This window comes from Comamonas sp. FUJ_7, from assembly GCF_057369555.1.
Map to the genome: position 1 here is coordinate 284,572 of NZ_JBXXZI010000002.1, position 56,308 is coordinate 340,879.

Annotated in this window: 51 protein-coding genes (2 of these 51 running past the window's edge); 26 read left to right on the plus strand and 25 right to left on the minus strand. The window is 59.7% G+C overall.

What is annotated here, in order from left to right:
* Nucleotides 1-603: the 3' portion of an Hsp33 family molecular chaperone HslO gene (gene hslO, locus AC2I9W_RS05040; protein WP_486408933.1), read on the plus strand. The gene continues 405 nt to the left of window position 1, outside the view; only the last 603 of its 1,008 coding nucleotides appear in the window; the start codon falls outside the window, past its left edge; it ends in the stop codon at nt 601-603.
* Nucleotides 604-679: 76 nt separating this feature from the next.
* Here the strand turns inward: hslO and AC2I9W_RS05045 are convergent, their stop codons facing one another.
* From AC2I9W_RS05045 to ltrA, 7 genes are all read right to left on the minus strand, one after another.
* Nucleotides 680-1,141, minus strand: coding sequence for a hypothetical protein (locus AC2I9W_RS05045; RefSeq protein ID WP_486408934.1), 462 nt, complete (start codon nt 1,139-1,141; stop codon nt 680-682).
* Nucleotides 1,142-1,208: 67 nt separating this feature from the next.
* The gene (locus AC2I9W_RS05050; RefSeq protein WP_486408935.1) at nt 1,209-1,487 is read right to left on the minus strand and encodes a septum formation initiator family protein; all 279 of its coding nucleotides are present in this window, start codon (nt 1,485-1,487) and stop codon (nt 1,209-1,211) included.
* A 122-nt stretch (nt 1,488-1,609) separates the two neighbouring features.
* The gene (gene eno, locus AC2I9W_RS05055; RefSeq protein WP_486408936.1) at nt 1,610-2,899 is read right to left on the minus strand and encodes a phosphopyruvate hydratase; all 1,290 of its coding nucleotides are present in this window, start codon (nt 2,897-2,899) and stop codon (nt 1,610-1,612) included.
* 48 nt (nt 2,900-2,947) lie between these two features.
* On the minus strand, nt 2,948-3,259 hold the full coding sequence (locus AC2I9W_RS05060; RefSeq protein ID WP_486408937.1) for a hypothetical protein: 312 nt from the start codon (nt 3,257-3,259) through the stop codon (nt 2,948-2,950).
* Nucleotides 3,260-3,289: 30 nt separating this feature from the next.
* Nucleotides 3,290-4,147: a 3-deoxy-8-phosphooctulonate synthase gene (kdsA, locus tag AC2I9W_RS05065; protein ID WP_158390335.1), complete on the minus strand. Its 858-nt coding sequence runs from the start codon at nt 4,145-4,147 to the stop codon at nt 3,290-3,292.
* A 157-nt stretch (nt 4,148-4,304) separates the two neighbouring features.
* Complete coding sequence (gene pyrG, locus AC2I9W_RS05070; protein ID WP_486408938.1) at nt 4,305-5,963, minus strand: CTP synthase; 1,659 nt, start codon at nt 5,961-5,963, stop codon at nt 4,305-4,307.
* Nucleotides 5,964-6,131: 168 nt separating this feature from the next.
* The gene (gene ltrA / locus AC2I9W_RS05075) at nt 6,132-7,826 is read right to left on the minus strand and encodes a group II intron reverse transcriptase/maturase (protein ID WP_486408939.1); all 1,695 of its coding nucleotides are present in this window, start codon (nt 7,824-7,826) and stop codon (nt 6,132-6,134) included.
* 1,085 nt (nt 7,827-8,911) lie between these two features.
* Between ltrA and coaBC the strand changes: the two genes are divergently transcribed.
* The 5 genes from coaBC to AC2I9W_RS05100 all read left to right on the plus strand — a co-directional run bounded on the left by coaBC (nt 8,912) and on the right by AC2I9W_RS05100 (nt 13,043).
* On the plus strand, nt 8,912-10,138 hold the full coding sequence (coaBC, locus tag AC2I9W_RS05080; protein WP_486409001.1) for a bifunctional phosphopantothenoylcysteine decarboxylase/phosphopantothenate--cysteine ligase CoaBC: 1,227 nt from the start codon (nt 8,912-8,914) through the stop codon (nt 10,136-10,138).
* Nucleotides 10,139-10,169: 31 nt separating this feature from the next.
* A complete protein-coding gene (locus AC2I9W_RS05085; RefSeq protein WP_486408940.1) occupies nt 10,170-10,697 on the plus strand; it encodes a hypothetical protein in 528 nt (175 codons plus the stop codon).
* Nucleotides 10,698-10,861: 164 nt separating this feature from the next.
* Nucleotides 10,862-11,311 carry a dUTP diphosphatase gene (dut, locus tag AC2I9W_RS05090; RefSeq protein ID WP_486408941.1) on the plus strand — a complete coding sequence of 150 codons (450 nt, stop codon included), beginning with the start codon at nt 10,862-10,864 and terminating at the stop codon, nt 11,309-11,311.
* Between the two features lie 47 nt (nt 11,312-11,358).
* The gene (locus tag AC2I9W_RS05095) at nt 11,359-12,192 is read left to right on the plus strand and encodes a hypothetical protein (protein WP_486408942.1); all 834 of its coding nucleotides are present in this window, start codon (nt 11,359-11,361) and stop codon (nt 12,190-12,192) included.
* Between the two features lie 284 nt (nt 12,193-12,476).
* Nucleotides 12,477-13,043: an outer membrane lipoprotein gene (locus tag AC2I9W_RS05100; RefSeq protein WP_486408943.1), complete on the plus strand. Its 567-nt coding sequence runs from the start codon at nt 12,477-12,479 to the stop codon at nt 13,041-13,043.
* A gap of 180 nt (nt 13,044-13,223) precedes the next feature.
* Here the strand turns inward: AC2I9W_RS05100 and AC2I9W_RS05105 are convergent, their stop codons facing one another.
* On the minus strand, nt 13,224-13,745 hold the full coding sequence (locus AC2I9W_RS05105) for an FKBP-type peptidyl-prolyl cis-trans isomerase (RefSeq protein WP_486408944.1): 522 nt from the start codon (nt 13,743-13,745) through the stop codon (nt 13,224-13,226).
* 241 nt (nt 13,746-13,986) lie between these two features.
* On the opposite strand from AC2I9W_RS05105, the gene AC2I9W_RS05110 reads away from it, so the two are divergent.
* Entirely contained in the window at nt 13,987-14,745 is a 759-nt protein-coding gene (locus AC2I9W_RS05110) for a DUF2076 family protein (RefSeq protein ID WP_486408945.1), read from the plus strand.
* A 261-nt stretch (nt 14,746-15,006) separates the two neighbouring features.
* On the opposite strand, the gene AC2I9W_RS05115 is transcribed toward AC2I9W_RS05110, so the two are convergent.
* From AC2I9W_RS05115 to AC2I9W_RS05130, 4 genes are read right to left on the minus strand one after another with little or no spacing between them, the layout of a single operon-like run.
* A complete protein-coding gene (locus tag AC2I9W_RS05115; protein ID WP_486408946.1) occupies nt 15,007-16,557 on the minus strand; it encodes an FAD-binding oxidoreductase in 1,551 nt (516 codons plus the stop codon).
* 19 nt (nt 16,558-16,576) lie between these two features.
* The gene (locus AC2I9W_RS05120; protein WP_486408947.1) at nt 16,577-17,092 is read right to left on the minus strand and encodes a hypothetical protein; all 516 of its coding nucleotides are present in this window, start codon (nt 17,090-17,092) and stop codon (nt 16,577-16,579) included.
* Nucleotides 17,093-17,105: 13 nt separating this feature from the next.
* The gene (locus tag AC2I9W_RS05125; RefSeq protein WP_158390370.1) at nt 17,106-17,426 is read right to left on the minus strand and encodes a c-type cytochrome; all 321 of its coding nucleotides are present in this window, start codon (nt 17,424-17,426) and stop codon (nt 17,106-17,108) included.
* A 45-nt stretch (nt 17,427-17,471) separates the two neighbouring features.
* Nucleotides 17,472-18,923 carry an aldehyde dehydrogenase gene (locus AC2I9W_RS05130; RefSeq protein ID WP_486408948.1) on the minus strand — a complete coding sequence of 484 codons (1,452 nt, stop codon included), beginning with the start codon at nt 18,921-18,923 and terminating at the stop codon, nt 17,472-17,474.
* A 381-nt stretch (nt 18,924-19,304) separates the two neighbouring features.
* On the opposite strand from AC2I9W_RS05130, the gene AC2I9W_RS05135 reads away from it, so the two are divergent.
* The 3 genes from AC2I9W_RS05135 to AC2I9W_RS05145 all read left to right on the plus strand — a co-directional run bounded on the left by AC2I9W_RS05135 (nt 19,305) and on the right by AC2I9W_RS05145 (nt 22,105).
* Nucleotides 19,305-20,255: an AraC-like ligand-binding domain-containing protein gene (locus AC2I9W_RS05135; protein ID WP_486408949.1), complete on the plus strand. Its 951-nt coding sequence runs from the start codon at nt 19,305-19,307 to the stop codon at nt 20,253-20,255.
* Nucleotides 20,256-20,326: 71 nt separating this feature from the next.
* Nucleotides 20,327-21,451 (plus strand): JmjC domain-containing protein, encoded by a 1,125-nt coding sequence (locus AC2I9W_RS05140; RefSeq protein ID WP_486408950.1) that lies wholly within the window; start codon nt 20,327-20,329, stop codon nt 21,449-21,451.
* Between the two features lie 375 nt (nt 21,452-21,826).
* Entirely contained in the window at nt 21,827-22,105 is a 279-nt protein-coding gene (locus AC2I9W_RS05145) for a hypothetical protein (RefSeq protein ID WP_486408951.1), read from the plus strand.
* A gap of 295 nt (nt 22,106-22,400) precedes the next feature.
* Here AC2I9W_RS05145 and bamC read toward each other — a convergent pair whose 3' ends face one another.
* The 6 genes from bamC to AC2I9W_RS05175 all read right to left on the minus strand — a co-directional run bounded on the left by bamC (nt 22,401) and on the right by AC2I9W_RS05175 (nt 28,904).
* A complete protein-coding gene (gene bamC, locus AC2I9W_RS05150) occupies nt 22,401-23,513 on the minus strand; it encodes an NlpB/DapX family lipoprotein (protein WP_486408952.1) in 1,113 nt (370 codons plus the stop codon).
* A 63-nt stretch (nt 23,514-23,576) separates the two neighbouring features.
* A complete protein-coding gene (gene dapA, locus AC2I9W_RS05155; RefSeq protein ID WP_486408953.1) occupies nt 23,577-24,473 on the minus strand; it encodes a 4-hydroxy-tetrahydrodipicolinate synthase in 897 nt (298 codons plus the stop codon).
* A 250-nt stretch (nt 24,474-24,723) separates the two neighbouring features.
* Nucleotides 24,724-26,862: a DUF6630 family protein gene (locus AC2I9W_RS05160; RefSeq protein WP_486408954.1), complete on the minus strand. Its 2,139-nt coding sequence runs from the start codon at nt 26,860-26,862 to the stop codon at nt 24,724-24,726.
* Nucleotides 26,863-26,906: 44 nt separating this feature from the next.
* Complete coding sequence (locus AC2I9W_RS05165) at nt 26,907-27,491, minus strand: class I SAM-dependent methyltransferase (protein ID WP_486408955.1); 585 nt, start codon at nt 27,489-27,491, stop codon at nt 26,907-26,909.
* A gap of 78 nt (nt 27,492-27,569) precedes the next feature.
* Nucleotides 27,570-27,701 carry a hypothetical protein gene (locus AC2I9W_RS05170; RefSeq protein ID WP_486408956.1) on the minus strand — a complete coding sequence of 44 codons (132 nt, stop codon included), beginning with the start codon at nt 27,699-27,701 and terminating at the stop codon, nt 27,570-27,572.
* Nucleotides 27,702-27,704: 3 nt separating this feature from the next.
* Nucleotides 27,705-28,904 (minus strand): MFS transporter, encoded by a 1,200-nt coding sequence (locus AC2I9W_RS05175; RefSeq protein ID WP_486409002.1) that lies wholly within the window; start codon nt 28,902-28,904, stop codon nt 27,705-27,707.
* Between the two features lie 412 nt (nt 28,905-29,316).
* Between AC2I9W_RS05175 and AC2I9W_RS05180 the strand changes: the two genes are divergently transcribed.
* The 3 genes from AC2I9W_RS05180 to parC all read left to right on the plus strand — a co-directional run bounded on the left by AC2I9W_RS05180 (nt 29,317) and on the right by parC (nt 34,731).
* On the plus strand, nt 29,317-31,287 hold the full coding sequence (locus AC2I9W_RS05180) for a DNA topoisomerase IV subunit B (RefSeq protein ID WP_486408957.1): 1,971 nt from the start codon (nt 29,317-29,319) through the stop codon (nt 31,285-31,287).
* Between the two features lie 62 nt (nt 31,288-31,349).
* Nucleotides 31,350-32,207 carry a lytic transglycosylase domain-containing protein gene (locus AC2I9W_RS05185; RefSeq protein ID WP_486408958.1) on the plus strand — a complete coding sequence of 286 codons (858 nt, stop codon included), beginning with the start codon at nt 31,350-31,352 and terminating at the stop codon, nt 32,205-32,207.
* A gap of 133 nt (nt 32,208-32,340) precedes the next feature.
* Nucleotides 32,341-34,731, plus strand: a complete 2,391-nt coding sequence (gene parC / locus AC2I9W_RS05190) for a DNA topoisomerase IV subunit A (protein WP_486408959.1) — start codon at nt 32,341-32,343, stop codon at nt 34,729-34,731.
* Between the two features lie 68 nt (nt 34,732-34,799).
* On the opposite strand, the gene AC2I9W_RS05195 is transcribed toward parC, so the two are convergent.
* From AC2I9W_RS05195 to AC2I9W_RS05215, 5 genes are all read right to left on the minus strand, one after another.
* Nucleotides 34,800-35,150 carry a hypothetical protein gene (locus tag AC2I9W_RS05195; protein WP_486408960.1) on the minus strand — a complete coding sequence of 117 codons (351 nt, stop codon included), beginning with the start codon at nt 35,148-35,150 and terminating at the stop codon, nt 34,800-34,802.
* Nucleotides 35,151-35,285: 135 nt separating this feature from the next.
* Nucleotides 35,286-35,906, minus strand: coding sequence for a hypothetical protein (locus tag AC2I9W_RS05200; protein WP_486408961.1), 621 nt, complete (start codon nt 35,904-35,906; stop codon nt 35,286-35,288).
* 94 nt (nt 35,907-36,000) lie between these two features.
* On the minus strand, nt 36,001-36,180 hold the full coding sequence (locus AC2I9W_RS05205; RefSeq protein WP_486408962.1) for a hypothetical protein: 180 nt from the start codon (nt 36,178-36,180) through the stop codon (nt 36,001-36,003).
* 18 nt (nt 36,181-36,198) lie between these two features.
* Nucleotides 36,199-37,095 (minus strand): pyridoxal kinase PdxY, encoded by an 897-nt coding sequence (pdxY, locus tag AC2I9W_RS05210; RefSeq protein ID WP_486408963.1) that lies wholly within the window; start codon nt 37,093-37,095, stop codon nt 36,199-36,201.
* A 161-nt stretch (nt 37,096-37,256) separates the two neighbouring features.
* Nucleotides 37,257-37,715, minus strand: coding sequence for a RidA family protein (locus tag AC2I9W_RS05215; protein ID WP_486408964.1), 459 nt, complete (start codon nt 37,713-37,715; stop codon nt 37,257-37,259).
* A gap of 206 nt (nt 37,716-37,921) precedes the next feature.
* Between AC2I9W_RS05215 and AC2I9W_RS05220 the strand changes: the two genes are divergently transcribed.
* From AC2I9W_RS05220 to AC2I9W_RS05235, 4 genes are all read left to right on the plus strand, one after another.
* Nucleotides 37,922-40,510 carry a DNA internalization-related competence protein ComEC/Rec2 gene (locus AC2I9W_RS05220; protein ID WP_486408965.1) on the plus strand — a complete coding sequence of 863 codons (2,589 nt, stop codon included), beginning with the start codon at nt 37,922-37,924 and terminating at the stop codon, nt 40,508-40,510.
* A gap of 156 nt (nt 40,511-40,666) precedes the next feature.
* On the plus strand, nt 40,667-42,127 hold the full coding sequence (locus AC2I9W_RS05225) for a circularly permuted type 2 ATP-grasp protein (RefSeq protein ID WP_486408966.1): 1,461 nt from the start codon (nt 40,667-40,669) through the stop codon (nt 42,125-42,127).
* Nucleotides 42,127-42,273, plus strand: coding sequence for an alpha-E domain-containing protein (locus AC2I9W_RS05230; RefSeq protein ID WP_486408967.1), 147 nt, complete (start codon nt 42,127-42,129; stop codon nt 42,271-42,273). Before AC2I9W_RS05225 ends, AC2I9W_RS05230 begins: the two co-directional genes overlap by 1 nt.
* Nucleotides 42,267-43,223: an alpha-E domain-containing protein gene (locus AC2I9W_RS05235; protein ID WP_486408968.1), complete on the plus strand. Its 957-nt coding sequence runs from the start codon at nt 42,267-42,269 to the stop codon at nt 43,221-43,223. Before AC2I9W_RS05230 ends, AC2I9W_RS05235 begins: the two co-directional genes overlap by 7 nt.
* 66 nt (nt 43,224-43,289) lie before the next feature.
* On the opposite strand, the gene bfr is transcribed toward AC2I9W_RS05235, so the two are convergent.
* A complete protein-coding gene (gene bfr, locus AC2I9W_RS05240) occupies nt 43,290-43,766 on the minus strand; it encodes a bacterioferritin (RefSeq protein WP_158390412.1) in 477 nt (158 codons plus the stop codon).
* Between the two features lie 390 nt (nt 43,767-44,156).
* Between bfr and ahpC the strand changes: the two genes are divergently transcribed.
* The 8 genes from ahpC (at nt 44,157) to AC2I9W_RS05280 (ending at nt 53,412) form a co-directional block, all read left to right on the plus strand.
* Entirely contained in the window at nt 44,157-44,735 is a 579-nt protein-coding gene (gene ahpC / locus AC2I9W_RS05245) for an alkyl hydroperoxide reductase subunit C (RefSeq protein ID WP_486408969.1), read from the plus strand.
* Nucleotides 44,736-44,909: 174 nt separating this feature from the next.
* Nucleotides 44,910-46,466, plus strand: coding sequence for an alkyl hydroperoxide reductase subunit F (ahpF, locus tag AC2I9W_RS05250; protein WP_486408970.1), 1,557 nt, complete (start codon nt 44,910-44,912; stop codon nt 46,464-46,466).
* A 307-nt stretch (nt 46,467-46,773) separates the two neighbouring features.
* A complete protein-coding gene (locus tag AC2I9W_RS05255; RefSeq protein WP_486408971.1) occupies nt 46,774-49,023 on the plus strand; it encodes a TonB-dependent hemoglobin/transferrin/lactoferrin family receptor in 2,250 nt (749 codons plus the stop codon).
* Nucleotides 49,024-49,094: 71 nt separating this feature from the next.
* Entirely contained in the window at nt 49,095-49,469 is a 375-nt protein-coding gene (locus tag AC2I9W_RS05260; protein WP_486408972.1) for a hypothetical protein, read from the plus strand.
* Nucleotides 49,466-50,578 (plus strand): hemin-degrading factor, encoded by a 1,113-nt coding sequence (locus AC2I9W_RS05265; protein WP_486408973.1) that lies wholly within the window; start codon nt 49,466-49,468, stop codon nt 50,576-50,578. Before AC2I9W_RS05260 ends, AC2I9W_RS05265 begins: the two co-directional genes overlap by 4 nt.
* Nucleotides 50,575-51,483, plus strand: a complete 909-nt coding sequence (locus AC2I9W_RS05270) for a heme/hemin ABC transporter substrate-binding protein (protein WP_486408974.1) — start codon at nt 50,575-50,577, stop codon at nt 51,481-51,483. The genes AC2I9W_RS05265 and AC2I9W_RS05270 overlap by 4 nt, the downstream gene beginning before the upstream one ends.
* Before the next feature lies 1 nt (nt 51,484).
* A complete protein-coding gene (locus AC2I9W_RS05275; protein WP_486408975.1) occupies nt 51,485-52,600 on the plus strand; it encodes a FecCD family ABC transporter permease in 1,116 nt (371 codons plus the stop codon).
* A complete protein-coding gene (locus tag AC2I9W_RS05280; protein ID WP_486408976.1) occupies nt 52,597-53,412 on the plus strand; it encodes a heme ABC transporter ATP-binding protein in 816 nt (271 codons plus the stop codon). Before AC2I9W_RS05275 ends, AC2I9W_RS05280 begins: the two co-directional genes overlap by 4 nt.
* Before the next feature lie 223 nt (nt 53,413-53,635).
* Here AC2I9W_RS05280 and ppsR read toward each other — a convergent pair whose 3' ends face one another.
* Entirely contained in the window at nt 53,636-54,457 is an 822-nt protein-coding gene (gene ppsR / locus AC2I9W_RS05285) for a posphoenolpyruvate synthetase regulatory kinase/phosphorylase PpsR (RefSeq protein ID WP_486408977.1), read from the minus strand.
* 251 nt (nt 54,458-54,708) lie between these two features.
* Here ppsR and ppsA point away from each other — a divergent pair, with 251 nt between their 5' ends.
* Nucleotides 54,709-56,308 carry the 5' portion of a phosphoenolpyruvate synthase gene (gene ppsA, locus AC2I9W_RS05290; RefSeq protein ID WP_486408978.1) on the plus strand. Its footprint extends 791 nt past the window's final position, so 1,600 of the gene's 2,391 nt are visible here — the first part of the coding sequence; the start codon lies at nt 54,709-54,711; its stop codon lies beyond the right edge, outside the window.

Here is a 56,308-nt window from a genome sequence, read left to right on the forward strand (position 1 = left end):
CCAGGTCAGAACCCGTATCAGGGCGTGGTGCCACTCAATGACGCGGGCGGTGGCCGCTTTGAGCGCCTGTCGGATGCGCTGCAGTTCTACATGATGCAGTCCGAGCAGCTGGATACCGTGATGGTGCTGGCGGCCAATGACAAGATCGCCGCTGGCCTGATGCTGCAACGCATGCCCGTCAAGGGCGAGGCCAATCTGGCTGCTGCCACCGAAAGCAGCGATGCCGAACACGACGCCCAGGGCCTGAACGAGGAATACAACCGCATCGCCACCTTGGCTTCCAGCCTGACGCAAGAAGAGCTGTTGACTCTGGATGTGGAAACCATTTTGCGTCGCCTGTTCTGGGAGGAGAAGCTGCTGCGCTTTGCTCCTCAGGCTGACGAGGTGGCACCGCGCTTTGCCTGCACCTGCAGCCGCGAGCGAGTTGCCACCATGCTGACCTCGCTGGGGCAGGAAGAGGTGGATTCCATCGTCGCTGAGCGCGGCAAGATTGATGTAGGCTGCGACTTCTGTGGCCAGCAATACGCATTTGATGCCATTGATGCAGCGCGCCTGTTCACCGATGCGCAAAAACAGCCGCCAGGCTCGAGCGCTGTGCAGTAAGCACACTTGTCAGTGAGGCCGTCAGTGAGCATACAGGCCGCCTCTTTCAAAGAGCTTGGAGAAGGCGTTCAACGCTTCAGGATGAGCCCTTCAGCATCTCGAACAGCGCCAGCTCACACTCAGGATCGCCGCATTGCTCACAGGCCTTGCGGCGTATTTTTTGGCTGAAATTCCAAGGGTTTTGGCTGGAAATCCAATCCCAGTCGGTGCCAGCTGCTATGAACTTAAGTGATGCAGCCAGTTGTTGCCATTGGGCAGAGGGCCTGCCATACAGCATCACATAGCTCTGTGATCGTGTATCCAGCTGCGCTCGCCAATGGCTGATCTGCTGCTCAAGTGTCGGGTTGTGGGCATTCTCCGGCCGGGTGTCACGCCAGTCCTGACCCAGAACATAGACGAGGGCGTTGGTAGGCCATGTCTCCTCCTTGTCGGGGGCCAGGCATTCCCAGGTAGAAGTGAGACCGGCGTCTCGCCTTGCTTGAATCAGCCCGTGGGCCATGCTGCGCGCCAAGGCGTGAGGAGCACCGAGCAACACCACGGTGGGAGCCGCCTCAGGAACAGCAAAGCCAGCGCTAGGCTGGCTTTGAGGGGCTGTGGCCGCAGGGTCAGCGCTTGGAAACCTGAATATAGATTTCATTGGGTTTGACCATGCCTAGCTCGTAGCGAGCTTTTTCTTCCACGGTGGACAGGCCTTCCTTGAGGTCATTAACTTCAGATTCGAGCCTGTCGTTTTCCGACTTTTCAATGACATTGGCGGCGTACTGGTCCTTGATCTGCTGTCGCAACTCATTGACATACGACATGCTGCCATTGCCCAGCCAGAGTTGGGCATGGATGAGGGCCAGCAAGACCAGCAAGGTGACACAGACGACGCGGTTAACCATGACAAAGACTCAAAAGCAGTGTGGTTCCACAAAGGAGAAACACCGAGGAAAGGCCGCACCGCGCCGAAGGTATCGTCCCCCTTCAAGGGGAGGGGGAGGCTGCGCAGCGACTCAAGGGGAGTTTATCCGCGCAGGTTGTAGAAGGCAGTCATACCGGGGTACACAGCCACGTCGCCCAGATCTTCTTCGATGCGCAGCAGCTGGTTGTACTTGGCGATGCGGTCGGAACGGCTCATGGAGCCGGTCTTGATCTGGCCAGCGTTCAGGCCCACGGCGATGTCGGCAATGGTGCTGTCTTCGGTTTCGCCCGAGCGGTGCGAGATCACGGCGGTGTAGCCGGCGCGCTTGGCCATTTCGATGGCGGCGAAGGTCTCGGTCAGGGTGCCGATCTGGTTGATCTTGATCAGGATGGAGTTGGCGATGTCCTTCTCGATGCCTTCCTTGAGGATCTTGGTGTTGGTCACGAACAGGTCGTCACCCACCAGCTGAACCTTCTTGCCCAGACGCTCGGTCAGAACCTTCCAGCCATCCCAGTCGCCTTCGTGCATGCCGTCTTCGATGGAGATGATGGGGTACTTGTCGCACCAGCCGGCCAGCATGTCGGTCCACTGGGTCGAAGTCAGTGTCATATTTCCTTCGCCGGCCAGAACGTACATGCCGTCCTTGTAGAACTCGGAGGCAGCGCAGTCCAGACCCAGAGCGATCTGCTCGCCGGGCTTGTAGCCAGCCTTCTCAATCGCTTCGATGATCAGCTGGATGGCTGCTTCGTGGTTTTCCACGGAAGGAGCAAAACCGCCTTCGTCGCCCACGGCGGTGGACATGCCCTTGTCGTGGATGATGGCCTTCAGGGCGTGGAAGACTTCGGCACCCCAGCGCACGGCTTCACGGAAAGTGGGAGCGCCGACGGGGATGATCATGAACTCTTGCAGGTCCAGCGAGTTGTTCGCATGGGCGCCGCCGTTGATCACGTTCATCATGGGCACGGGCAGTTGCACGCCGCCCATGCCGCCGAAGTAGCGGTACAGGGGCAGGCCGGCTTCTTCAGCAGCGGCGCGGGCCACGGCCATGGAAACGGCCAGCATGGCGTTGGCGCCCAGGCGGCTCTTGTTGTCGGTGCCGTCCAGGTCGATCAGGGTCTTGTCCAGGAAGGCTTGCTCGGAAGCGTCAAGGCCCAGCACGGCTTCGGAGATTTCGGTGTTGATGTGCTCGACAGCCTTGAGCACGCCCTTGCCCAGGTAACGGCTCTTGTCGCCGTCACGCAGTTCAATGGCTTCGCGTGAGCCGGTGGATGCGCCGCTAGGCACGGCCGCACGGCCCATCACGCCGGACTCCAGCAGCACGTCGCATTCAACGGTGGGGTTGCCGCGGCTGTCCAGCACTTCGCGACCTACGATGTCAACAATGGCACTCATTGCATTTCCTTTGGGGTTTCTGAAATCGGTACGTGCGAGCTGATTTCTTTATGAAATCATGCCCAAGCGCTTGTGCATCAAGCGCAAGCTGCTATTAAAACTTGTGAAGCCCGAAGTCTTTCTGTTATTGCGCGCGACATGCACGCGGTCAGTATGAAAGAGGCTGCGGCGGCTATTGTGCACAAATTTGGTGGGCCGCTTTAGCCTTGACGTGATGCTGTAATCGAGTTTCTTGTTTCGTGATATTGCGGTTACAGGCGCTGAATGCAAAAAAGGCATGACGCCACGGATCAACGTGTCAGTCATGCCGGGGGGCATCACGGCCTCAAACACCCAGCCGCAGCTTGCGGCGGTGGGCATGAGGGCAGGTGATGGGCAGGATTGTCATGCTCAGGCTTCGAAATGGTTTTCCAGGAAGCCGTTGCGCTTGGTCACATCATCGAGCGCTACCAGAGTCTCCAGAAGCGCCTTCATGTGCTTGAGCGGCACGGCGTTGGGGCCGTCGCTCAGGGCGTTGCAGGGATCGGGGTGGGTTTCCATGAAGAGACCTGCCACGCCCACGGCCACAGCGGCGCGGGACAGCACAGGCACCATCTCTCGCATGCCGCCGCTCGATGTGCCGTTGCCGCCGGGCAACTGCACGCTGTGGGTGGCGTCAAACACCACGGGGGCACCGGTCTCACGCATGATGGCCAGAGAGCGCATGTCGCTGACCAAGTTGTTGTAGCCAAAGCTGGCGCCGCGCTCGCAGGCGGTGAACATGTCGGGGTCCTGACCCACTTCGATGGCCGCAGCGCGGGCCTTGTCGATGACATTCTTCATGTCATGGGGGGCAAGGAACTGGCCCTTTTTGATGTTCACGGGCTTGCCGCACTGGGCCACGGCGCGGATGAAATCCGTCTGGCGGCACAGGAAGGCGGGCGTTTGCAGCATGTCGACCACGGAGGCGACATGGGGAATTTCTTCGACGGTGTGCACATCGGTGAGCACGGGCACGCCGATTTCCTTCTTCACCTTGGCCAGAATTTCCAGACCCTTTTCCATGCCGGGGCCGCGAAAGCTGGTGCCCGACGACCGGTTGGCCTTGTCAAAGCTGCTCTTGAAGAGGAAGTTGATGCCCAGAGAAGAAGTGATCTCCTTGAGCTGGCCGGCCACGTCCATCTGCAGCTGTTCGGATTCGACCACGCAGGGGCCGGCGATCAGAAAGAAGCGTTGGTCCAGACCAATATCAAAGCCGCAGAGTTTCATGGTGGGTTCCTTTGTGCATGGGGTGCATGCTTCAAAAACTGAAGCTGCCAGCGCTCTATGTTGAATGACTTCAGATGCATTTGATGCCGAGGTCATTGTTTTTCAAGCGCTAGCAGCTCCTTTTTCAGGAATGATTCCCGTGGGAATCAGGCCCGGATCAGGCTTTCTTAGCCTTTTGCTTATTGTCCATGGCTGCCTTGATAAAGGCATTGAACAGGGGGTGACCTGCCCAGGGCGTGGACTTGAACTCGGGGTGGAACTGCACGCCGATGAACCAGGGGTGAACCTTGGCGGGCAGCTCGACGATTTCGGTCAGCTGCTCACGCTGGGTCAGCGCCGAGATCACCAGGCCAGCTTCGCGCAGCTTGTCCAGATACTGGGTGTTGGCCTCGTAGCGGTGGCGGTGGCGCTCGGTCACCACGTCGCCATAGATGCTGTGCGCCAGTGTGCCCTTTTGCACGTCCGAAGACTGTGCGCCCAGACGCATGGTGCCGCCCAGATCGGAGTTCTCGTCACGGGTCTTGATCGTGCCGTCCGCATCCTTCCACTCGGTGATCAAGGCGATCACGGGGTTGGGAGTCTGGGGATCGAACTCGGTGGAGTTGGCGCCTTCAAGGCCTGCCACATGGCGGGCGTACTCGATGGTGGCAACCTGCATCCCTAAGCAGATGCCCAGGTAAGGCACCTTGTTCTCACGGGCAAACTTGGCGGTCGAGATCTTGCCTTCCACGCCGCGCGAGCCGAAGCCGCCGGGCACCAGAATGCCGTCGTATTCCTTGAGCAGCTTGGAAGCATCCGTGTCGTGGATGGTTTCCGAGTCCACGTGGGTGATCTTCACGCGCACATGATTGCGCATGCCGGCGTGCTTGAGCGCTTCGTTGACCGACTTGTAGGCGTCGGACAGTTCCACGTACTTGCCCACCATGGCAATCTTGACCTCGCCCTGAGGATTCTCGGTCTCATGGACCAGCTCGTCCCAGCGCTTGAGGTTGGTAGGAGGCGTGTTCAGGCGCAGCTTGTCGCAGATCAGGCCGTCCAGACCTTGCTCGTGCAGCATGCGGGGCACCTTGTAGATGGTGTCCACGTCCCACATGGAGATCACACCCCACTCGGGCACATTGGTGAACAGGGAGATCTTGCCCTTTTCTTCCTCTGGCACCTGATGCTTGGCACGGCACAGCAGCGCATCGGGCTGGATACCGATTTCGCGCAGCTTCTGCACGGTGTGCTGGGTGGGCTTGGTCTTGAGCTCGCCTGCGGTTTCGATGAACGGCAGGTAAGTCAGGTGCACAAAGGCGGAGTTGTTGGGGCCGAGCTTCAGGGCCAGCTGACGCGCAGCTTCGAGGAAGGGCAGGGACTCGATGTCGCCCACCGTGCCGCCGACTTCACAGATGGCCACATCCACTTCGTGGTCGGTGCCAAGGCCTGCGCCGCGCTTGATGAATTCCTGGATTTCGTTGGTGACATGGGGGATGACCTGCACGGTCTTACCCAGATAGTCGCCGCGGCGCTCTTTTTCCAGCACGGACTGGTAGATACGGCCCGTGGTGAAGTTGTTGGTCTGGCGCATGCGCGTTTCGATGAAACGCTCATAGTGGCCCAGGTCCAGGTCGGTTTCGGCTCCGTCATCCGTCACGAACACTTCACCGTGCTGGAAGGGCGACATGGTGCCCGGGTCCACGTTGATATAGGGATCGAGCTTGATGAGGGTGACTTTGAGACCGCGCGATTCCAAAATCGCTGCAAGGGAGGCTGAGGCGATTCCCTTACCGAGGGAAGACACCACACCGCCGGTGACGAAGACGAACTTGGTCATGTCTTTTTTTGGTGGTGGGAGGGTAGGGACAGTTCATTGCTGAACCATCCCCCCCTAAGAACCGGACTTGCGACTTTCATCGCATCCGGCTCAAGCACAACACCGTCCATATAGTTGTGAATCGAGGATTCTAATTCCTCAGGCTTTCCCTATGTGGACGCGAAGCCTTTAAGAGGCCGGTTTCGCTACCTGCAAACCAAGAGCATGCAGTCGTCTGTGACAGACCGGGTGTAGAAGCACCCGGTTGGAGAGGTTGTCCGACCCGCCCATCACCTTGTAAACAATGTGATGGTCGTGCCAGCGTTCCCCTTCTTCCAACGGTTCCGCACACAGTGCGCAACGCCCGTTTTGGCTGATGTACAGCATCGAAGTTTCGTATTGATACGACATGTTTTTGGACATGCGTTTCATCCTCAACTCTTCTCCGTACACCTCGAACTTCGGATCAAAGGGGTTGTATTCCCCCTGGATCTTTTTGTGTCTCACGATAGCTGTATCCGCGAGCTTCAACAGTCTTGTCGTGATCGGGCCGTTTTCCGTTTTCACAGTTGCAGCGAACTCCTCCCGATCCTTGATGCGTTGCCAGTAACGGCGTTCGCACCAGGGCCGGGATTTATTCGGATGACGCCGTCTCGTCCAGCGCACTAGGCGCCAGTAGATCAGGTTGTCCATCCGACTGAAGGTTTCTTTCGCCACCACCGGCTGGTGGTACCTCGCCCATCCCCGAAGGATTGGGTTCAGTTTGGCAATGAGATCCTCCTGCTTCGTCGATAAGTGTGTTTTCACGATTTCACTGACCTTGCGATAGAACGCTTGCGCGTTCTTCTTGCTCGGCTTGATGAGCAACTTCCCTTTGTACTTGCGGAAGTTCCACCCCAGAAAATCGAAACCCTCGTCTATGTGAACGACCTTGGTCTTTTCCGGTGACAGTTGCAACCCTCGTTGTGCGAGGAATGCTTCTACCCACGGCCTGATTTCGGTTTCCAGCAACTCTCGCGAGTTGCCCGTGATTACGAAATCGTCGGCGTACCGGATCACATGGACTTTGAGTCCCTTGGCCTTTGTCTTCCTGTATTTCGCAACCAAGTGCGCTTTCAGGTCGGTTTCCAGCCCGTTCAAACACATGTTCGCCAAGGTTGGCGAGACGATGCCGCCTTGCGGCGTCCCTTCGTCGGTTGGCGAGAGGCGGCCTTTGTGGACCACCCCGGCTTTCAACCATTTGCGCAAGATTGTCTTGTTCGTAGGAACGTGACGCACCAGCCATTCATGGTTGATATGGTCAAAGCAGCCTCGGATATCTGCTTCCAGCACCCAAGAAGCCGCAGACTTCTGGGAGGTGGCTACGTATATCTGGGCCATGGCATCTGCCGTCGAGCGATTTCTCCTAAAGCCGTAGCTGTTTGGATCGCTCGTGGTTTCAGCCACGGGTTCCAGTCCAAGCAGGTGTAAAGCCTGCATGGCCCGATCCAACATGGTTGGAATGCCCAAAGGGCGCTCCTTCCCGTTGGCTTTAGGGATGTAGACCCGCCTCAGAGGCTTAGGCCTATATCCCCGTTGCTGCCTTAACCGACCAATCGCCGCCCGTTTCAGGGCAGGTGAATCCCAAAGCTGGCGATCGACCCCTGCCGTTCGCTTGCCTTGGTTTTCGGTAACTCGTCTTACCGCCAGAGCTCTGGCAGAAAACGAGTGGATTAAAGACCGTTGCAAGGCTTTCACCCTGCGCCAATCTTTCTCCAGCGTAGCCTTCGCTATGCGTTGCTGCGTCGTTCTCACGAACTGCTCGACCCGGTGCCAATCAATGGCGTGCCAGTCTTGCGGTTCGCGTGAGGACGCAGAACTACTGGAGACAGTTGTTTCTCTCATGCTTTCCTCTTTCAGGTTTGACCCTTTGGAGGACGCATGGCTTCCCCAAAGGGAGGCAATGCGTCCCTTTGGGGCTATGAAATGAACACCAACAGTCGCGAGCGACGGTTGCACCAAGTGGAAGTGGGCACGCTTTCGCGTTAGGACAAAATGCCTTATGCCACCCATTACAGGCAGCCATTCGCTTTTTCCACCATCCCATACCCCCTTATCCAACAGGTTGCCTTACGGCTTCCCTGCCCCCACGCTTGCGCGTGCTGGCGGATAGTGGGGCTTACCACGTTCCCTGACCTACCGACATTGGCGGCTTGCGCCGTTTCCTGTCTATCCGTTTAGGACTCATCTCTCCTGGAGCTGTACTAATGACGACGAAACCCTAATTTACACAGGGATTTCCGACAGCGTACCTTTTGGTTATGGCCTATCAGCAGATTAGGCCATTCAATCCTTACCCAGGTTCAGTCGATGATTCACGTATGTTGCCCTTGCGGAACTAGCCTGGCCCCTCAACCGCCTTTCTGCTGGCAGTCTCCAGATTCATCCTCACGAATGATGTCTGCCGCTAACGCGGGGGTACTTTGTCAGGTGAGCTTCACACAGACCCATTACTGGGTTTGCATGTCACCGTAGGCTACTTGTGGTCGCACACAAGGTCATGTCCTCTCATTGCTGAGAGTCATGACAAGGCAGATCAGAGCTTTGCGCTCTTCCAATCTCAGCCACATCGTCTTTCCTTCAGAAAAGTTCCAGACGTGTTTCATCCCCACCACGTTTCCATGGCGAAAATGGGCCAAAACGGCGCGCAAATCCTTGAAAAGGATGTGCAAATGCTTGCCTTTCCCTTGTGGGGAAGGGCTTGCAGCCGAATTGAGCCATTCGGCTGCAGATTGTTATTGCTACCTATTCAGTAGCAATGGAGCTTAGACCTCGAAGGCTTATCGCTCATTTGAAAGATGGCACGAGGCCACAGAGCACGACACGTGTCGCACGTAAAACAGGATTATAGGTTCGCCACGAATTTCGGCGTGGCGCACAGGGATGCTAGTGCGGCTCAAAAGCCGCCCATGTCTGATAAATTGCGCAGCATGAATGACGTGTTCGCAGGCAAACATCTGGTGCTGGGCCTCTCCGGGGGCGTGGCTTGTTACAAATCGGCCATGCTGTGCCGCTTGCTGGTGCAAGCCGGCGCCACCGTGCAAGTGGTCATGACGGAGGCGGCAGAGCAGTTCATGACGCCAGTCACCATGCAGGCGCTTTCTGGGCGCGCAGTCTACACCTCTCAGTGGGATGCACGTGAGCCCAACAACATGCCCCACATCAACCTGAGCCGCGAAGCCGATGCAATTTTGATTGCGCCTTGCAGCGCCGACTTCATCGCTAGGCTGGCGCAAGGCCGCTCGGACGAGTTGCTGAGCCTGATGTGCCTGGCCCGCCCCATCGACAAAGTGCCGCTGGTCATCGCCCCGGCCATGAACCGCGAAATGTGGGAGCACCCTGCGACCAAGCGCAACCTCTGGCAAGTTGTCGATGACGGCGCCACGGTGCTGGGTGTGGGCAATGGAAGCCAGGCTTGCGGTGAAACAGGTGATGGCCGCATGCTGGAGCCCGAGGAAATCATGGAAGAGCTGGCCGCCGTATTTACGGCCAAGAAGCTGCAGGGGCAGCATCTGCTGATTACGGCTGGGCCGACCTTTGAAGCGATTGACCCGGTGCGCGGCATCACCAACCTCTCCAGCGGCAAAATGGGCTTTGCCATTGCCAGAGCTGCGCGCGAAGCGGGAGCCGAAGTCACGCTGGTGGCCGGTCCCGTGCACCTGCCTACACCGCGTGGCGTGCAGCGTATCAATGTGCAGTCGGCGCGCCAGATGCTGGACGCCGTGCAGTCGCAAGTCGGTAATGCAACTATTTTTATCGCCACTGCCGCCGTAGCAGATTGGCGCCCCGCCGAATGCTCTGATCAGAAGATCAAAAAAGACGGCTCGGGCGATGTGCCTGCCATGGCCTTTGTGGAGAACCCGGATATTTTGGCCACGGTGGCCCAGTCCGACGCAGCCAAGTACGGTAATCTGTACTGCGTGGGCTTTGCCGCGGAAAGCCACGATCTGCTCAAGCACGCCAGTGCCAAGCGCTTGCGCAAGGGCGTGCCGCTGCTGGTGGGCAATATCGGCCCCGCCACTTTTGGCAAGGACGAAAATGCCCTGCTGCTGATTGATGATCACGGCAGCAAGGAGCTGCCCCATGCCAGCAAGGACGTGCTGGCACGACAGCTGGTGGATGAGGTGGCGCTGAGACTGAATACGCCGAGCGCGTGACATCTGCATTTGCTGCACCAGGAATCCCAACATGAAACTCTCAAGTTATGAAGGCCCGCGCGACGGTGACTATGTGGCCTATGTGGATGCGCTGATGCGTGCCAGCCCCGAGTTTCGCCGCACACAGCGCAGCATTGCCGGAGCCATCCAAAGCGCTGTGATCACGCCGGGCTCTCAGGCTGGCTCGTCCATGAACCAGCTACGCTCCAGCCTGCAAAAGGCCCGTGCAATGGCTGAAGAGATGGCCGAGCAGGTGCAGCCGCAAGCCGCGACGGCGCCGACCACGGTGGCTCGCCGTCCTGCGCAGGGGCAAGGGAAGGCGCAGGCTCAGGCGCTGACCAAGGAAGAGGCGCGGCAGCGCTTCAGGGCCATGGAGCGCGACATTGAAAGCAAAAAAGGCCAGCAAACCGGCAAGCCCTGGATTTCGCCGGGCTCGATCGTGCTGATCGTAGGGGGCGTCATCCTCGCGCAGTTTGTGGGTGGGTTCGGCGTCATGCTGGCCATCATGGGCCTGATGTCTGCGGCTGGCAGCGTGCTCAAGCGGCTGCAAGACAAGTAAGGCGCAGGCCGCGTCTTATTGGGTGTTGAAGTGCCTCAATGCGGTCAGCAGGCAAAATAGCGCCCTTCAAGAAAGATGCGCAGAGCTGCCTGGCAGCGCCGTCGCAATCCATAAAAGGCCCGGTTCACGGGCCTTTCTTCTGATTTCCCAAGCAAAAGATTGTTATGAACGTTGATGTCAAGATTCTCGATGCGCGCCTGCGCGACAACATGCCCGCTTATGCCACGCCCGGCAGCGCTGGCCTGGATTTGCGCGCCTGCATTGATGCGCCTGTGACGCTGGAGCCCGGCCAATGGCAGCTGATCCCCACCGGCATGGCCATGCACCTCAAGGACCCTACCTATGCTGCACTCATCCTGCCGCGCTCGGGCATGGGCCACAAGCACGGTATCGTGCTGGGCAATCTGGTCGGCTTGATCGACTCCGACTACCAGGGTCAGCTCATGGTCAGCGCCTGGAACCGCTCGCAGACCGCTTTCACGCTGCAGCCCATGGACCGTCTGGCCCAACTGGTCATCGTGCCCGTGGTGCAGGCCCAGTTCAATCTGGTTGAAGAGTTTGCTGCCGAGAGCGAGCGCGGTGAAGGCGGCTACGGCTCTACGGGCAAGCAATAAGCCTGCGTTCGCCAACATTTTCTGAGCCCCAGTATTTTTGCCACCTCATGAGTCGTCAGACACGTCCTCGCTCTAGTTCCTGGCTGCGGGTTCAGCTCAGTCGCGACTTGCAGATGCGCCGTCGCCTGCAAAAGCGTCACTGGCTGCGTCTGCATGCGGCGCTGACAGGTGGCCTCAGTCTGGGGGCGATGTCCTTGCTTAGCGTTGGCCTGCTGCATGCTGGTGTGCACAGTATGGCGCTGCGCTATGGCATTGCACTGGTCTGCGGTTATTTCCTGTATCTGATGCTGGTGCGCTTATGGGCCGGATGCATGCTGAGCCGGGACTGGGGTGCTGGTGATGTGCCCGTCGAAGTCCCGGGTGGCGGAGGCCGCCCGGCAGGCGCTGATGCCGCCAGTGCCTGGGGCAGTGGCCAGGGCGGCTCCTATGCCGGCGGTGGTGCCGACGGAAGCTGGGATGTCGGGGACGCAGGTGCGCTCGATAGCGGTCAGGCTCTGGGCGAGTTGCCTGCGGCTTCTTCGTCGACGGTGGATATCTCCGATATCGGCGGTCTGGATGAAGGGGCCGTGGTTATCGTGCCGGTGCTAGTGCTTTTTGCGGCCTTGCTGGTGGCAGTTACCGGCACGGGTTCGCTGCTGTGGCTGGTGTTTGGGGCAGACCTGTTTTTGACCGTGGCCGTTGAAGTCGCGTTTGCCCTGCTCATGGCCAGAACTCTTTACGTGGTGGAGCGTGACGGCTGGCTGCTGGCGGCCCTGCGTGTGAGCTGGAAGCCTTTGCTCGGAGCCTTGGTCACGGCCGTGGCCTTGGGGGCTGTGGCGGATTGGGCGTTTCCGCAGGCCGATACGCTGGTGCAGGTGCTGCGCGCCCTGCGTGGCCATTGATGCAGGGCAGGATCAGCTGGTTTTGATAGCTGATGGCGCTTGCCAAACAACAAATCTAAGATGCTTTTATGTTGAAAGTGATTCTGGATAGGCGCAGTCAGCTATGAAATTAGGAGTTTAGTCGGCTCCCGGAGAATGGCTTATTGTGAGGAAATGTGAAGTCTGTCGTCCTTTTCAGGCGCTGCCGCGTTGCATTGGAAGTTCAGGCCATACAAGGTTTGCAGATCAATACACAACAGAGATTGCGGTGCATGGAATGTACATGTGCTGAAAAGGAGGTTTCTATGCAAGTCATTCAAAGCTGGGCCCGAGTGGCAATGGTGGGTGCAATCGCTGCAGCCCTGTCAGCCTGTGCAACTTATCCGCAAGGTGGGAGCTATCCACAGGGTGGCTACCAGCAGGGTGCTTATTCAGGCACGGGCTTTCCTGGAACGACACAGACTTACCCTGCCAATAACTGTGGCTACAACAACCCCAATTGCTATTCTCAGCAGCCTCAGCAATACGCCCAGCAGGGCCGTGTGATAAATATTGAAACCGTGCGCGTGCAGGATGGCAGCGGCATTGGTGCAGGTGGCGCCATTGCCGGTGGCGTGATCGGCGGTGTGCTGGGCAATCAGGTCGGCGGCGGATCGGGCCGCACGCTGGCCACGATTGCCGGCGTGGTGGGCGGTGCTCTGGCTGGCAATGCCGTGCAAAACAGCGTGGGCGGCGGCAGCGTGCGCGACATCTACCGCGTGACTGTGCAACTGCAAGACGGCAGCATGCGCGCCCTGGACTACCAGCAGCCACCGCAGCTGAGCATCGGCGAATATGTGCGCGTAGAAGGCAATCAGATCTACCGCCGCTAAGCAGCCAGGCGCACAAAGAAAAAGGGACTCTGAGGAGTCCCTTTTTGTTTGTAGCCGTAAAACAAGCATGTCCCAGGCCAGAGGCATCAAGCAAGCGCCGCCGCGCAGCGATGATGCTGTCCCCCTTCCATAGCGCGCAGCGCGTAGAGAAAGGGGGATGCGGCAAAGCCGCTCAGGGGGTTAATGCAAGGTCTCATTCCCCGGAGCCATGGGCTCAATGCGGAAAAAGCCCGTCCCCGCCGTGCCGCGCCCGACTTCTTCTTCGGTCGCTTCGCGCACCGCTTCGATCTTCAGATGCAGGCGAATGGCGATACCGGCCAGCGGGTGGTTGCCGTCCAGTACCACATGCTCGGGGTAGATCTCGGTGACGGTGTAGAGCAGGTCGGCGGGCACGGGGTTGGTGCCCTTGGGCATGGCGCTGCTCTCGAAGGTCATGCCTTCTTCGATCTCTTCAGGGAACAGCTCGCGCTTTTCCAGAAAGATCAGGCTTTCGTCATAGTCGCCAAAAGCCTCTTCGGGCTCCAGGTGCAGATCCAGCTTGGTGCCGACACTGTGGCCTTGCAGCGCTTCTTCGATGCGCTTGAACAGGTCATCGCCACCGATGAGGAACTCAACCGGCTCGTCCAGCACGTCCAGTTCTTCGCCCAGAGTGTCTTTCAGGGTCCAGGTCAGAGCGACCACGCATTGTTGGGTAACTTCCATTGTGTGTATGCAGTTGGTGGCTGCAGGACAGGCCCACAGCGAAATTGGAAACGTCACCACCGGCGTGTAGCCAGTGGCGCAATGGCTGGCATTGTCCCACGCAGTGCCTGGCATTGCAGAGCGGGCTTTTTGTTACACCCTGCAAATATCCATTGCCTGCGCTTCACATTCGCGCTCTTGCAGCGGCCCATACTGACCACATCTTTGATGCAAATTATTGGTGGGGAGAAAGGAAAGCACCGTGACCTCTCAAGAACGTCAATTGCTGCAAGACCTGTGCGCCAGACTGACGCTGACTCAGGGCCAGCCTAAGGATGTGCAGGCCGATGCCGAGCTGCGCCAAGGCCTGAGCAATGCGCCCGATGCGGTCTACTGGCTGGCCCAACGTACGTTGATGCTGGAGCAGGCCATGCAGCAGGCGCAGCAGCAGATCAGCGATTTGCAGCAGCAACTGGCCCAGGCCAAGCAAAGCCAGAGTGAGGGCAGTTCCAGTTTTCTCTCGGGCGGTCTGAGTACGCACTTTGGCCGTGCGCCAGAGCCTGCTGGTGATGCAGGCTATGCCTCTGGTGTCCAATCTGGTCATCAAAACCCGGGCCAGTTTCAGCCCGCCGTTCAGCCCTCCAGCTGGCGCGACCGTTTCTCTGGCGGGGCGCAGCGCGCAGCTCCTGCTCCCAGCTACTCTCAGCCTGCCGCATCGGCGGGCGGTAGCTTTCTGGGCAGCGTCGCTGCGGCGGCTGCCGGAGTTGCGGGCGGCATGTTTTTGTTTAATGGACTGGGAAGTCTGCTGGGCAACCATCACGCCAGCTCAGCCCACTCCTTGGGGGATGGCGAAAGCAAAGCCCTGGCGCAGGACAGCAGCACGCAAAGCCTGCATGAGGGCAGCGGTAACGGCTCCAGCCTGGCAAACGATGCGGGCCTTGGCAGCATAGACAACTCAGCCAGCTTTGACAGCGGCAGCTGGGACGATGGCGGCGGCTTTTTTGATGATGACTTTGCCTGATTCCAGGCTCTTGAGAGTTTTGAGGCTCAAGCCCTTGCTCATCAAGCGCTAGCAGCTATAGATGAGATAGCGATAAGGAAAAAAGAAAGCCACCTGGCGTTTTCAAATCAGGTGGCTTTGAAAAATTGAAGCCAAGGCGCAGCTCTTAAGCAGGCATGCCCCAATCAAGGGACAGCGAGCAAGCGCCGCCGCGCGGCGAGGCTTTCGCCCCCCTCCCGAAGAGAGAGGGGGGGGAAGGCGCGTAAGCGCCTCAGGGGGAGATCAAATGTTTATTCCGCACTTGCCCGGAGCCAAGATGCCGTTCGGGTCCAGCGCACGTTTGATCTTGCGTTCGATCTCGCGCTTAACCGGGCCGTAGCTCTGCGCCACACGTTCCTGGAAGGCCGTGTTCACGCGGTACACGGCATAGCCTTCCTTTTCGAACTCGTCCAGCAGCTCGGCAAAGCAAGCGTTGGCGCGCTTGGTTTCCTCTTCGCTACTGCGGTCATACAGCACGTCGATGACGTGGTGCATGTCGCGCCAGCCGACGATGAACTCGCCCACATAGTCCAGACCGTGCTTGTTCAGAATCTTCTTGGCCAGCGACTTTTGCTTGTCGCACTCGCTGCCGCGAGCCTGCGACACAGGGGCGAACCACATCGAGCCACCGCCCCCACGCCAGTTGTACAGGCCAAACTCCTGCAGGTTCGGCACGCCGGACATGAGCTGGGCACGGTACTTGAAGGGCTGCGTGTCGCCCGCGATTTCTTCAGTAATCAAGCGACCCTTGCCCAGCTGCTTGAGAGCGTCCTGCACGATCTTGAAGTTGACGTCGACCTGTTCCTTGGTGCCGTACAGCGCCGCATACACGTTCCAGGCACCCAGCTTCTTGTCCTTCTGGATCTGCTTGAGGATGGCGTCGGGCGTGGCACCGGGTTCGGTGGTGTAATCCGCGCGGCGGGTGTTGCAGGTGGAGGCTTCCCACAGCAGGCCGGCAATCACCACCGAGTTGGGGATGACCTGGGCGATGCGCAGCGGGCGGATGAATTCGACGATTTCGGAGATATCGCTCTCTTCGTCGAACTGGATTTCCAGCGGCTTGAAGACAGGAGGCTTGGGCATGAGCCAGAAGCCCATCTTGGTGCAGATGCCGTAGTTGGACTGGGTGAACATGCCGTCCAGCGTTGGGCCGTAACCCCACTTGAACACTTGCCAGGCCTTGTCGCCCTTGACGCCGCCCATGCCGGTGCGATAGACGTCACCGTTGGCCATCACCACTTCCATGCCGCACTGCATCATGAAGTGCTCGCCGTAGGGGGTGTAGCCCACGCCGCGGTCCATGGTGTTGCCCAGGGGGCCGGCAATCGCCGAAGGTGCCGAGAACGACAGCATCAGCGGAATCTTGTTCTCTTCCAGATAGTCGTAGAGCATCTGGTAGGTCACGCCGGGCTCGACCAGTGCGGTGCAAAGTTCGGGGTCCACGTGGATGATCTTGTTCATCTTGCGCAGATCCAGGATCACCTGGCCGCGCTGCACGGGAGCGGCGGAGCCGTAGCCAAAGTTGCGGCCGGTGGAGATGGTCCACACGGGCACCTTGTGCTCGTTGCAGATCTTGACGACTTGCTGCACCTGCTCAACGGTGGTGGCCGTCACCACGGCGGAGGGCGTGTGCTCTTCGGTAGGCACGGCCATCATCACCTTGGTGTAAGGACGAACCAGCTCGTCCTTGATCATTACGTTGTCTTCGCCCAGGGCTTTCTTGAAGTCGGCGACGGCAGCATCAAAGCTGCTTTCGCTCATGCCCTTGGGCAGGGCCATGTATTTGCTTGTCATGCTCTGCTTTCCTTGTTTCTTAGATCACGCAGCTGAAAGACACGCGGGCTTCGTTGCCTGCGGCTGCAGCGGATGTGTTCATGGCCTGGCCGGTGGTCAGAGATTGACCCAAGGCCTTGGCCCAGTCTGCGGCAGCGCTGTTCACGCGGTGGTTTTCGACAGCCAGCACGCGTCCGCCTGCGGAGCGCACCAGATCCAGTACCAGCGTGGCCGAGGCGTCATCGAGCAGGCCCACCAGTTTGGTTTCCTTGCCGTCGGCCAGCAACTCGCCGAGCTGATTGAAGGCGGCGCTGTCCAGACCTTGCAGGCCGGAGTGGGCCGCGTTGCGGGCCGTGCTTTGCACGCCAGCCACAAAGGCAGCATCCAGAGCGGAGCCATGCAAAGAGGAGGTTACGGCCAGCACGTCGGCAGAGCCGGCAGCCGCGCTGGCAGTCTTGGCGGTCAGGGCAGAGGCGGCTTGCGCCAGGCCCATGCCGGAGACAGCCAGACCGGCAGCGGCCAGGCCTTTGAGTAGGGAGCGACGATCGGTTTGCATCAACTCGTCCTCTTTACTTCTTGGCGGGCTCGGCAGCCTTGGGTGCCTCTGTCTTGGACAGGTAATTGGCCAAGTCTTCCAGCGTGGCGTCGTCAATGTCTGTCACGCGGAAGGCGGGCATGGCGTTCATGCCGTTGCGCGCAATGATCATGTAGGTGGCAGGCGGAAAGCCGCGCCCTTTGATGACGGGGCCCACTCCTGCTTCGTGGCACTTGGCGCAGGTTTGCTCGTAGAAGTGCTGGCCGGGGCCAATCTTCTGTGAGCCTGCGGCCGACGCAGCAAAGGTAAGACCCGACAGCAGGGCTGCCAGAGTCAGCTTGGTTGCATGTTTCAACGTGGTTCTCCAGTTGTGTGTTTTTTGTTCCAGAGCTCTTCTGAATCAGAAGGGGTAGTGGCGGGGAGCGGTTTGCATGGTGATCCAGCGGGTGTCGGTGAAGGCATCGATGCCGGCCTGACCGCCGAAGTGGCCGTAGCCCGAGTTCTTCACGCCGCCGAAAGGCATCTGCGCTTCGTCATGCACGGTGGGGCCGTTGACGTGGCAGATACCGGCTTCGATACGGCCAGCCACGCGCCAGCCACGGGCGGTGTCCTTGGTGTAGACGGAAGAAGACAGGCCGAACTCGTTGTCATTGGCCATGGCAATGGCTTGCTCTTCACCGCTGACGCGCACGATGGCCTTCACAGGCGCAAAAGTTTCTTCGCGGAAGATGCGCATCTCGGGCGTTACGCCGTCAATCAGCGTGGCGGCCATCAGGGTGTTGGTGGCCTTGCCGCCACAGAGGATCTTGGCGCCCTTGGCCACGGCGTCGTCGATCAGTTCGTTGACGCGGTGCACGGTGTTCATGTCCACGACGGAGCCCAGCACGACGGGACCCTGGCGGGGGTCGCCCAGAGGCAGGGATTCGGCGCGGGCCACCAGCTTGGAGATGAATTCCTCGGCCACGGCTTCATCGACGATGATGCGCTCGGTGGACATGCAGATCTGGCCCGAGTTGGCGAAAGCGCCAAAGATGGCACCGGCCACGGCGGCGTCCACATCGGCATCGTCGAGCACCAGGAAGGGGGCCTTGCCACCCAGCTCCAGAATCGCGGGCTTGAGGTGCTTGGCGCAGGTCTGGCCAATGATGCGGCCCACGCGGGTGGAGCCGGTGAAGTTCACACGGCGTACGGCGGGGTGGGCCACCATGGCTTCGACCACGGCACCTGCGTCTTCGGGCGCGTTGGTCACAAAGTTCACCACGCCAGCGGGCAGGCCGCCTTCTTGCAGGGCTTCAATGATCAGGCCATGGGTGGCGGGGCTCAGTTCAGAGCCCTTGAGAATCACGGTATTACCGCAAGCCAGAGGCGTGGCAATGGCGCGCACGGCCAGGATGATGGGTGCATTCCAGGGGGCGATGCCCAGCACCACGCCTGCGGGCTGGCGCACGGCCATGGCCATGCTGCCGGGGATATCCGAAGGAATCAGCTGACCATTGATCTGGGTGGTCAGCGAAGCGGCTTCCAGGAACATGTTGGCAGCCAGATGCACGTTGAAGCTAGCCCAGATGCCGGAGGCGCCTGTTTCAGCAGCCATGGCAGCGGCAAAAGCCTCGGCCTTGGCTTCCAGAGCCTGGGATGCCTTCATCAGCATGTGGCGGCGCTCGGTTGGGCCCATGGCGGCCCAGGCGGGGAATGCAGCTTGGGCGGCTTCCACAGCGCGCACGGCATCTGCAGGGGTGGCGGCAGGGGCGCGGGTGGCGACGGAGCCATCCAGAGGGTTCTTGCGTTCGAAAGTGGCACCGTTGCTGGCTTGTGCGGTCTGGCCGCCGATGAGCATGCTTTGTTCAATCATGTTCGTGTCCTTGAGTCCCATGTGCGCAGCGATCCTGGTCGCTGCTTGTTGATGCAGGTTCATAAAGCGAGGATGGCCGGCAAGTGATTGCAAAAGGCTTGCGTCACAGGGCTTGTCCCCAGCTAGTTTTTTGTGTAATTGCCGAAAATGGCGTGGGACTGATCGTAGAAAAAGCGTCAGATAGCTGCTGTGCGCAATGTGCACAAACCATTTGACAAATCGTGCACGATGCCTAGGGTTTGCCCTAGGGGTGCAATGCTTTCAGTCGCAAGTCCATGATGGGTAATTCAGGGTGCGATGAGCAGGAAAGCACCCACTTACTCATAATTGCCGCACTTTGTCGATACAGGCAGAGCTTGCTATAACAAGGAGTCAAGGCCCATGACCGCGCCCGTGGTACTGAGTACCGATGGTCTTCCTGAGAAAGAAACGGCCCCAGCCTGGCATGACTGGATGGCACAGCTGTTTTCGGGTTTGAATACGGATCTGTACGGCGACACCCGCTTTGATGGGCATCTGAGCGTGGCTTACGCCGGCGATGTCATGCTGACCAAACTGGATGCCGGTCGTCACCGTGTCATACGGGACTCTCACCGTCTGCGCGATAGCGAAGCAGCATATTTGAAGATCGTGGCCCCATGGGATGGTCATGCGGAAGTAGAGCAGCATGGCTGCAAAAGCTCTGTCAGCAATGGCAGCTGGGCCATCTACGACACTTCTGAGCCCTATGTGGTAGCGAATCCTCAGCACACAGAGCACCTGATCATGATGATTCCCAAGCACAGCATTGCCGAGCGTGGACTGCGTCTTGAGGGGCTGATGGGACGCTCGGTTGGGGGTAGTGCCGGAATCGCTCGCATTGCATTGCAGACCATGCGCAGCACCTATCAGGAGCTGGACAATATGACCGCTCCACTGGCTCGCCGAGCTGGGGAGTTGCTCGTGGATATGGTTCACCTGTCTTTGCAAGCTCTCGGGGGACAGGCCACAGCGGTGACGCAAAAGCAGGCCTTGTATGACCGGATTTGTGGATATGTAGCAAGCCATGTACGAGATCCAGGCCTGTCGGTGGATCAGGTGGCTGAGGCCCTGAACTGCAGTCGTCGCCATTTGCACAATGCCTTTGCGGGTAGAGAGCAGTCGTTGGGAGGTTTCATTCAGCAAAGCCGGCTGGAGCTGTCCATGAGAGACCTTCACTCGCCAGCGCTTGCGCACCGCACCATTACCGAAATTGCCATGGGCTGTGGTTTTGGCAATAGCGCACACTTCAGTCGTGCGTTCAAGGCGTATGCCGGCATGTCACCCTCCGAGTTCAGGCAGCTTGGTCATTGATCTATGCAGGCCCGCGTGATTGGTGCCTATAGGACAATGCAGTCCGTTGCTTAGAAAGCAGGACTGTATTCATGGACACCAATACTCCGCTCGCCTTGCTCGGTGGGCTCACAGCCTCTCAATTCATGCGCAAGCACTGGCACAAAAAGCCTTTGCTGGTACGCCAAGCCATTCCCGGCTTCAAGGCCCTCATCCCACGTGCCCGGCTGTTGGCACTGGCCGGTGAAGACGGCGTTGAATCGCGCCTGATTCAGCAATTGGGTGGCAATGAGTGGAAGCTCAGCCACGGCCCTCTGTCACGTCGCAGCCTGCCCGCCCTGACCAAGCCGGGCTGGAGCGTACTGGTGCAAGGCGTGGACACGCACGATGCCCATGCGCACCAGTTGCTGCAGCAGTTCCGCTTTGTTCCCGAGGCGCGCCTTGATGACTTGATGATCAGCTTTGCCACCGATCAAGGTGGCGTTGGCCCGCACTTTGACAGCTATGACGTGTTCTTGCTGCAGGCGCATGGCAAGCGCCGCTGGCGCATCGGTCGCCAAAAGGATTTGTCGCTGCAGCCCAATAAGCCTTTAAAAATTCTTGCCAACTTTGAGCCTGAGGAAGAGTTCGTGCTCGAGCCCGGTGACATGCTGTATCTGCCTCCCAAATGGGCACATGACGGCGTGGCTGAGGGCGAGTGCATGACTTACTCCATCGGTTTTCGTTCGCCTGACCGTGGCGAGCTGGGTCGAGAGCTGTTGCTGCGCATGTCGGATGAACCGGACGAGCCGGAGAACCCGGTCATCTACAAGGATCCCAAGCAAGAGGCCGTGAGCAATCCGGCTTTGATTCCTGAAGGCATGTATGACTTTGCCCGAGAAGCGCTCAGGAAGGCCATGGCCGAGCCACTGGCGCTGGAGCGAGCTTTGGGTGAGTACCTGAGCGACCCCAAGCCCAATGTCTGGTTCGAACATGGTGAGGAGAATGGCATGTTCGAGAGCGTGGTGCTGGATCGCCGTACACGCATGCTCTACGATGCAAAGCACATTTTCATTAATGGAGAGAGCTATCTGGCGGGTGGTCGGGATGCCACCTTGATGCGCAAGCTGGCTGATACAAAAGCCTTGTCTCGCCGGGATCTAGCAACGGCTAGTGATGATGCGCTGGAGTTGTTGTCAACGTGGTTCGATGCGGGATGGGTTCGCTCTGGCGACTGAGTTTGGGTGGGCTTGTAACAGCGCTCATGCTAAGTTAGCAGACTGGCCTTTGCGGGTTCAGTGATGTTTCCCGGGTTTTCTCAATTGTGTAAATCTCTGGCAATGTTTTGTCAGGAATTTGACGGGAAGTTTTTTCTGGTTGACAGTGTGACCCGTGGCAAGAATTGCTTGCCCGATAAATGAGGGGCGCCGATTTGTGCAAAATTGTTTACTTGCTGTCAGCTTTGGTCAGTAATCGACAAAATTGCCTATAATGCAGGCGAAGTCGAATTTATCGTTTGACCTGATCTGCCAAAGCGATCAATAGCTGCAACAAGCTGACCGTAATGGCAATTCGCATACTGTCTGCTGAACCTACTAATTTAGGAAACTGTCATGAAGAACTCTCTGATTCTGGCTACCGTGATTGCTGCTGCTGCTCTGGCTGCCTGTGGCGACAAGAAGGAAGAAGCTCCTGCTGCTGCACCTGCTGTGGAAGCTCCTGCTGCCCCCGCCACTGAAGCACCTGCTGTTGAAGCTGCACCCGCCGCAGAAACTGCACCTGCTGCTGAAGCCGCACCCGCCACTGAAGCCCCTGCTGCTGAAGCTGCTCCCGCCGCTGAAACACCTGCTGCCGAAGCTGCTCCTGCCGCTGAAGCTCCTGCCGCAAAGTAATTCACTCTTGCAGGCAAGAGGCTCTTTGAGCCTCAGGCAAAAGCCGCACCTTGGTGCGGTTTTTTTATGTCTGGATTTCGCGAAGTGTTTTGCTGACGCTCTTCAGTGGCGCTCAAGGAGTTGTTGATATTTCTGCTCTGAGGGCCAGCTCATGTTGCAGCACTGGCAGTACATCTCGCTACTTGTTCACCAAGGCCTTGGCTTAAAGGGGGCGAGTCTTATCGTGACTTGGGTGCAAGTATGAAAAAAGCCACCAGAGAAGAGCTCTGATGGCTTTTTTGTTGAAGCTGTATTTTTATTTCAGCTCGTCAGTGATGACGCGAACAATGCGTTGGCCATTGGTCGTGCTGTCGGGCTGACCTTGTTCGTTGAGTACTGTGACTTGAGACTGGTTGCCGTCGCCTTTGACCAGAATTTGGTATTTGACAGGGGCAGCAGCTTCCTTGCCGCGGCTGAAGATCTTGCCGAAGAAGCCTTTGGACTCTTCCTTGGCGTTCGGGTCCACGTAGCGCACGTAGTAGATGCCTCGGCTACGGTCTCGGTCTTCCACGGTAAAGCCTGTGCGGTCCAGTGCCACGCCAACGCGGCGCCATGCGCGCTCAAAGCCTTCTTCGATCTGCAGAGTAGGCACGCCATTGACGGTGTCCATGCGTGCACCAGAAGTAGTGACCGCAGCAGACTTATCGGCTTTGGCAACCGCAGAAGCTTGTTCTTCGCTCACGCCCAGCTTGATCATGATGCGGCGCAGGAACTCTGTCTCCAGCTCTGGGTCACGGGGGCGGGGCTGCCAGATGGTGTTGTCCTTGCGCTCGCTGGTATATACCTCCTGCATGCCACGGTGGGTGACATAGATGCGGGTTTTGCCATCGGGTTCGCGCTCCAGGCGGGTGCGGAACTTGTCGCGCTCGCTTGTGGAATACAGAGAGTCGAACACCTTGCCTAATGCCTTGCGGATCACGTCCTGCGGCAGCTTGGCGCGGTTTTCGGCCCAGTCTGTTTCCAAGATTCCCAGCTGGCGGTCTTCCATCACGTAGATGAAGCCGTTTTCCAGCCAGAAGTCGCGGGTGGGCTCCCAAAGCTTGTCGGCTGCACGATCAACCACCAGCCAGTGCTCGGCGCCATCACGCTCGATGCGGACGTCGCCAATCTGGTTGGCTGCGGTGTTGTTGTCAGTAGGCTTGGCTGCCTTGGCGTTGGCTTCAATGGCCGCTGCAGACACCACGCCACCAGGAACCATGTAGCGTGAGTCTTGCGACAGCTGCGTGAGATCCGGAGGAACCTCCAGGGACGGAGCTTGATTCTTGCCCGCGCTCTTGTAGTCGATCTTGGTGTCTTGGAACGTGGTCGTGCAGGCAGACAGGCCCAGCGCGATGCTGAGCAGGCCCAAACGTGCTGTTTGTTGTTTCACGCGGATTGTCCTTGAGAAGCGTTCAAGCTATGTGCGAAAAAGCGCTAGCTTAGCGCAACTCGATCACAGTACGCCAACTTTCAGCATAGCAGCCTCAACAACCGCTTCGTATTGCGGGCTCAGAGGCGTCATCGGCAGGCGCAGTGCGGGACTGCACAAGCCCATGCGGGCCGCTGCCCATTTCACAGGAATGGGATTGGCTTCCACAAACAGGCTCTTGTGCAGTGGCATGAGCTTGAACTGCAACTCCATGGCGCGCTTGACGTCGCCGGCCATGGCAGCCTTGCACAGCTCGCTCATCAGACGGGGGGCCACGTTGGCCGTCACGCTGATATTGCCGTGACCGCCGCACAGCATCAATGCCACGGCAGTGGGGTCATCACCGGAATACACACCAAAGCCGGCGGGAACATCACGAATCAGCCATTGGGCGCGTTCGATATTGCCGGTGGCTTCCTTGATGCCGATGATGCCGGGGATCTGGGCCAGACGCAGCACGGTGTCGTGCTGCATGTCTGCAACCGAGCGGCCGGGCACGTTGTACAAAATCACGGGCAGGTCGCCCGTGGCTTCGGCAATGGCCTTGAAGTGCTGGTACTGGCCTTCCTGGGTAGGCTTGTTGTAGTAGGGGACCACCTGTAACTGGCTGTCTGCACCCACCTTCTTGGCGTATTGGGCCAGCTCGATAGCTTCGTGCGTGCTGTTGGCGCCGCAGCCAGCCATGATGGAGACGCGCCCGGCAGCTTGCTCCACGGAGACGCGAATGATCTCGCAATGCTCTTCGACATTGACGGTAGGAGACTCACCAGTCGTGCCGACCACACCGATGCAACTGGTGCCTTCGGCCACATGCCAGTCGATGAGTTTGCGCAGCGACGGGTAGTCGACGCTACCGTCTTCAAGCATGGGCGTAATGAGGGCAACAATGCTGCCAGTGAGAGCGACGGAGGGTGATGTCATATCCGCAATCTGAAACGGGAAAAATGAATTCTACAAACAGGCACAGGGTCCAGGCCGTGGTTTACAAGGTACAGTGCCGAGTAAAAACTGATTTTGGTTGAAGTGTTGTTGATAAATGACGATTAGACGAAATAATTAATTTCAAGACGTCATATTGTTTTGGTTTTTGCGGCTTCTTTTGACGGCATGCTTTGCCGGCTCGCGAAGACGTGTTGAGGCAAGAGGGGGCACAGAGGACTCTCTATGCATCTCAATCCGCGCTGTAATTCCAGGCCGTAATGCGGGCCTGCGCCAGACGGTCCAGAAAATCCTCGGCATCGCTCGCGCGCACGACGGTGATGCGGAGGCTGTCGTCGTCCGTCGCCAGTTTGATCAGCGCCATGCCACGTCCTGACAGATGCTCGGCCAGATGTTCTAGGCCAGACTCCACACCATCGGCAGGCGTGTCCCAGTGCCAGTCGTCGGTGCCGGGCAGCCAGTGGGTGTCGGCAATGCCGTCGGCATCCTTCCAGTCAAAGCGGGCGAATTGGGTGGCGATGGGGATCAGATGCACCCAGTACAGCGTCAGTGCGTTTTCGCCCGCGGGCAGATGCATTACGTCGGGGTCGATCTCGTCATCATCATCCCAGCCCATATCGTCAGGGTCAGGCTCTGCCACGCAGTCGCGCCATGCCTGCAGCAGCGCAGTGGCTTCATCCTCGTCGCCCAGGCAAAGGATACGGCACAGGTCGCCCATCCAGACTTCGTCTTCGGCCTCGATCAGCTCGGCGCGGGTCATGGTCGTGGTTTCGGCTTGTTCGCCGTCCAGCCCCTTGAACATGCCGCGCAGGGCGTTGCGGTAGTCGTCCCAGGTTTCGCCCGTGCGGGTGATGCTGAAGTCCTTGATGGAAAACATCACCAGTTCGGCCTCTGGCCCTTCACCCATAAAGGTGAGCAGCTCATTTTTCTTGGGGCTGCAGTTCAGCGGCGGGCACCAGATGTCGGGCGAGGCCAGCAGCTTGCCCTTGGTGCTGTAGACATGGGGCTGGCCTTTGTCGGTAATGGCCAGCAGCTTGCCGCCGGGCAGCACCTTGGGCGGAGAGCTGCTAAAGCCGCGCTCAATGGTTTTGTACTGGCAGGGAATGATCTCCTGGCCGCTGATATGCAGCACGCCTTCCCAGATATGGCAGGCTTCTTCGCCTTGCTCGTCGATGTAGTTCTCGCGCACCGTCACCACGGCCAGGCCGCTCTTGGCGTTGAAGTCGTTGATGTGCTCGTACTTGCTGGCATCAAACAGCGGCTGGCCATCTTTCTTGAGCAGCAGCTTGCGCGAGCTGCCATACGGCCCCTGATCGGCGCGGATGAATTCGTCTTCTTCCGCGTTGTAGTAGATGCTGCTCACACCCTCATGCAATAGCGCAAGCCCTGGCAGGCTGCGCAGGTCTTCCATGCCAGACCCGTTCTCCGACTGGCAGGCCATGACCTGAGGCGTGATGGCATAGGCATTGCGGTAGCCGGCTGATGGTGGCACCACCCAGTTGCCGTTCAAGTCCTTGAGGCCGGATTTTGCGCCCGCGCCTTCTGATTCCTCGGGGTAGCTCACGCAGATATAGCCGCCCGAGGTATGGGCGCCAGATGCGCCTTCCATAGGTTTGAGCAGCCAGCGGCCATAGGGCGTGACCATGCCCATGGGCCAAGCGTCCGGCCTTTTTTTCTTGGGTAAAGGCTCACCAGTGCGGGGATGGATTTTGGGTAGAACCAGATAAGTATCTGTCGCCTCATCCCAGGCGCTGTGGTAGCGCTCCACATAGTGGTCGGCCAGCCATGCAGGCCAGTCATCGTCGTTATCGCGCTCAATCACCTCGGTGCGGGCAATGACGCTATGGCTCCACCAGCCCAACTGAGATTGCGGGGCCTGCTTCAAAACTTGTAGCGATTCGGGCAAGGTGTTAACGCCGCAGTCCCATTGTGTGCAGCGGTCGCGCAGGGCATTGAGCGCTGCTGCGTACTCAGGCGAATCGGTGTCTTCAGGAATCAACGTGGCGCAGTCCAGCAGCAGCCACTGGCGCTGGCTTTGCGTGATGAGGGTGTCAATCTCTTGCCACTGTTTTTTGACCGACTCTGGCCAGCGGGCGGGCAATGGCTCCATCTGCGCCTTCAACCATTGCCAGCGCGCCTTGACCTGGGCCATGGGCGCGGCCAGGGAAATCAGGCTTTGCTTGTCTTGATAGGCGCTGCAGGGCACTAGCTCTGGCAGATGCTGGGCATCGCCCAGCAGCACGCTGAACAGCAGTGGCACGCTCTCAAACCATTCGGCCCAGCCTTCGCAGGGACCGCCTGGCTCGGCAGGCCAGTCAGTGGTGGGACAGGGGTATTCGTCGTGCGCGAGAAGCAAGGCGTAGTTGGGCATGAATGTCCAGAGAAACGATAACAAACAGTGAGATCAGGGCGAAATCAGGCTTGAAGCAAGGCGGGGTATGCACTATCAGCGTCAGGCTTGATAGCGGCAATGCGCTGCACGACCCTGTCAGGCTGGCGCAGCAGCCCATGTTCATAGGCCACGATGCTCCAGCCTGTGCACACCTGCAGTAGCTCGCCGGGGGCCAACAGAAAGTCCGGGCGGGACGGCTTGCCATAGGCTTCATTGCCCTGGGCAAAGGTTTCATACAGCAGCACACCGCCGGGTTTGACGCTGGCCAAAATTTGGGGCCACAGCGGTCGCCACAGGTAATTGGTAATGACTATGCCATCAAAGCTGCGGCCTGCCAGAGGCCAGGGACCGCTTTCAATATCGGCGGTAATGGCTTCGGCAATCTCTGCGATGGACTGGGTTGCTTCTGGTGCTTTGTCCACGCTGGTCAAAGCATGGCCGGATGCATGAAAAAAGCGGGTGTGGCGGCCCATGCCGCAGGCCAGATCCAGCACGCTGCCCTGGGGGGCGACAAGATGGGCAAAGCGGCTGACCCAGTCGGAGGGCGCTTGTGCACCATGGCTTGAAGGAGGGGAGGCGGGGGCTTGGGGCAGGGGGGGGCAGGTCATCTTGCCAAAAACTATAGCAGTGCCGGTGCCCTCGCTGAGGGCGGCCATGTCGCCGCCGCGCTTGTGGTCAGCAGGTTCTCAGAAACAGGCCCAGACCTGATCGGCCAGCGTCAGCATGAACTGCGGCTGTAGATACAGCGCAAACACGGCCATCAGCACCGCGAGTACGGCGGCCCAGATCAGCGAGCGTTGCCAGAGTTTGAGTTGCATGGTTCAGACGGCCTTGGTTGCTGGGTGGCGGGCAATCGCCGATTCGCGCACGGGCAGGTTGACCAGGGCGGCAAAAATGCCCAGCGCAATCGACAGATACCAGACCATATCGTAGTTGCCGTTGATGTCATACAGATAGCCGCCCAGCCACACGCCCAGGAAGCTGCCGATCTGGTGGCTGAAGAACACAAAGCCGCCCAGCATGGACAGATGCTGCACGCCAAAGATCTGGGCGATGGTGGCATTGGTCAGAGGCACGGTGGACAGCCACAGAAAACCCATGGCTGCGCAGAAGATATAGACCGACCAGGGCGAGAGCGGGGCCAGCAAGAAGCACACCGTCGCCACCGAGCGCAGGCCGTAAATGCCCGACAGCAGATAGCGCTTGGGCATTTTCTGGCCCAGGTTGCCGGCCAGATAGGTGCCAAAGATATTAAACAGGCCCACCAATGCCAGCGAGGTGCTGGCCACATGCGGCTCCATGCCAAAGTCCTTAAGGTAACTGGGCATGTGCACGCCGATGAACATGACCTGAAAGCCGCAGACAAAGTAGCCAGCCATCAGCAGCAAGAAACTGGGGTAGGTCCAGGCTTCCTTGAGCGCCTGGCCCACGGTCTGCTCCCGCTTGATGGGCGTGCCGCTGCTGAAGCCCGGCTCGCGCAGGCCAAAGGCCAGGGCGGCGATCAGCAAGGCAAAAAGGGCCAGCACCAGTAGCGCGTTCGACCAACCGAACTGGGCAATCAGCCCGCCCTCCACAGGCACCATGAAGAACTGGCCGAACGACCCCGCCGCCGCCGTTACCCCCATGGCCCAGCTGCGCCGTGCCACAGGAATCTGGCGGCCCAGAACGCCGTAGATCACGGCGTAAGTCGTGCCCGCCTGGGCTGCGCCAATCAGCACACCTGCGGTCAGCAAAAAAACCGTGGTGTTGGGCGACAAAGCCATGCCGGCCAGACCCAGTGCATACAGAAGAGCGCCGCCGATCAGTACTTTGAACGCGCCGATGCGGTCGGCCAGCATGCCGACAAAAATGCCCAGCACGCCCCAGGACAGGTTTTGTACGGCAATGGCCAGCGAGAAGCTCTCACGCGTCCAGCCCATTTCCTGGGTGATGGGCAGCAGCCACAGGCCAAAGCCGTGGCGTATCCCCATGGAGAGGGTGACGATGGCGCCCCCGCACAGAAGAATCTGTGCCATGGACATGGAGTGAGGAGTTGTCTTTGTGGTCATGCCGTGTCTGCAAAAGCGCAGGAATCTGTAAGCGCATCACTGTAGCGAAACCCGCGCATATACGCCTGTACGTGCCGTCACATGCGTGGCAGTCTCGCTTGCCAGAATGAGAAAGCATGCTGTGGTCGAGCGCATTGCAGTGCTTTGAATTAATAAAAAAGTGAGCGTATAGCGCTTGATATCTATCAATTTCGATAAGAAAACATTCTGAAATCAATAGTTGATAGGCGAATGAAGCTATGGTTTTTCAATATTTCTCTGCACTGGCACTGAGGAAAAAACACATTCCGAAGACAGATGTTCCGGCTTTGTGCAAGAGTATTGGGAGTAAACAACTGTGAATTTATCCAGCTCTCATCCGGAGAGGCCACTACAATCCGCCCCCATGGCAGTCAAACCGTCCAACGAATATTCCGAAGGCTCGATCCGCGTTCTCAAGGGTCTGGAGCCTGTCAAACAGCGTCCCGGCATGTACACGCGTACCGACAACCCCCTGCACATCCTGCAGGAGGTGATCGACAACGCGGCCGACGAAGCGCTTGCCGGTTTCGGCAAAAAAATCAAATTCATCATGCACGCCGACGGCTCCTACAGCGTTGAAGACGACGGGCGCGGCATTCCCTTTGGACTGCACCCCGAAGAAAAAGCGCCCGTGGTGGAGCTGGTCTTCACGCGTCTGCACGCGGGCGGCAAGTTCGACAAGGCCAATGGCGGCGCCTACAGCTTCTCAGGTGGTCTGCACGGCGTGGGCGTGTCGGTGACCAATGCGCTGTCCACCCGCATGGAAGTCAGCGTGCACCGCGACGGTCAGGTGGCCACGCTGGTGTTCTCCGGCGGCGATGTGATTGAGCCGCTGAAGGTTCGCGATCTGCAGCCCGGCGAGCGCAAGCACGGCACCACCGTGCGTGCCTGGCCCGATGCCAAGTATTTCGAGTCCACCAACCTGCCCATGGGCGAGCTGGTGCATCTGCTGCGCAGCAAGGCCGTGCTGATGCCCGGCGTGGCGGTCTCGCTGATCAATGAAAAAGCCCGTGATACCCAGACCTGGCAGTTCAAGGGCGGTCTGCGCGACTATCTGGCGCAAAGCCTGCATGGCGAGCCTGTCATCCCGCTGTTTGAAGGCGAGGGTTTTGCCGACAAGCACCACGACAGCTTTTCCGAAGGCGAGGGCGCAGCCTGGTGCGTGGCCTTTACCGAAGAAGGCGCGCCGCTGCGCGAGAGCTATGTCAACCTGATTCCCACCACGGCGGGCGGCACGCATGACAGCGGTCTGCGCGATGGTCTGTTTCAGGCCGTCAAGGCTTTCATCGACATGCACTCGCTGCTGCCCAAGGGCGTCAAGCTTATGCCCGACGACGTGTTCGCGCGCGCCAGCTATGTGCTCAATGCCAAGGTGCTGGACCCGCAGTTCCAGGGGCAGATCAAGGAGCGCCTGAACTCGCGTGATGCCGTGCGCCTGGTCTCGGGCTTTGCACGTCCGGTGATGGAGTTGTGGCTCAACGAGCATGTGGAATGGGGCAAGAAGCTGGCCGAGATTGCCATCAAGGCCGCCCAGACCCGTCAGAAGGCCGGCCAGAAGGTCGAAAAGCGCAAGGGCAGCGGCGTGGCCGTGCTGCCCGGCAAGCTGACCGACTGCGAGAGCAAGGACACCAGCGTCAACGAAGTGTTTCTGGTCGAGGGGGACTCTGCCGGCGGCTCCGCCAAGATGGGCCGCGACAAGGAAACCCAGGCCATCCTGCCGCTGCGCGGCAAGGTGCTCAATACCTGGGAAGTGGACCGCGACCGCCTGTTTGCCAACAACGAAATTCACGATATTTCGGTGGCGATTGGTGTCGATCCGCACGGCCCCAATGACGAGCCGGATCTGTCCGGCCTGCGCTACGGCAAGATCTGCATCTTGTCGGACGCGGACGTGGACGGCTCCCATATTCAGGTACTGTTGCTGACGCTGTTCTTCAAGCATTTCCCCAAGCTGGTGGAAGCCGGCCACATCCATGTGGCCCTGCCGCCGCTGTTCCGTGTGGATGTGCCTGCACGCGGCAAAAAACCTGCGATCAAGGTCTATGCCCTTGATCAGGGCGAGTTGGACGCCATCTTGGAGAAATGTGCCAAGGACGGCGTGCCGCGTGAAAAGTGCCAGGTCAGCCGTTTCAAGGGCCTGGGTGAGATGAATGCCGAACAGCTGTGGGAAACCACGCTGAACCCCGATACGCGCCGCCTGCTGCCTGTGCAGTTCATGAATCTGGACTTTGCCCAGGCCGAAGCCGTGGTCACCAAGCTCATGGGCAAGGGCGAAGCCGCTGCCCGCCGCGAGCTGATGGAGCTGCATGGCGATGCCGTGGAGGTCGATATCTGAGCGGTTCGTGAGGGCGCTAGTTGCTAACTGCTAGTCGCCTGCCGCAGTGATGGGATCAAGTCATGCCAAGTTTTCAGTCTTCATATCAGTCATCAGCGTTGGCGCTCCTTGGTGGGCGTCTGCGCAAGGCTGGCCTGCACCTGTTGCTGGCGGGCGCAGGCTGGCTGGCGCTGGCACCGGCGGCGCATGCCGACCTGTGGGCCTATGTCGATGAATTTGGCGTCACCCACTTTGCGGCCGAGGCGCTGGACGAGCGCTACAAGCTGTTCTTCAGGGGCGATCTCTATGACAGCAGCAAGCCGGGCCTGCAGCCCCATTCCAGCGCTGCCGCAGGCTTGAGTGCACGCACGCGCACGCAGAGCTTTTTCGAGGTTTCGCCGCGCTACAAGAGCGTGCGCCCACACCTGCAAAAAGCCGCTGAAAAAACCGGTGTGGACTATGACTTGATCAAGGCCGTGATTGCCGTGGAGTCTGGCTTTGATGCCGAGGCGGTATCGCCCAAGGGCGCGGTCGGCCTGATGCAGCTGATGCCAGCCACGGCGGAGCGCTTTGGCGTTGCCGCCAACAAAAATCGCAGCATGCAGCAGCAGCTGTCCGACCCTGCCGTCAATATCCCAGCGGGTGCGCGTTATCTCAGCTATCTGATGAATCTGTTTCCTGGTCGTCTCGATCTGGTGCTGGCCGCCTATAACGCTGGCGAGGGAGCGGTCAACAAATATGGCAAGTCTGTGCCGCCGTACAAGGAAACGCTGAACTACGTCAAAGCCGTGACCGGTATTTACGAACAGCTGCAGGCCGCCAATCCGCTGGCAGGCCGTGTGGCTTCTGCCAGTGTGAGTGGCGGCAAGAGCAGTGCTGCGGGCTCGCGCATTCGCATGACCTTGCCGGGTATGACAGGCGCTGATTCGGTATCCCAATAAATTGAGTCGCCTGACAGGCGCAATCTGAAAAACGACTTACGAAAATCAGGATCAAGCAGGTTTTGTGCCTCAAGGAAACTGCCTTTGTGCAGCTTGGTTTGCGTAAGTTCTAGGAAAAAATCACAAAGAATTCATGAGCGATCAAACCATACTGGATTTGTCCGAACAAGCTGCTGGCGATGCACTGGATCTGGGTCAATACGCACAGCGCGCCTATCTTGAATATGCGTTGTCGGTGGTCAAGGGCCGTGCTCTGCCCGATGTCAGCGATGGCCTGAAGCCCGTGCAGCGCCGCATTCTCTACGCCATGGATCGCATGGGTCTGAGCTATGGCGGCCCCAATGGCAATACGGCGGCCAAGCCCGTGAAGAGCGCCCGTGTGGTTGGCGATGTGCTCGGTCGCTTCCACCCGCACGGCGACCAGTCGGCTTATGACGCGCTGGTGCGCATGGCGCAGGATTTCAACCAGCGCTATCCGCTGGTTGATGGCCAGGGCAACTTCGGCAGCCGCGACGGTGATGGCGCCGCCGCCATGCGTTACACCGAAGCGCGTTTGTCCAAGATCACCAGCTTGCTGCTCGATGAAATCGACTTGGGCACGGTGGATTTCACGCCCAACTATGACGGCAGCACGCAAGAGCCCAAGCAGTTGCCTGCGCGCCTGCCGTTCTCGCTGCTCAATGGCGCAAGCGGTATTGCCGTGGGCCTGGCCACAGAAATTCCCAGCCACAACCTTGTGGAAGTGGCTGCAGCCTGCGTGGCACTGATCAAAAAGCCGCAACTGCCCGAAGAAGAGCTGCTGGCGCTGATTCCCGGCCCAGACTATCCGGGCGGCGGTCAGATCATCTCGTCCAGCAGCGATATTGCAGATGCCTACCGCACCGGTCGCGGCAGCCTCAAGGTGCGTGCGCGCTGGAAGATCGAAGAGCTGGCACGTGGCCAGTGGCAGATGGTGGTGACCGAGCTGCCGCCGGGTGTGTCGGCCCAGAAGGTGCTCGAAGAGATCGAGGACATTACCAACCCCAAGGTCAAGACCGGCAAGAAGGCGCTGACGCAGGAGCAAACCCAGCTCAAGGCCAGCATGCTGGCCGTGCTCGATGGTGTGCGCGACGAATCCAGCAAGGATGCGCCGGTGCGCATTGTGTTCGAGCCCAAGACCGGCAAGGTGCCGCAGGCCGAGCTGATTACCGCGCTGCTGGCCCACACCAGCCTGGAGTCGTCCAGCTCCATCAACCTGACCAGCATCGGTCTGGATGGCCGCCCCGTGCAGAAGTCGCTGCGTCAGATGCTGGAAGAGTGGATTGCGTTCCGCTTCCAGACCGTCACGCGCCGCAGCCAGCATCGTCTGGAGAAGGTGCTCGATCGCATCCACATCCTCGAAGGCCGTCAGGCCGTGTTGCTCAATATCGACAAGGTCATTGCCATCATCCGCGCCAGCGATGAGCCCAAGCAGGCCTTGATTGATGCCTTCAATCTGTCCGAGCGCCAGGCCGAAGACATTTTGGAAATTCGCCTGCGCCAGCTGGCGCGTCTTGAGGCCATCAAGATTGAGCAGGAGTTGAAAGAGCTGCGCACCGAGCAAGGCAAGCTGGAAGATATTCTGGGCAGCGAAGCTGCCATGCGCCGCCTGATCTGCAAGGAAATTGAAGGCGATTCCAAGACCTTTGGCGATGCACGCCGCACGCTGATTCACGAAGAGAAAAAAGTCGTGGCTGAGGTCAAGGTGGTGGACGAACCCACCACCGTCATCATTTCCGAAAAGGGCTGGGTGCGCACGCGCCACGGCCATGGCGTGGATGCAAACACGTTGAGCTTCAAGGCCGGCGACAGCCTATATGGCACGTTTGAGTGCCGCACAGTCGATCAGCTGCTGGCCTTTGGTAGCAACGGCCGGATCTACTCCGTTCCTGTCTCGGCCTTGCCGGGCGGGCGTGGTGATGGTCAGCCCGTGACAACCATGATCGAGCTGGAAGCGGGCACGCAGCTGCTGCACTACTTTGCCGGCAGTGAAACCACACAGCTGCTGCTGTCGGGCTCGGGTGCTTATGGCTTTACGGCCAATGTGGGTGACATGGTTTCGCGCCAGAAGGCGGGCAAGTCTTTTGTCACGCTGGGCGATGGCGAGACGCTGTGCGCGCCTTCCGTCGTGCATGGCATTCCCATGAATGCGCGTGCCGAGCCTGTGGAAGGGGGCGAGCAGGGCGCTGGTTTGCTGAACCCCGCCACGCATGTGATCTGCGCGTCGGTGGGAGGGCGCATTCTGACCTTTGAGGTCAGCGAGCTCAAGACCATGCCCAAGGGCGGTCGCGGGCTGATGCTGATCAGCCTGGAAGACAAGGACCAGCTGGCGGGCGCTGCGGCCTACACCCGCAGCATTCGCCTCGATGGCGTAGGCCGTGGCGGCAAGCGCAAGAGCGAGACGCTGGAAATCCGCAGCCTCAACAACGCTCGCGGTGCCCGTGGCCGCAAGGGCAAGGCAGCAGATCTGGGATTCAAGCCTCAGACGGTGACGCGCGTGGAATAAGCGTTTCAGGTGCTATGCAAAAAGCCGCTCCAGATTTCTGGGGCGGCTTTTTTGTGCAGTGACTCGAGTTACTGCTTGGCAATGGCGAGCACTATCTGGCTGAGGAACAGCAGTGCAAGCAGCCCAAAGGCATTGAGGGCTTGCAGCCAATGCAGCCACTTCGGACCTGCATATTTCCAGAAGGCATAGAGCATCAGCGCCAGCGGAATTGCGCACAGCGGCCCAATGAATTTCCAGTTCGAGGCTTCACCAGAGAAACTGGCGAGCACGGCCAGGAACCAGAGCGCAGAGACAGCAGCTCCATGCGCGGATGTCGCCAGCCGCTGGCCAAGCAGTTGTTCGCGTGGCGCGAAGCAGAAATAGGCAATGCTGACCCCAAGGGGCAGGGACGAAATCAGTAGCCAGAAGTACATGGGCATGGGGCAGTGAGGTGTAGAGACAAGGCAGCACGATTGCTGCACTTGGCAAGTGTCTTCACATCCCCTGACTCTGGCTTCAATGAGGGTGCTGAGTGGCGCTCTGCGATACCTGAGGACGCGCTGCAGGCGCTCCTCTTATGGCTTGACGGGCTTGTTGGCTGCGAGGCCGAGGGTTCCTGCAGGAAACGGGACTTCAGCAAGGTCCGGGTACAGCGCAATCAACTCGGGCAGCAGCAAGTCATCGCTGATGGGGGTGATGAAGATCTGTCCCTGGTCGGTGCTGGCGAGGGTGAGATCGGTGCGCTCGAAAGTGCTGCCGTTTTTCTCAAAAGTGCGGTGGTATGGAAACAGCGCGTATTCGCGTCCTGCAGAGGTTTTGCCATATTGCCCGGCATCGAGGTCGTAGGAGCCAGTCCGAACCTTGATGCCGTCGCGCTGATCGATGGCCTGGCCGATGCGCACCAATTCAGCGCGTGTTTCCTGCTGCGTCTTTCCCATGGTCGCCGCAATGCTCTGAATTTTGCGCGGCGCAACGTATTTCAGCGTGGCTTGCAGGTCGCGTGTGATGGTGGCGGTCAGCAGGTCGCGCATGGCGCTGCTCAGCGTGTCAGAGGTGAGGGCTGGTTGAGCCGTTGCGCTAGTTACTCTTGCCGGATCACGGGCTTGCACTGGGGCAGAAGCCAGCAGCAGCGCGGCGCATAGGGCAGAGGTGAAGGCAGAGGTGAAGGCAGGGTGATGACTGGTAGAGTGTTTCATGGCAGAACCTTGGGCTGTGAGTTGCTGTCGGTAATGCCTCGGCATCCAGTCGACAGCACCATTTGACGGGGGCCATGCGCCTGTGCGCTTGGCTTTAATCACACCGCTCGCGTGCAGCGTCGGCATAGTGGCTTTCTTGCTGCACTTCCGCGGCTAGACCCTCGTGCAGCACCACGGGCTGGCCGTGGATGTTCTGACGAAGATCGGTCTGGGACAGTATGAGCAGATCGCTCTGCAGCATTTCATTGAAATCGACGCAGAAGCGCGCTGTCATGGGACTCACTCAGTGGGTTTACAGCGCTGCCAAAGGCATGGCAGCAAATGTCTGCGCGGGCGTATTGATCTGCTCACGGCAGGCGACCAGGGGCAGGTCGCGCTGGCCGGGCCGGGTGCGGGAGACCAGGGCATACAAGCTGCTGACGGAGCGCGAGACGGCATCAGGGATGGCGCGCTTTTGAATCAGATGGCCCAGCAGCACGGCGGCAAACACATCGCCCATGCCATTGGGCAGCGGGTGCAGGTCGATGTAGGGCGTTTGTACCAGCCAGGCGTTATCGGCCGTTACGGCCAACGTGGCCAGCTGGTCGTCAGGCAGGTCGCTGGTGCGCAGGCTGGTGATGACGATGAGGGCGGTGCGGCGGTCATGCATCTGCTCGAGCATGGTGCGTGCGGCGGATACGGCGGCCTGCACGGACTCCAGTGGCTGCCCGCCGCACAGCAGCTCGAACTCGTAATGGTTGGGCGTGATGATGCTGGCCAGCGACAGCGCCCGCTTGCGCAGAAAGTCCGGGATGCCGGGACGCACGAAGACGCCGCGCCCTACGTCGCCCATGACGGGATCGCACAGGTAATGTGCCTGAGGGTAAGAGGCGCGAACTTCCTGCACGGCCGACAAAATGGCTTCGCCCACACCGGCGTCGCCCAGGTAGCCCGAGAGCACGGCGGTGCAATGCTCAAGCACGCTGCGTGCGCGCAGGCCGTCGAGCACATCTTGCACATGGGCAGGTGTGAAGACCTGGCCCTTGAATTCGCCATAACCCGTGTGGTTGGAGAACTGAACGGTGTGCACTGCCACTGGCTCCAGGCCCAGCAGTTGCAGTGGCAGCATGGCGGCATCGTTGCCTACATGGCCGTAGGCAACGTGTGACTGAATGCTGAGAACCCGAGGGGGCTCCTGAATGTGGGGCATGGCAATTCCTCGTTCAAGGCGCTGCAGTTGAAGCGTAGGTCAATTAAAAAGTGAGCATATAGCGCTTGCTCAATCATGGATTCAAGGAGCTTTTACTCTGAATTCTATGAATAGCAAGCGCAGCATGCTCACTTTTTATACATGATGAGCGGAGCTGACTCTCAGGCCAGCTCGGCCATCAGCTCGATTTCCACGCAGCAGCCCATGGGGATTTGCGCCACGCCAAAGGCGCTGCGGGCGTGCTTGCCCGCTTCGCCAAAGACTTCGCCCAGCAGCTCGCTGCAGCCGTTGGTGACCAGGTGCTGCTCGGTATAGCTGGGGCTGGAGTTGACCAGGCTCATCACCTTGACGATGCGCTTGACGCGGCTGAGATCACCGCCGCAGGCATGCTGCAGCGTACCCATCAGGTCAATGGCGATGGCGCGTGCGGCCAGCTTGCCTTCTTCGGTCGTCATGTTCTCGCCCAGTTTGCCCACCCAGGGCTTGCCGTCCTGCTTGGCCACATGGCCGCTGAGGAACACCAGGTTGCCGGTCTGCACGTAGGGCAGATAAGCGGCTGCAGGCAGGGCCACTTCGGGCAGGGTGATGTTCAGGGCTTTGAGTTTTTCGTAAACGCTCATGACGGACTCCAAAAGTGAAGGGCTAAAGAGACGAGTGTGACACAGCCCAAAGCGGTGATAGTCATGCCCGGATTGCGCCGGGCATCGCTTTTGAATTGATAGCTGCTCGCGCAACAAGAATCTGCGCTTGTGGCAGCTCATAGGCTTGGGGATGGGCAGGGATAGCCTTAGTGCAGTCAGCAGGTGCTCGCTTCTAGCATGGTGCAATGTTATCTCGCCATGCCCGTCATACCCGCACCATGCAGCCGCAGCGCCTCTCATGGCTGGCGCCGCTGTGGGGCTGTGTTCTGGGTGCGGCATGGCAAGTCACACAGGCGCAGCTTTTGCATCTGGCGCTGTATCAGCTGCTACTGGGGGCGGGAGTCTTGGCCTTGCTGTATGCATCGCGCTGGCAAGGCTGGTCTTGGCAGTGGGGTTTGCAAAGCAGCGCGCTATTGCTGTTGGGCGCTGCGTGCTGTGTCGCCGGTCTGACGGGCTGGCGAGCCCATGCCTATCTGGCGCAGACCCTGCCCAAGGCGCTGGAGGCCGTGGATATACCGGTGGAGGGATATATCGCCTCCATGCTGCAAAACCAGAGCAATGGGCAGCGCTGGCGCTTTGTGGTGGAAAGCGCTGCAGAAGGCGTGCCCAAGGTGCTGGAGCTGGCCTGGTACGGGCCCTTCGGCCAGGAGTTGCAGGCGAATGAGCCAGTGATTCCTGTGTGGGCACAGGGAGTGGCTTTGAGCCCCGGTCAGCGCTGGCGCTTTACGGTGCGTATCAAGCGCCCTCATGGCGCGCGAAACCCGCATGGCTTTGATTATGAGTTGCATGCCTGGACGCAAGGTGTGCAGGCCACGGGGTATGTGCGCGACCAGCCGTCACCAGAGTTGCTGGCGGTGACAGCGCAATACCGCATTCAGCGTGCCCGCCAGTGGCTGCGTGATCGAATTCTGGCCCAGGCATTGCCGCTGCAGCACTGGTGGCCGGCAGACACGGCGCGGCGTGGGCCTGCGGCCTTGGGTGTGGTGGCGGCGCTGGCAGTGGGGGATCAGCAAGCCATAGAGCGCGATGACTGGACGCTGTTTCGCCAGACGGGGGTGGCGCATCTGATGAGTATTTCAGGCTTGCACATCACCATGTTTGCCTGGCTGGCTGCGCTAGTGGTCGGGCGGCTGTGGCGGCTCAGTGCTCGGGCTTGCCGTTGGCTGCCTGCGCCGCGTGCGGCTTTGTTCATCGGCGTGCTGCTGGCTGGAGGCTATGCCTTGTTCAGTGGCTGGGGGCTGCCCGCCCAGCGCACGGTGTGCATGCTGGCGGCGGTGGCCTTGCTGCAATGGCAGGGCGTGCGCTGGCCATGGCCCTGTGTGTGGTTGCTGGCGCTGGCAGTCGTGGTGGTCGCTGACCCCTGGGCTTTGCTGCAGGCGGGGTTCTGGCTCAGCTTTGTGGCTGTGGGCGTGCTGCTTGCTTCTGATTCAGGAGCTTCAGCCGCAGGTGCGCCAAGCGCTATGGGTCGATTTTTATCAAAGATGCATGGCCTGTGGCGCGAGCAGTGGCGAATCTCTCTGGCGCTGGCGCCGCTGAGCCTGCTGCTGTTCGGGCAGGTGTCCATCGTGGGGCTGCTGGCCAACCTGGTGGCCATTCCGTGGGTGACCCTGGTGGTCACGCCGCTGGCTCTGCTGGCGGTTGCTGTTCCGGTGGCGGCAGGGGCTGCGGCGCTGGCTTTGCTGCCCATGATGCAGCTGCTGCAATGGCTGGCGACATGGCCGGGGGCTGTCTGGGCTTTGCCGCAGCCTGCATGGTGGGCAAGCGGGCTGGCCATCATGGCCGGGCTGTTGATGGTGGCTCCGCTGCCTGCGCGGCTGCGAATGGTGGCGGCCATGTTGGCGTTGCCGGCGCTGTTCTGGCCGCAGGCATGGCCGCGTGCGGGAGAGTTCGAATTGCTGGCTGCAGATGTGGGCCAGGGCAATGCGGTCCTCATCAGCACGGCCGGGCATCGCATGCTGTATGACACAGGGCCGCGCTACAGCCGCCACAGCAATGCCGGAGAGCGTGTGCTGCTGCCACTGCTGGCGGCCAAGGGTATGAAGCTCCATGCCCTGATGCTGAGCCACGGCGACAGTGATCACACGGGAGGCGCCATGGCAGTGTTGGCGGCCAGGAGTGCTCATGCCCATGCAGGCGGCCTGCAGGTCTGGGGCTCGGATTCTGTGCTGGAGAGTGCGCAGTGGGTTGCGCAAGCCAATACATTGCCAGGTGTGCAGTCAGGCGCACTGCTTGAGGGGCCACCAGATGCACTGCCTGTCATGCAGCGCTGCACGCAGGGCCAGCACTGGCAATGGGATGGAGTCACATTCGAGGTGCTGCATCCTCCGGCGGGAGATGACTGGCTGCAAGGACGCAAGCCACGGCCCAATTTCGGCAGCTGTGTGCTGCGCATTCGCTCTGCCAGTGGGCGCGTGGCCTTGCTGGCCGGCGATATTGAAGCCGCACAGGAGCAGCTGCTGCTTCAAACCAGGTTGAGTACGCCTGTGGACTGGCTCCTGGTACCTCATCACGGCAGCAAGACCTCTTCGACCCCGGCCTGGGTGGACATACTCAGGCCAGGCTGGGCGGTGGTACAGGCGGGTTATCTGAACCGTTTCGGCCATCCTGTGGCTGCCGTGGTGCAGCGCTATGAAGCAGCAGGTAGCAAGCTGGTGTTGCAGGACCGCTGCGGGGCCGCAGTGTGGCACTCGGCAGAGCCTGAAAAGCTGGTGTGCGAGCGACAAAAACGGGCGCATTATTGGGACGTTCATGCCGGCTCTATGGCATGGCCTTGAAAACTGGCATAAGGTTTGCATTGACGCTTGTGCGCTGTGTGCGTGCGGCGCACAAGCAAGGTGATATTGGGTTGGGACAACAGCTCGAAGCTACGGTACACGCTGGATAGCAGCGATCTGCGGGGGGGCTGCCCTTCGAAGAACAGAGAGTACAGGATGCACACATTCGATGAGATGTATCTGAACTCGCCCGCCTCCGAGGGCGAGGTGCGAGACCACTACCGGGACTATGCGCAGTGGCTGGCCATACAGCCCCAAGAGTATCTGCGAGCCCGCAGTGCCGAGGCAGAAATCGTCTTTCGCCGCGTGGGCATTACCTTTGCTGTTTATGGCGACAAGGACGAGAGCGGCGCCGGTACCGAGCGCCTGATCCCCTTTGATCTGATCCCGCGCATCATTCCCGCGCATGAGTGGTCCAGCATGCAGGCCGGGCTGCTGCAGCGCGTCACGGCGCTCAACCGCTTTATCCGCGACTGCTATCACGGCCAGGACATGGTGCGCGCAGGCCTGATCCCAAGCGAGCTGGTGCGCGGCAACAGCCAGTACCGCCCGGAGATGGAAGGCATCAAGGTGCCCAATGATGTCTATGCCAATATTGCCGGTATAGATATCGTGCGTGCGCCGGATGCACAGGGCAATGGCGTGTACTACGTGCTGGAAGACAATCTGCGCGTGCCCTCTGGCGTGTCTTACATGCTGGAAAACCGTCGCATGACCATGCGTCTGTTTCCCGAGCTGTTTGGCAAACATGCGGTGGCTCCCGTGGCGCATTACCCCGACATGCTGCTCGATACGCTGCGTGCCAGTGCTCCTGCGGGTGTGCTGGAGCCCACGGTCGTGGTGCTGACGCCGGGCATGTACAACAGCGCTTATTTCGAGCATGCTTTTTTGGCCCAGCAAATGGGGGTGGAGTTGGTCGAAGGGCAGGATCTGCTGGTCGATAAAGACGTGGTCTATATGCGCACCACCCAGGGGCTGCAGCGCGTGGATGTGATCTATCGCCGCGTCGATGACGACTTTCTCGATCCCGAGGTTTTTCGCTCCACATCGACGCTGGGTTGCAAGGGGCTGATGCGTGCCTATCGCGCTGGCAACGTCAACATCTGCAATGCGGTCGGCACGGGCCTCGCTGACGACAAATCGGTGTACCCCTATGTGCCAGAGATGATCCGCTTCTATCTGGGGGAGGAACCCATCTTGCAGAACGTGCCGACCTGGCTGTGCCGCAAGGAAGATGATCTGAAATACGTGCTTGATCATCTGCACGAGTTGGTCGTTAAGGAGGTACATGGCGCAGGGGGCTACGGCATGTTGATCGGTCCGGCTGCCACCAAGGCCGAGGTCGAGGCTTTTCGGCGTGTGCTGGTGGGCAATCCCAGCAACTACATCGCTCAACCCACGCTCTCCTTGTCTACCTGTCCGACCATGGTGGAAGCAGGCATTGCTTCGCGGCATATCGACTTGCGGCCTTTTGTGTTGACGGGGACTGAAGTCAACATGGTTGCAGGTGGGTTGACGCGTGTGGCGCTCCAACAGGACTCGCTAGTGGTGAACTCATCGCAGGGCGGTGGCACCAAAGACACCTGGGTGCTGGAAGAGCAAGAGGGAGGCCGCTGATGCTGTCACGTACCTCTGATCATCTCTACGGGATGTCTCGCTATACCGAGCGGGTAGAAAAAAATGCCGTAGGTGTTTTTTCACCAGAATACGGCGCGCGCGTTGAGCGCGTGCGGGGGGCTCTGCCCAAGGAGGCCCTATGCTGAGTCGTACCGCCGATCATCTGTACTGGATGTCTCGTTATACCGAGAGGGCAGAGAACACCGCACGCATGCTGAGTGTGGCCTATGAAACTGCCATGCTGCCGCAGGCCATGCATGATGCTCACAAGGACTGGCAAAGCGTGCTGTCCATCAGTGAATTGATACCAGCTTTCAAGGCGCAGTTTCCTGTGGTGGATCGAGAGTCTGTGCTGCAGTTCATGGTCTCGGATGAGGCCAATTCCTCTTCTATCTTTGCCTGCCTGAAAGCAGCGCGAGAGAACGCACGGGCCGTGCGCGGCGCTTTGACTACAGAGTCCTGGGAAACGCAGAACCAGACCTGGCTGGCGTTACAGCGAAACTATGACAAACAGGCTTGGAAGCAGGATCCCGCGCAGTTCTTTGAATGGGTCAAATACCGCTCCCATTTGTGGCGCGGCGTGTCGCTGGGCACCATGCTCAAAGATGAGGCCTTGCATTTTGTGCGCTTGGGTACCTTTATAGAGCGCGCTGACAACACGGCACGTCTGCTGGATGTGAAGTTCCACGCCATAGAGCGCGACTACCACGGGATGTCGCGTGGCCGAGGCATGGCCAGCTTCGACTTCTATCACTGGAGTGCTTTGCTGCGCAGCGTCTCGGCCTTCGAGGTTTATCGCAAGGTCTACCGTGATGTGATTACGCCAGAGCGTGTGGCGGAGTTGCTGATGCTGCGCGCCGATATGCCGCGCTCGCTGCTGGCCAGCATGCATGAGGTAGTCAAGAATCTGGACAGGGTGAGAAACGACCACTCCCGGGAAACGCAGCGCAAGGCTGGCCTCCTGCTGGCAGATCTGCAATATGGCCGTATCGACGAGATATTGACCACAGGCTTGCATGCTTATCTGACGCAGTTTCTTGACCGGATCAATGACTTGGGCTCAGGCATCAGCCGCGACTTTTTGATGCCGTCTTGAGTTTTCTGTGAGCATAAAAAAGCGGCCCATGAAGGGCCGCTTTGCATTGGAGTCTTAAAGATCCAATTATTCGATCTCGCCCATCAGCGATTGCAGATAGTTCTGCTCGCCGACCTTGGCAATCAGCTCGATCTGGGTTTCGAGGAAGTCGATGTGCTCTTCGGTATCGTCCAGAATCTTTTGCAGCAGATCGCGCGAGACATAGTCACGCACGGATTCGCAGTGAGCGATGCCGTCCTTGATGGTTTGCTGGGCAGCCTGCTCCAGGCGCAGGTCGCAGGCCAGAGCTTCCGGCACGTCTTCACCGATTTGCAGCTTGCCTAGGTCCTGCAGATTGGGCAGGCCATCGAGCATGAAGATGCGATCCATCAGCCAGTCGGCGTGCTTCATCTCGCCGATGGACTCTTCATATTCTTTCTTGGCCAGCTTGTCGAAGCCCCAGTGCTTGTACATGCGATAGTGCAGAAAGTACTGGTTGATGGCGGTCAGCTCGTTCTTGAGCTGGGCTTGCAGCCATGAAATGACTTGTGCATCACCTTTCATCGGGGACTCCTTCTCGGGCAGTTGTTATTCGCCTCGATTGTCCATGCTTTATGAGGCAAATCAAACAAAGTCCATGCCCGGCCGAATTGGCTGCATCTGATGCGCGTTCTCGTTTAGCTTACGTTCTGAGAAACCTCTTTCGCGAGGAGTTGACGCGGTGATGACAACAAAAGCTATGAGCGTGATTGAAGGACTATTGGCTTGAAACACCTGTTTTAGGCCCAAAATAGAAAGCTGAGCCGCACAGCAGTGCGGCTTGACCTCAGATTGCCAGAATGAAGTTTGATAGTAATTTCAAATCAATGCAATGAAGTCAATCGATTGGCTTTATTTTTTGGGTCGCTCTAAACTTCATCCTGTCTTTAATCATTCATCACAAGGAAACAGCAAATGTCTTCTCTGATCAACACTCAAGTTCTCCCCTTCAAGACCGAAGCCTATGTGAACCGCAACGGCAAGGGTGAATTCATCACCGTGACTGAAGAGAGCCTGAAGGGTAAGTGGTCCGTCGTGATCTTCATGCCTGCTGCTTTCACTTTCAACTGCCCCACCGAAATCGAAGACGCAGCGAACAACTACGCTGAGTTCCAGAAGGCTGGTGCCGAGGTCTACATCGTGACCACCGACACTCACTTCTCGCACAAGGTGTGGCACGAGACTTCCGACGCTGTGGGCAAGGCTCAGTTCCCCCTGGTTGGCGACCCCACACACCAGCTGACCAACAATTTCGGCGTGCACATTGCTGAAGAAGGTCTGGCTCTGCGCGGTACCTTCGTGATCAACCCCGAAGGCGTGATCAAGACCATGGAAGTGCACTCCAACGAAATCGCTCGTGACGTGTCGGAAACTCTGCGCAAGCTCAAGGCTGCCCAGTTCACCGCCGCTAACCCTGGCCAAGTGTGCCCCGCCAAGTGGAAGGAAGGCGCTAGCACCATCACTCCTTCGCTGGACCTGGTTGGCAAGATCTAAGCCTGATTGCTATCGGCTGAGCGCGTAAGCGCTCTCTAAGCCGGACGACGCTCAGGCACTGGCTGCCTGTCCGTCCGGCTTTTTTACGCCCAGTTTTTGCTTTCATGGGCGGGCAAGTGATTCAAAACACTGTGCTGCATTGCATCAACAACTCTAAATTCAAAGGAATCCACCATGCTTGACGATCAACTCAAAGCCCAACTCGCCGCTTACCTGGAACGTGTGCAGCAGCCGTTTGAGCTGGTGGCTTCTCTGGATGACAGCGAGACCAGCGCCCAGATGCGCGATCTGCTGCAAACCATCCAGTCGCTGCGCAGCGACAAGATCACGCTGCGCACCGATGGCAACGACGCACGCAAGCCATCGTTCCTGCTGCAGCGCAAGGGCACTGACACTCAGCTGCGCTTTGCCGGGCTGCCTCTGGGTCATGAATTCACCTCGCTGGTGCTGGCCCTGCTGTGGACGGGTGGCCATCCCCCCAAGGTGGAGCAGGATGTGATCGATCAGATCAAGGCGCTCGACGGTGACTTCAGCTTCGAGGTCTACATGAGCTTGACCTGCCACAACTGCCCCGACGTGGTGCAGGCCCTGTCGCTGATGGCCATCTTGAACCCCAAGATCAAGACCACGGTCATCGAAGGCGGAGCTTTCCAGAAGGAAGTGACCGAGCGCGAAATCATGGCTGTGCCCATGGTGTTCATGAACGGCTCCGTGTTCGGCTCCGGCCGCATGGCCATCGAAGAAATCGTGGCCAAGCTCGACACCGGCGCAGCAGCGCGTGAAGCCGAGAAGATTTCGGCCAAGGAAGCTTTTGACGTGCTGGTCATCGGCGGTGGCCCCGCTGGCGCGGCAGCCGCTGTGTATGCCGCTCGCAAGGGCATTCGTACCGGTGTGGCTGCCGAGCGCTTTGGCGGTCAGGTCAACGACACGCTGGCTATCGAGAACTACATTTCCGTGCTGGAAACCGACGGCCCCAAGTTCGCTGCCGCTTTGGAAGCCCACACCCGAGCCTACGATGTGGACATCATGAATCTGCAGCGCGCCGAGAAGCTGATTCCCGCAGCGCAGCCCGGCGGTCTGGTGGAGGTGAGGCTGGAAAACGGCGGCTCGCTCAAGGCCAAGACCGTGATCCTGTCCACTGGCGCACGCTGGCGCAATGTGAACGTGCCCGGCGAAGCCGAGTACAAGAACAAGGGCGTGGCTTACTGCCCGCACTGCGACGGCCCGCTGTTCAAGGGCAAGCGCGTTTCGGTCATCGGAGGCGGTAACTCCGGTGTCGAGGCTGCGATTGACCTGGCTGGCCTGGTAGCCCATGTCACGGTGGTGGAATTTGCCGACCAGCTCAAGGCCGATGCCGTGCTGGTTAAGAAGCTGCAGAGCCTGCCCAATGTGACGGTGCTGACCAATGCCCAGACCACCGAAATCACCGGTGCCAACGGCAAGGTCAATGGCCTGAGCTACAAGGATCGCGGCACAGGTGTTGAGCACCACGTGGAGCTGGAGGGCGTGTTTGTCCAGATCGGTCTGGTGCCTAATACCGAATGGCTCAAGGGCACGGTCGAGCTGAGCAAGTTCGGTGAAATCGTGATCGATGCCAAGGGCCAGACCAATGTTCCTGGCGTGTTCGCCGCTGGCGACTGTACCACCGTGCCTTACAAGCAGATCGTGATTGCTGCTGGCGCAGGTGCTACGGCAGCCCTGTCGGCTTTCGATCATATGATTCGCAACTAAATCAAGCTCTATCGCTTACTGGATAAGCGCTGAAAGCTATCAAAAAGGACTGCCTTGGCAGTCCTTTTTTTGTGGCTGGTGATTTTTCAATCAATCGTTTTGAAGCAGGCCTTTCATCCTTGAGAGCAGAGAATTTGTAAGATCAATCTTGCAACTGAGAATTATTCGCATATACTCAAGCCATTCAGCCAGCCAATGCCGTGCCAGCGACAGGCCGCAAAGCCTCTGAGGTTTTGCCCCTGTGGATTCTGATGCATCGATAGAAGCCAGCTCTTTTCCATTTCTATGAATAAAGAGGGTTTCTGGTATGGCATCCGCCACCGCTTTGCACGCCCGCGCCATGCTGGCGCCTCGCTCCGATCTTCGTCCTCTGGTTGTGGCCTGCGCACTGGCTTGCGCTGCCGTCTCGGCCCAGGCACAGCAAACCTCCCCTGAAAGTATTCAAGTCGCTGCCGCCCATGCCGATCGCAATGCGCCCGTGATGCGCGACGTGGTGGTCAGCGCATCGCGTGATGAGCAAGATGCCGACAGCCTGCCCATGAGTGTCGACGTCATCGACGCCAAGCAGATGGAGGAGGAGCAGATCACCGACATCCGCGAACTGGCTGCCAAGCTGCCCAATGTGGACGTGCCCCGCAGTCCTGCCCGCTTTTCTTTGGCAGGCTCTTCCACCGGGCGCGATCAGAACAGCGGCTTCAATATTCGTGGACTGGACGGCAACCGTGTGCTGATGCTGGTCGATGGTGTGCGTCTACCGCGCAGCTACACCTTCAGCGCCAATGCCTTTGGCCGCGACTATCTGGATCTGGGCCTGATTCAGCGCGTGGAGATTCTGCGCGGCTCCGTGCCTGCACTGTATGGCTCCGACGGCATGGGCGGTCTGGTCAACTTCATCACCGTGGAGCCGGGCGACTTGCTCAAGGACGGTAAAACCCTGGGAGGGCGTGTTTCGGCAGGATATGACGGCTCGGACAACGGCAAGCGTCTGGGCGCGACTGTGGCTGGCAAGGCCAGCGATGAATGGAGCTGGCTGATCTCGGCTGGCGTCGGACGCTCCGGCGCGCTGGAGAACATGGGCAGCAGCAACGTGGCTGGTGCCTTGCGTACCACGCCCAACCCGGAAAAGGGCAAGAGCCACTCTTTGCTGGGGCGTTTGGTTTACACACCATCGGCCGTGCAAAAGCATGTCTTCACGCTGGAGAATGTGGACAAGCGTGCAGACTATGACTTGCTCAGCGCCCACTCGGCGACGGTCAGTGATTCGCAGGCCGAAACCACCATGAAGCGCTGGCGCGCCACCTGGCAGGGGCAGTGGCAGCAGTTGGACAGCGCCATGGCCGATGAGCTCAAGCTGATGGCCAGCTATCAAAGTTCGGACTCGCGCGAATTCGTGACCGAAACCCGCATCGGCCTGCCTTATCGCGAGCGTGATGTGACCTATGACGAGGACGCGCTGCAGCTGCATGCCCAGGCCGACAAGATGCTGCGCTTTGGCAATGGCGTCAGTGGCAAGCTCAGCTACGGCGTGGACTATCTGCGCGGCAAGGTGCAGAACACGCAGGATGGCGTGACGCCCCCCGCGGGCGAGACCTTCCCGCTCAAGCGCTTTCCCGATACGACCGAAACCTCGACAGCGCTGTTTGCCCAGGCCGAGATGCATTACGGCGCCTTCAGCCTGACGCCCGGCGTGCGTGCCGAGCACTACAGCATCAAGCCCAAGCAGGCAGGTTTTGGCCCTGCGGTCGTCAGCAACTCGGACTCGGCCGTCTCGCCCAAGCTGGGTGCCATGTTCCAGATGAACGATGCCTGGTCGGTATACGGCAATTACGCCGCCGGCTTCAGGGCGCCGAATGCAGGGCAGATCAATGCCTTCTTCGAGAACCCGTTTGCCTTCTACAAAAGCATTCCCAACCCGAACCTGAAGGCGGAGAAAAGCAATACCTTCGAGCTGGGTCTGCGTGGCCGCATGAGTGCGTTGCGCCTGGATGCAGCGGTCTTCAGCGGTCGCTACAAAGACTTCATCCAGGACCAGGTGCTGGTCTCGGGCCAGTACGGCAACCGCAACGATCCTGCGACCTTCCAGTCCGTCAATCTGGGGCGCGTTCATATCAGCGGCTTCGAGCTCAAGGCCGATTACGACTGGGGGCAATTTGCCGGTGGCAACTGGCGCACCAATGTGGCCTATGGCTACACCAAGGGCAAGGACAAGAACACCGACCTGGCGGTGGACACCATTGCGCCTCAGCAACTGGTGCTGGGCGTGCGTTACGACACGTCGAACGTGGGCGTGCAGTTCAGCGCCTCGCACTGGGCCGGTAAAAAAGCCAAGGACGCCGCTGCTGCGGCATGGCTCAGCCCCAGCGCCACGGTGTTGGATCTGAGTGCGCAGTGGCGCATTCGCCCCGGCACGCGTCTGAATGTCGGCATCTACAACCTGACCGACAAAAAGCACTGGCGCTGGGCCGATGTGCGCAATCTTGCCGGTAGCACCCAGATTGCCGACGCCTACAGCCAGCCAGGCCGCAATGTGCGTGTCTCTCTGGTTCAGGACTTCTGATTTTGTAGCTGACAGCGCTTGATAGATAAGCGCTAGAGGCTGTTTTGACTCAAAAACTGCGGGAGTGTGCCATGTCTGTTTATGAGAACTCCGCCAATGCCCAGAGCCATTCGGGCAGCCGCGATGAGGAATATCTGCTGACTGAAACCGAAGCCCAGCTGGCCACGGTGTTGGCACTGATGACCGGCTTCAGCCAAGGTTGCTGCGCGGCCCATCGCTCACCCATGGCCCAGCGTGTCTCAGATCAACTGACACGCATGGCTGAAGGGCTGGGAGGGGGCGAGCCTTCCGGTGACATGCGCCACTTTCTGCAAAAACTGGGACAGCGCTGGGCCACTGTGGCCCAGGTGCTGGCCCAACCCGAGCAGACGGTCTCCCCCAGTTTTGACGACGAATTTTCCCAACCACAACCGCACTGGCACAACAGCCCGGAGACCCTGCAATGAACGCCATCACATCCCCCGAAATTCAGACCCTGACTGCGGTGCAAATCCGTGAGCAGTTTGTGCAAAAGCGCGAGCAAGGCCTGCGTGCCAAGGACGCTGCCGAGGCGCTGAATTTGAGCGAAGGTGCCGTCATCGCCGCTCATGGTGGCGAGCATGAGCGCACGCTCAAAGCCGTGCCGCTGCGCACCGAATGGCTGGACATCCTCAAAGGCCTGGAGGCCTGCGGCACCGTGATGGCGCTGACACGCAACGAGTCCACCGTGCATGAAAAAGACGGCATCTACCAGAACCTGTCGGCGCAAGGCCCCGTGGGTCTGGCGCTAAGCCGCGAGATCGATCTGCGTCTGTTTTTCATGCAGTGGCATGCCGGTTTTGCCGTGACTGAAACGTCTGCCAACGGCAATGGCCCCGCAATGCACAGCCTGCAGTTCTATGACGCAGCGGGCCGCGCCGTGCACAAGGTGTTTGCGCGCGAGGCTACGAACATGGCTGCCTGGAATGCCTTGGTCGAGCGTTTTTCCGAGCCTGCCGCTGGCTTCGTGTTCCGCGAGCCCGCGCCCAAGCCCGCCATCAAGGCAGATGCCGAGATCGACGTGCCTGCGCTGACCCAGGCCTGGGCAGACATGAAGGACACGCACGAGTTCTTTGAGATGCTGCGCAAGTTTGGTGCCGAGCGCCAGCAGGCTTTCCGTCTGGTGCCTCAGTATTGCGAGCGCCTGAATGCAGATGCCATCACCCAGCTGCTGGGCGATGCGGCAGTGGATGGCGTGTCCATCATGGTGTTTGTGGGTAGCAGCGGCTGCATTCAAATTCACACTGGCCCGGTGTCCAACATTCAGCCCATGCATGGCAAGAACGGTGTTCGCTGGATCAATGTGCTGGACAAGGGCTTCAACCTGCATCTGCGCACCGACCTCATCGACAACGTCTGGGTGGTGCAAAAACCCACCAGTGACGGTGTGGTGACATCGGTCGAAGCCTTTGATGCAGAAGGCAACAACATGGCCATGTTCTTTGGCGAGCGCAAGCCCGGTCAGCCTGAGCTGCAAGGCTGGCGCGATCTGGTGGCAGGCCTGCCGCGCAAAGCTGGCGTGGCGGAGGCTGCATGAAAGCGGATCGCGTTGTTGGCACTTCTCGCATATCCAGGCGCCATGGTCTGCAGTGGCTGGGCGCAGCAGCGGCTGGCGCGGCCCTGCCGGGGCTGGTGCAGGCCAGTGCGGTCAATGAGCCAGTCGCAGCCCGGCGGCTGGTGTCACTCAGCGGTGCACTGACCGAGGTGGTCTATTTGCTCAATGCCCAGAACCTGCTGGTGGGTACAGATACCACCAGCTTGTTCCCCGAAGCGGCGCAGAAGACGGCCAAGGTCGGCTATGTGCGTCAGCTCTCTGCCGAAGGTCTGCTCTCGCTCAAGCCCGATGCGGTGATCGGCACCAGCGACGCGGGCCCGCCCGTGGTGCTGGATCAGATCCGCCAGGCCGGCGTGCGTGTGGCTCTGGTCAAGGCCCAGCACAACTGGGCCGAGGTGCAGGAAAAAATCAAGGTTGTGGGTCGTGAGACCGGTCGCACAGCCGAGGCCAGCAAGCTGCTGACCCAGCTGGATGAGCAATGGGCGGGCGTGCAGGCGCAGGTGGCCAAGGCCCAGCGCAAGCCGCGGGTGCTGTTTGTGCTGGCGCACAGCGGCAGCCCGCAGGTGGCGGGCAAGGGCACGGCAGCCCATGCGCTGATGGAATATGCGGGCTGCGTCAATGCCATAGACCAGTTTGACGGCTATAAGCCGCTGACGGCCGAGGCCATGGCCAGTGCTGCGCCCGAGGTCATCATCAGCACCACACAAGGCATTGAAGCCCTGGGCGGCGAGGCTGCTTTCTGGAAGCGGCCCGAGCTGGCGCTGACGCCCGCCTTTGCCAAAAAAGCGCTGGTGACGCTGGAGGCCAGCCATCTGCTGGGCTTTGGCCCACGCCTGCCCAGCGCCGTGCAGGCCTTGCACATGCGCAGCTTGCAGTGGGGGGCCTGAGATGAGCAGTGTGGCGGTCAAGCCAGCAGCTTTGGTCATGCCTGCAGCACCCTCGCGCTGGCGCACGCCATCCGGCAGGCTGAGTCGCAGTGCCACGCTGACGCTGGGTCTGGCGCTGGTGCTGCTGGCCATGCTCTGGGGCGCGGCCAGCGGTGCCTATGCAATTGCACCGGCGCAGTTGCCCGGCATTGTATGGGACGGTGTGCGCAGCCTGTTCGGCAGTGATGTGCAAGGCGGCCCCGAGCATCTGGTGTTCCTCAATATCCGTCTGCCGCGCCTGCTGATGGGCGTGGCTGCAGGTGCCGGGCTGGGGTTGGCAGGGGCGTTGATGCAAGGCCTGTTTCGCAACCCGCTGGCCGACCCCGGCCTGATTGGTGTGAGTAGCGGCGCAGCGCTGGCCGCAGGCATCACCATTGTGCTGGGTGGCATGTATCTACCTTGGCTGCCGCGTCATCTGGGTAGCTGGGCGCTGGTGGCCATGGCGTTTGGCGGTGGCCTGGCCGTGACGGCCGTGGTCTATGTACTGGGTCAGGTCCAAGGCACGACCCGCATTGGCCTGATGCTGCTGGCCGGCATTGCCATCAATGCACTGGCAGGGGCGGGGCTGGGATTTTTGAGCTTTATTTCTACCGACGAGCAGCTGCGCAATCTGCAGATGTGGTTGCTGGGCAGCCTGGGTGCATCGCGCTGGAGTGCGGTGGGGCTGGTGTCCGCCGCAGTGGCGCTCAGCACGCTGGCTGCACTGGTGCTGGCAAGGCCTTTGAACGCGATTTCGCTGGGCGAGGCTCAGGCCAACTTGCTGGGTGTGGCGGTGGAGAAAACCAAGCGCCGCGCCGTGATGGTGGCGGCACTGGCCGTGGGGGCCGTGACGGCAACCACGGGCATCATCGGCTTTATCGGGCTGGTCGCACCGCACTGGGTGCGGCTGATGGCCGGGCCCGATCATCGTGTGGTGCTGCCGGGCTCGACCTTGCTGGGCGCTGCCTTGGTGGTCAGTGCCGATGCCGTGGCTCGCACCATTGCCAAGCCGGCCGAGCTGCCGCTGGGCGTGCTGACCGCATTCATTGGCGTGCCGTTATTTCTGGCCATGCTGCGCCAGTTCAGGAGCAAGGTATGAAGCCCGAATCTCTGCTGGAGTGCCGCGACCTAGGCGTTGGCGTTGTCAAAGGTCCGCGTCTGGCCAATGTACAGGTCAAGATTCCTGCTGGCCGTTTCACGGCCATCCTCGGGCCTAACGGCGCGGGTAAATCCACCTTGATGTCCATACTGGTGGGAGAGCGCCCACCGCAGTGCGGCCAAGTGTTGCTGGATGGTGTGGAGCTAAATCGCCATGCGCCGCAGACGCTGGCCATGCGGCGGGCCGTCATGCCCCAAGACTGCAGCGTGGCCTTTGACTTCACGGCGCAGGAGGTGCTGGAGCTGGGACGCTACCCTCACCGTCAGCACGCTGGCGCGCAGGAGCCGCAGATTGTGCGCAGTGCCATGGAGCTGACGGGTGTTGATCACCTGGCCCAGCGCAGCATCAACACCCTGTCGGGCGGCGAGCGCGCGAGGGCCCATCTATCCAGAGCGCTGGCACAGATCTGGCAATCCCCGGAAGATGGCTCGGCGCGCTGGCTGCTGCTGGACGAGCCCACCGCTGCGCTGGATCTGGCCCATCAGCACCATGCCATGCGTCTGCTGCGCCAGTGGGCCAGCGAGCGGGGCGTGGGCGTGGTGGCTGTGATTCATGACCTGAACCTGGCACTGCGCTATGCCGACGATGTGCTGGTTCTGGGCGGTGATGCAGGAGTTCACCACGGTGCGGTTCTGGAGGTACTGCAACCCGAGTTGGTGCGCAAGGTCTGGGGCATGCAGTGCGACCCAGTACGCAGCAGTGACGGCGCGCTGCAATATATTTTTGTAGCAGACACCGCTCAGGCTGCCTGATATTTCAGTAGTTTTTTATTTGAATCTGAAGCAAATCAAGCGAAGGGTGCTTCAGATTAATGAGCGACCGATAAGCATCACTCGTAATCTTTAAAACTGGCACCGCCCAACCCAGAGCAGCCGAGCAAGAGCCGCCTCGCGGCGATGGCTGCGTCCCCCTCCCGCATTGCGAAGCAAAGCGAGAGAGGGGGAAGGCACGCAGTGCCTCAGGGGGTGACCCTATTTAATGTCCCAAATGCTGAGGCAGAACTTCCTGCAAGATGGTGGTGGCAATCTCTTCAATGGATTTGGTGGTGCTCGACAGCCACTCGATGCCGCTTCTGCGCATCATGGCCTCGGCCTCGGCCACTTCGTAGCGGCAGTTCTGCAGGCTGGCGTATTTCGAGTCGGGGCGGCGCTCGCTGCGAATGGCGGACAGGCGGGCCGGGTCGATCGTCAGGCCAAACAGCTTGGAGCGAAACGGCATGAGCGCGGGCGGCAGCTGCTTGCGGTCGAAGTCCTCGGGAATTAGCGGGTAGTTGGCCACCTTGAGGCCGAATTGCATGGCCAGATACAGGCTGGTAGGTGTCTTGCCCGAGCGGCTCACGCCCACCAGAATCACATCGGCGCCCGTTAGATCGGTATTGGTTTGTCCGTCATCATGGGCCAGCGTGTAGTTGATGGCCTCCATGCGCTCCAGATATTCCTTGCTTTCGCTGATGTCGGCAAAGCGCCCCACGCGATGCAGCGACTTCTGACCCAGCTCCACCTCCAGTGGGCGCACAAAGGTGCCGAACATGTCAAACAGCTTGCCTCTGCAGTTGGCCTCGAGAAACTCCAGCATCTCCTGGTTCACCAGCGTGGTGAAGATGATGGGCTTCTTTTTTTCCACGTCAGCAACATGGTTGATCTGACGAACGGCCTGATGCACCTTGTCCATGGAGTCCACAAAGGGCACGCGAATGATGCGCGGGGTGCTCTCGAACTGGGCCATGATGGCTGTGCCAAAGGTCTCTGCCGTGATGCCTGTGCCGTCGGAAATAACAAAAATCGTGTGGGTATGCATGGTGCGTGCCGTAATTGAAGTGGGGCTCGGGTGGGCAATGCCATGTCCCGGACTCTGAATCTGGTTTGAACTGCGCGAGGCCCGCTGGCTCCGCCTACAATGGCGCCCATTATTCCCAAATTCCAGCCCATGCTCGTTGACGGTCGACATCCAGAACAGCAAAGCACTGCATTCGCGCAGCATGGACTCGCGTGCCCTGGCCATTCAGCCTAGCGCCGCCTGCGTACCGGTTTTTAACTTTGGAGCCTCCCATGTCTAACCGTTTCGAAGCGACCGCTTTGGTCATTCCTTTCGAACAATTGCGTATGAGCGACGTCGAAGTCGTTGGCGGTAAAAACGCCTCGCTCGGCGAGATGATCTCGCAGCTGCCCCAGGGCGTGCGCGTGCCTACCGGCTTTGCCACGACGGCCCACGCCTTCCGCGAATTCCTGGCCTATGAAGGTCTGGCTGGCAAGATTTCCGCCAAGCTGGCTGCTCTGGATGTGGACGATGTCCGCGCTTTGGCTGCAGTGGGTGCTGAAATCCGTGCCATGGTGGAAAACCAGCCTTTCCCTGCCGAACTGGAAAAGGCCATCCGTGAAGAATTTGCCCGTCTGCAAGGCGGCAATGACCAAGCTTCTTTTGCCGTGCGCTCTTCTGCCACAGCAGAAGACCTGCCCGATGCATCGTTTGCCGGTCAGCAAGAGACTTTCCTGAACGTGGTGGGCATTGAAGATGTGCTGCACAAGATGAAGGAAGTGTTCGCGTCGCTTTACAACGACCGCGCCATCTCCTACCGCGTGCACAAGGGCTTCGAGCACGACGTGGTGGCTCTGTCCGCAGGCGTGCAGCGCATGGTGCGCTCCGACAAGGGTGCTGCTGGCGTGATGTTCACCATCGACACCGAGTCCGGCTTTGAAGAAGTGGTCTTCATCACTTCCAGCTATGGCTTGGGTGAGACCGTGGTGCAAGGTGCCGTGAACCCCGACGAGTTCTATGTGCACAAGCCCATGCTCAAGGCTGGCAACAAGGCGCTGATCCGCCGCAATCTGGGCTCCAAGCTGATCCAGATGATCTTCGCTACGCCCGAAGAAAAGGCAGCCGATGGCCAGCTGGTCAAGACCGTGGACGTGGCACACGAGCTGCGTAACCGCTACTCCCTGACCGACGAAGAAGTGCAGCAACTGGCGCATTACGCTCTGGTGATCGAAGAGCACTACGGCCGCCCCATGGACATCGAATGGGGCAAGGACGGCACGGACGGTCAGCTCTACATCCTGCAGGCTCGTCCCGAGACCGTGAAGAGCCAGGCCAAGGGCCAGGCAGAGCTGCGCTACAAGCTCAAGGGCACAGGCACCGTGCTGGCCGAAGGCCGTGCCATTGGCCAGAAGATTGGTACCGGCCCGGTGCGACTGGTGTCCGACATCTCGCAGATGGATCAGGTGCAAGCTGGCGACGTGCTGGTAACCGACATGACCGACCCCAACTGGGAACCCGTCATGAAGAAGGCTTCGGCCATCGTCACCAACCGTGGTGGTCGTACCTGCCACGCGGCCATCATTGCGCGTGAACTGGGCATTCCTGCGGTCGTGGGCTGCGGCAATGCGACCGATCTGCTCAAGGCCGAGACCCTGGTGACCGTGTCCTGTGCCGAAGGCGATACCGGCAAGATCTATGACGGCCTGATCGAGACCGAAGTGACAGAAGTCACTCGTGGCGAGATGCCCGCCATCCCCACCAAGATCATGATGAACGTGGGCAACCCCCAGCTGGCTTTTGATTTTGCCCAGCTGCCCAACGAAGGTGTGGGTCTGGCCCGTCTGGAATTCATCATCAACAACAACATCGGCGTGCACCCCAAGGCCATCCTGG

What these genes read in the sequence shown, in the direction of transcription:
- AC2I9W_RS05145 (WP_486408951.1), top strand. Translation starts at nt 21,827, where the DNA reads ATGAAGAACTCTCTGATTCTGGCTACCGTGATTGCTGCTGCTGCTCTG.
- AC2I9W_RS05280 (WP_486408976.1), top strand. Translation starts at nt 52,597, where the DNA reads ATGAAGCCCGAATCTCTGCTGGAGTGCCGCGACCTAGGCGTTGGCGTT.
- AC2I9W_RS05195 (WP_486408960.1), bottom strand. Translation starts at nt 35,150, where the DNA reads ATGCCCATGTACTTCTGGCTACTGATTTCGTCCCTGCCCCTTGGGGTC.
- AC2I9W_RS05050 (WP_486408935.1), bottom strand. Translation starts at nt 1,487, where the DNA reads ATGGTTAACCGCGTCGTCTGTGTCACCTTGCTGGTCTTGCTGGCCCTC.
- pdxY (WP_486408963.1), bottom strand. Translation starts at nt 37,095, where the DNA reads ATGCCCCACATTCAGGAGCCCCCTCGGGTTCTCAGCATTCAGTCACAC.
- ahpF (WP_486408970.1), top strand. Translation starts at nt 44,910, where the DNA reads ATGCTTGACGATCAACTCAAAGCCCAACTCGCCGCTTACCTGGAACGT.
- AC2I9W_RS05100 (WP_486408943.1), top strand. Translation starts at nt 12,477, where the DNA reads ATGCAAGTCATTCAAAGCTGGGCCCGAGTGGCAATGGTGGGTGCAATC.
- AC2I9W_RS05085 (WP_486408940.1), top strand. Translation starts at nt 10,170, where the DNA reads ATGAAACTCTCAAGTTATGAAGGCCCGCGCGACGGTGACTATGTGGCC.
- AC2I9W_RS05260 (WP_486408972.1), top strand. Translation starts at nt 49,095, where the DNA reads ATGTCTGTTTATGAGAACTCCGCCAATGCCCAGAGCCATTCGGGCAGC.
- AC2I9W_RS05265 (WP_486408973.1), top strand. Translation starts at nt 49,466, where the DNA reads ATGAACGCCATCACATCCCCCGAAATTCAGACCCTGACTGCGGTGCAA.
- AC2I9W_RS05180 (WP_486408957.1), top strand. Translation starts at nt 29,317, where the DNA reads ATGGCAGTCAAACCGTCCAACGAATATTCCGAAGGCTCGATCCGCGTT.
- AC2I9W_RS05130 (WP_486408948.1), bottom strand. Translation starts at nt 18,923, where the DNA reads ATGATTGAACAAAGCATGCTCATCGGCGGCCAGACCGCACAAGCCAGC.
- dapA (WP_486408953.1), bottom strand. Translation starts at nt 24,473, where the DNA reads ATGACATCACCCTCCGTCGCTCTCACTGGCAGCATTGTTGCCCTCATT.
- kdsA (WP_158390335.1), bottom strand. Translation starts at nt 4,147, where the DNA reads ATGAAACTCTGCGGCTTTGATATTGGTCTGGACCAACGCTTCTTTCTG.
- AC2I9W_RS05115 (WP_486408946.1), bottom strand. Translation starts at nt 16,557, where the DNA reads ATGACAAGCAAATACATGGCCCTGCCCAAGGGCATGAGCGAAAGCAGC.
- AC2I9W_RS05205 (WP_486408962.1), bottom strand. Translation starts at nt 36,180, where the DNA reads ATGACAGCGCGCTTCTGCGTCGATTTCAATGAAATGCTGCAGAGCGAT.
- eno (WP_486408936.1), bottom strand. Translation starts at nt 2,899, where the DNA reads ATGAGTGCCATTGTTGACATCGTAGGTCGCGAAGTGCTGGACAGCCGC.
- AC2I9W_RS05060 (WP_486408937.1), bottom strand. Translation starts at nt 3,259, where the DNA reads ATGCCCACCGCCGCAAGCTGCGGCTGGGTGTTTGAGGCCGTGATGCCC.
- AC2I9W_RS05215 (WP_486408964.1), bottom strand. Translation starts at nt 37,715, where the DNA reads ATGAGCGTTTACGAAAAACTCAAAGCCCTGAACATCACCCTGCCCGAA.
- AC2I9W_RS05175 (WP_486409002.1), bottom strand. Translation starts at nt 28,904, where the DNA reads ATGTCCATGGCACAGATTCTTCTGTGCGGGGGCGCCATCGTCACCCTC.
- AC2I9W_RS05255 (WP_486408971.1), top strand. Translation starts at nt 46,774, where the DNA reads ATGGCATCCGCCACCGCTTTGCACGCCCGCGCCATGCTGGCGCCTCGC.
- AC2I9W_RS05165 (WP_486408955.1), bottom strand. Translation starts at nt 27,491, where the DNA reads ATGACCTGCCCCCCCCTGCCCCAAGCCCCCGCCTCCCCTCCTTCAAGC.
- dut (WP_486408941.1), top strand. Translation starts at nt 10,862, where the DNA reads ATGAACGTTGATGTCAAGATTCTCGATGCGCGCCTGCGCGACAACATG.
- AC2I9W_RS05095 (WP_486408942.1), top strand. Translation starts at nt 11,359, where the DNA reads ATGAGTCGTCAGACACGTCCTCGCTCTAGTTCCTGGCTGCGGGTTCAG.
- AC2I9W_RS05120 (WP_486408947.1), bottom strand. Translation starts at nt 17,092, where the DNA reads ATGCAAACCGATCGTCGCTCCCTACTCAAAGGCCTGGCCGCTGCCGGT.
- AC2I9W_RS05140 (WP_486408950.1), top strand. Translation starts at nt 20,327, where the DNA reads ATGGACACCAATACTCCGCTCGCCTTGCTCGGTGGGCTCACAGCCTCT.
- AC2I9W_RS05170 (WP_486408956.1), bottom strand. Translation starts at nt 27,701, where the DNA reads ATGCAACTCAAACTCTGGCAACGCTCGCTGATCTGGGCCGCCGTACTC.
- coaBC (WP_486409001.1), top strand. Translation starts at nt 8,912, where the DNA reads ATGAATGACGTGTTCGCAGGCAAACATCTGGTGCTGGGCCTCTCCGGG.
- AC2I9W_RS05160 (WP_486408954.1), bottom strand. Translation starts at nt 26,862, where the DNA reads ATGCCCAACTACGCCTTGCTTCTCGCGCACGACGAATACCCCTGTCCC.
- AC2I9W_RS05270 (WP_486408974.1), top strand. Translation starts at nt 50,575, where the DNA reads ATGAAAGCGGATCGCGTTGTTGGCACTTCTCGCATATCCAGGCGCCAT.
- AC2I9W_RS05200 (WP_486408961.1), bottom strand. Translation starts at nt 35,906, where the DNA reads ATGAAACACTCTACCAGTCATCACCCTGCCTTCACCTCTGCCTTCACC.
- ahpC (WP_486408969.1), top strand. Translation starts at nt 44,157, where the DNA reads ATGTCTTCTCTGATCAACACTCAAGTTCTCCCCTTCAAGACCGAAGCC.
- AC2I9W_RS05235 (WP_486408968.1), top strand. Translation starts at nt 42,267, where the DNA reads ATGCTGAGTCGTACCGCCGATCATCTGTACTGGATGTCTCGTTATACC.
- ltrA (WP_486408939.1), bottom strand. Translation starts at nt 7,826, where the DNA reads ATGAGAGAAACAACTGTCTCCAGTAGTTCTGCGTCCTCACGCGAACCG.
- pyrG (WP_486408938.1), bottom strand. Translation starts at nt 5,963, where the DNA reads ATGACCAAGTTCGTCTTCGTCACCGGCGGTGTGGTGTCTTCCCTCGGT.
- AC2I9W_RS05185 (WP_486408958.1), top strand. Translation starts at nt 31,350, where the DNA reads ATGCCAAGTTTTCAGTCTTCATATCAGTCATCAGCGTTGGCGCTCCTT.
- AC2I9W_RS05225 (WP_486408966.1), top strand. Translation starts at nt 40,667, where the DNA reads ATGCACACATTCGATGAGATGTATCTGAACTCGCCCGCCTCCGAGGGC.
- parC (WP_486408959.1), top strand. Translation starts at nt 32,341, where the DNA reads ATGAGCGATCAAACCATACTGGATTTGTCCGAACAAGCTGCTGGCGAT.
- AC2I9W_RS05275 (WP_486408975.1), top strand. Translation starts at nt 51,485, where the DNA reads ATGAGCAGTGTGGCGGTCAAGCCAGCAGCTTTGGTCATGCCTGCAGCA.
- bfr (WP_158390412.1), bottom strand. Translation starts at nt 43,766, where the DNA reads ATGAAAGGTGATGCACAAGTCATTTCATGGCTGCAAGCCCAGCTCAAG.
- AC2I9W_RS05105 (WP_486408944.1), bottom strand. Translation starts at nt 13,745, where the DNA reads ATGGAAGTTACCCAACAATGCGTGGTCGCTCTGACCTGGACCCTGAAA.
- ppsR (WP_486408977.1), bottom strand. Translation starts at nt 54,457, where the DNA reads ATGCATACCCACACGATTTTTGTTATTTCCGACGGCACAGGCATCACG.
- AC2I9W_RS05135 (WP_486408949.1), top strand. Translation starts at nt 19,305, where the DNA reads ATGACCGCGCCCGTGGTACTGAGTACCGATGGTCTTCCTGAGAAAGAA.
- AC2I9W_RS05220 (WP_486408965.1), top strand. Translation starts at nt 37,922, where the DNA reads ATGTTATCTCGCCATGCCCGTCATACCCGCACCATGCAGCCGCAGCGC.
- AC2I9W_RS05230 (WP_486408967.1), top strand. Translation starts at nt 42,127, where the DNA reads ATGCTGTCACGTACCTCTGATCATCTCTACGGGATGTCTCGCTATACC.